Here is a 57,671-nt window from a genome sequence, read left to right on the forward strand (position 1 = left end):
GGTGGACCCACCGCTGGTGCACCGGTTGTCACGCCAGTGGCATGGCCGGGTAGCTATGTGGGGAACAGATAAGCGCTGAAAGCATCTAAGTGCGAAACTGGCCCGAAGATGAGTCTTCCCTAGAAGGGTCGTTGTAGACGACAACGTTGATAGGCCACAGGTGTACGCGCTGAAAGGCGTTTAGCTGAGTGGTACTAATCACCCAAGAGCTTGCTTAACAGTATTTTCTTAGCTGCTTTTTCTTTTCTTTTTTCTTCTAACCTTGTCAAAGACAAAGATGCGGGTACAGTGGTCTTAGCTCTAAACAGCTACCACGGTAGTACCTGACACTCCCCAGGCCTGATGGTGGCTATGGGGCGGGTGATCACCTCTTCCCATCCCGAACAGAGAAGTTAAGCCCCGCACCGCCGATGATACTGGGTCTTCGCCCGGTAAAGTAGGTAGCCGCCACACCCTATCAAGCACAAGGAGTCGCAGCACACGCTGTGGCTCCTTTGCTGTTTATACCTACCACTGCACTTCGTTAACAGCAATAGAGGGCTCTTCCCACAAGGGAGGAGCCTTTTTTTATATCTACTTCCAGTCATCAAACAACCTATTACTGCCTTTTGGAATTAGCTTACCTGACCAATAGGTTGGTAAGTATTTACTAATTTTCCACACTTGTTTAATACGCATTTAACAAAACTTCTAAACAGGTCGTTGTCCAATTTGTAGATACTGTTCTATGCTTTGTAGAAAACTACGATAGTCATACCTATTAAATACTTCTGACCTATGCTGGATCTTTCACCAAAAACAAACTGCGATACCTTTACAAGTATCCGAACCACAACTCCTTTGCTACTAGGAATGGAGTTTTTTACCAAGCCTGTCAAAAAGAATGAATGGGAGGAATTGCAGGCAATGCATCAGAAAAAAGGCTGGATATATGACTTACGCCAGGCCAGACCTTATCTGGCTGGTCGTAAAAAGGCAGTAGTCGTGACAGACTTGTCACAGCAGATCATCTGGACCAGCCAGGGCTTTACACGCATGACCGGGTATACTTTTTGTGAAGTCTTCAAAAAAAGACCTTCTTTTCTGCAAGGAGAAATGACCCAGCCTGAGATCAGAGGCAAGATCAGAGAGTGTCTGGCTGAACGGGAACAATTCAAAGGAAGTATCATTAACTACCGTAAGTCGGGGCAGTTTTATACCTGTGATGTACACATTATTCCTGTTTTCAACGCTAAACAGGAACTGATGAACTTCATAGCTCTCGAGCAAGAGAAGTAGGTAAGGTACCAGAAGAATTCGGACTACAAACTGCATAATAACCTATGACAAGTAATCATGCGATTATACATGAGCCTGATAAGCTGCAATTCGTAATTCATACCGAATACGGAGAGGCAGTTCAGATGTATGAATGGGAAAATGGTGATATGGCTATCAATCATACGGAAGTACCCGTGGAGCTGGAAGGTAAAGGATACGGAACAGCTCTGGCAAGATATACCCTTGAATATGCAGAGAAGGAGGGCATAAAGATCAAGCCTTACTGCCTGTTTATGGAGGAATACATCCATGCTCACGCCCAGCAGTACAAGCACCTCATTGCGGATGATTTTGATCCGGATGCTATGATCAATGAGCAGTCGGAAGAGCCTTGATTACAGGATCTTTTTGATTAGCTCTTTTCCTTCCACTTCTCTGACTTCGCCAGGCTGCATAGTACCGAGTACCGTGTTGCCTATGGCCCAGCGTACGAGTCGGAGCGTGGGAAAGCCTACGGCCGCCGTCATACGCCGCACCTGTCGGTTTTTTCCTTCATAGAGTGATAGGGATACCCAGGAGGTTGGGATATTCTGCCGGAAGCGAATCGGAGGATTTCGCTCTGGTAATTGTGGTTCATCAATAGCTACGGCACGCGCGGGAAGCGTTTCGTAGCTTTTTCCATTTATGGATATTGTCACTCCCTTTGATAAATTTTCACAAGCCTCTTCCGTGATAACACCTTCTACCTGTACGTAATAGGTACGGTAGTGTTTGTTGCGGGGTTCGAGTAGTTTGGTCTTTAGCCAATTATCATTGGTAAGTAATAATAATCCTTCACTATCCGCATCCAGACGTCCTACGGGATATACATCCTTAGGAAATGTAAAGTCCAGATCAGCCAGAGTAGGTTTGTCGCCCTCCCGGCTGAATTGGGAAAGCATTCCATAAGGCTTGTATATCAGAAAGTAACGGAGCAAAATATCAGAATAAGAATATATATCAAACTACTAAGTACTACCAGTACTAACCAGCACTGCCAGGCAATGTTTCGGTGCTTCTACTGAGCTATTTCCAGCCATACAGGGCAATGATCGGAATGGACAGCCTCACAGATCTGGCGGCAGTTGACCAACCGGTCACGGAGCGTATCCGTTACAGACTGGTAGTCGATACGCCAGCCTTTGTTATTGGTCCGGGCACCCGCCCGGTAGCTCCACCAGCTGTATTCGGTGAGTTCAGGATTTAGGTGCCGGAAGGCATCCGTAAAGCCGCTGCTAAACCACTTGGTCATCCATTCGCGTTCTTCGGGTAGAAATCCGGTAGTGTTCTTGTTGCGAATGGGGTCATGTATGTCATTGGGCGTATGGGCAATGTTATAATCTCCGCAGATGATCAGGTTCGGACGCGTCTGACGTAGCGTATGAGCATATTCAAAAAAGTCGTCCAGGAAGCGCATTTTCAGGTCCTGACGCACCTCGCCGCTAGTACCCGAAGGGAAGTAGCAGTTAAGGATGGTAACATCTCCGAAATCAGCCCGTATCACACGTCCTTCGCAGTCATATAGTGAGAGTCCACAACCATCTACCATCAGGTCAGGCGTAGTCCGGGAGAGTATGGCTACTCCGCTGTATCCTTTTTTCTCGGCTGCATGCCAGCCCCTGACCTGATAACCCAAAGCCTCAAAGCCCGATAGGTCTACCTGATCCTGGGTAGCTTTTACTTCCTGAAAACAAAGTACATCGTATGATTTATCGCTGAGCCAGTCGATCAGGCCATTCTTGATAGCCGCCCGAATGCCATTCACATTATAGGAGAGGATCTGCATGGATAATAGCTGTTAGTTAGTAGCTTTTGGTTATTAGTAGTTAGGTGTTAACTTGTTGAGCCTATCCTTATCCCGTGTCTCCACTGGCCCCGACCACGTTTGGGTAACTTCTCGTTGGATAGGAAAAAAGCAACCGAAGTACTGCTTTCAAATCAGGTTGCAAAGCTAATGTCTATGTACCTAAACCCTAACACCTATAACAAAAAACCTCCCGAACCGTAGAAGTTCCGGGAGGTCTTGAAAAGATATTATAAAACCCATCAGGCTACTACTACTTCGCCTTCCTGAACAGGTGCTTTGGTCTTGTTATCCTTGAAGAACAGAATGAACAGAAGCAGTACTACTACCGCAATGGCAGCAGGTACCATCCAGATCGCGGTCCAATTTTTCAGGCCATCCTGGGTATAGTAGTCGGCAGTAATACCCGAAAGCCATGAACCAATACCCATACCGATGCCGTAGGTAGCCAGAGTAATAAGTCCCTGAGCGGATGATTTAATCTTGGCACCGGCTTTGTTGTCTGTATAGATCTGTCCGGTCACAAAGAAGAAATCGTAGCATACACCGTGTAGAATGATGGCCATGTAGAACATCCACTCTCCTGAACCAGCATCGCCGTAGCCAAAGAAAATGAAGCGCAGAATCCAGGCAATCAGACCAACTACCAGCATCCACTTCACGCCTAAGCGGGTAAAAGCTACCGGAATCAGAAGCATGAAGAAGAACTCCGAGGCCTGTCCCAGCGACATTTTATTCTCTACGTTAGCCATCCCCGAGTCAGTCAGGGATGGGTTAGCCATGGCGTAGTAGAAGGAAAGGGGGATACAGATCAGGACCGACGAGATAAAGAATACGGCAAAAGAACGATCCTTGAACAGCTTGAACGCGTCCAGACCGGCCACCTCGGAAAACGAAGTACCCTCCGATGGCTTGGGAGGTGTGTTGGGCAGGAAGAACGAAAAGATACCCAGGATAAGCGCTGAGTACATCGAAAGCTGGAAGATCGCCACCTTATCACCTATTGCATAGTACCCTACGATGTTGGTAACCACGATCCAGGCTACAGTACCCATAACCCGGATGGGAGGGAACTCCGTCTCCGAATTCTTCATCTGCTGCATCGCAATGGAGCTCGTCAGGGCCAGGGTAGGGGCAAAGGTAAGGCAGTAGGTCAGGATCATCCAGAAGAAAGTATCAGCATCCTGAGTCTGGATCAGGAAGAAGAGTACCGCAGCCCCGGCCAGGTTGAGTACGCCCAGTACTTTCTGAGCGGCAAAATAGCGATCCGCGATCATCCCCACGAAAAAAGGAGCCACAATCATGGCCAGCGAGAAGGCAGCGTAGGCATTACCTACCTGTCCGCCCGATGCACCAAGCTGTGTAAACATGTACTTACTCATTTGGCCATACCAAGCTCCCCAGACAAAGAACTGGAGAAACATCATGACCATCAATTGAATGCGAACGCTGGTCTTCATATAGTGAAAAGAAAAGAAGGGGTTTTAGTTATATGTTAACGTTAAATGTACAATATAAGATATTAATGTAAAAATTTTAAAAAGTCCGTAGATCTGACTCCAACCTCTAAATTGCATGATCTGCGGGTAAATCTACGCCACTCCATACCTTGCGCGAAGTCCAGTCAGCCGCCGGAGCCGCCCAGAAATCGTGCGACTGAGGTAAGCCAAGCGGGAGCAATGCCTCGGCGCACAGGTACAGGCTACCGGTAGAAATATACCGCTCTCCCAGGGCCGGTTGATGCCCATACAGTCCGATCTGTAGCCAGCCTTTGGCGTCGAAGGTATCGGGGCGCTCCATTGTTTTGCGAATAACGGCCGTAAGAGCGGAACGAACCTGAGCGGGGGATACGCCTTCGGGAAGCTGCCCGACCAGGGCCATATTAGCCAGGTGCTGAAAAGCGCCCGCACGGTAGGCTATGGAGCGGCCGATGATCGGGAAGGTACCATCAGGAGCGATCAGGCGTTCCTGAATGGCCGCGTAGCGTACTGCCCTCTTCGTCACATTCTCATATATACTCTGATAGGTTTTGTCGGCCGGGGCTATGATCGTTAGTATATCAAAGAGGAAAGGCTGAATGACGTAGCTATTGTAGTAGTCCCAGTGGAAGTTGGGGCCGTCGCCGTACATACTATCGCCCATGTACCACTGCTCGTGCTGTCGGATGGCGTAGTCGAGCCGCATCTTGTCGTATTCGTAGCCGTACCTGGCAAAGAAGGCCTCTATCATGCCACTAAACAGGAGCCAGTTACTGAACCCGGGACGTATCACACGGCTGCTCTGGAAAGCCTTCACCACATTCGATTTTACCTCATCGGACAGGCTGTTCCATAGGGCCGGAGCCCGGACCAGGCTGTGTGCGAGGAAAGCGGCATCTACCAGGGGCTGTCCACCCTTATTGAAGTTCAGGAAGTCTTTGGCCGCAGGATTGGTAGCGTTGGCAAGCGCCTGCTGGGCCAGCCTGAAGTAGGTAGTATGTAATTTTTTTTCTTCGGTATCCGATATAGTACTGAGGTTGAGCCAGGGACCAATACCCGCCATCAACCTTCCAAATGCTTCGAGGTGCGTATACTGGGGGCGGTCGTTAGTTTTGCCTTCAACGGGCATAGTGGCCTTGAGGGTATCATTAGCCAGATTACCCAGTACGGGCTTAGCCAGCTTGTCCAGGTGAGCCAGCCAGAAGGTACGGTCAGAAGGTGGGGGTGTGGATGCAAAAGCCCGCAGATTACCAGTACCCAGTATACTGGAGGTACCGAGAGTTTTGAGGAAGAGGCGTCGGAGCATAGGAATATCAGTAGTAGGACAAATATGGTCCGTGCAGGCCATATTTGCAAGTAAACGTATGGTTACTATGGTTGTGGCTACTATTTATTTTTGAGTAGTTATAGAAGTAAAGACGATTCTGATACTATTTTAACAGAAGCTGATATAAAATTTTATGCGGGCAGTAGCTACCCCCGATTCACGTTATTTTTGAGGAAGTAAAAAGTGAATCTAAATCTTCTAATGAAAAAGAATGTAATAGTAGCGGTAGCAGTGGCCCTGCTTTCGCTGGGGGCTGTACAGGCACAAAAGGGGAAGCCTATCGATAAGAAGGCTACTCCTGAAACCAAAGCTCTGTTCAAGAATCTTGATAAACTTTCTAAAAACCATACGCTCTTTGGGCATCAGCACGCGACCGAGTACGGTCATGGCTGGGCTGGTGAGGAGGATCGTTCGGATGTGAAGTCGGTGACAGGTTCGCATCCGGCTGTGATAGGGGTTGATTTCAGCGGGTTTTCAGGGCGCTCGCCGGAGGCTATCCGTAAAGCCAAAGAGGACCTTCGTAAGAATGTCGTAGATACCTACAACCGGGGTGGGGTTACTACCGTAGCCTGGCACTTTTCCAATCCGGTATCGCCGGGCGGATTCTACTGGAAAGATTCGGTGTCGCTACCGGCGGTTAAGTACATCATTCCCGGCGGAGAGGCGCATGAGCAGTACAAAGAGATCCTGAGAGGGATTGGAGATTGGGCGCATAGCATACGAGGAGCCGATGGCAAGCTGGTGCCCGTTATCTTCCGTCCTTTTCATGAGTTTGACGGCGGCTGGTTCTGGTGGGGTAAGCCCCATACGTCGCGCGAAGAGTATATCTCCCTGTGGCGCTTTACGGTATCCTACCTGCGCGACAGCCTGGGCGTGCATAACTTCATCTATGCCTTTTCACCGGACAACCGGTTCAACACCGAAGAAGAGTTTCTGGAGAGGTACCCCGGTGATGAGTGGGTGGATATGGTAGGTATGGATAACTACGGCGATATGGGACGTGACCGGTACGATCTGGCTACAGCTTCACGCAAGCTGAAGATTGTATCCGACTATGCGCAGAAAGCCGGTAAACTGGCCGCCTTCACCGAAACCGGTCTGGAGTCGATACCGGATACCACCTGGTGGAACAATACCCTGCTGAAGGTGATGAGGACCGACAATATGAAGCTAGCCTACGTACTGGTGTGGCGGAATGATGTCCGTAGCCCCACGCACTACTACGCCCCCTATCCGGGACATACCAGTGTACCGGATTTTATCAAGTTTTACAACGATCCGTACACGCTATTCGAAAAAGACCTGAAAGAAATATACCGGAGAAAGAAGTTCCTTGGTATATTCTAGAAGCAGTAGCGGCTGTACCACTACTTACTAGGTACAACAAGAGCGGAGGACCACGTCCTCCGCTCTTGTTGTTTAGGGCTAAGTTTACTACTAAGCCGGCAGTACGACTTTAAAGGTGGCGCCTTCGCCCTCGCGGCTTTCGGCCCAGATTTTTCCACCGTGCTTGAGAGCTACTTTCCTTACCAGCGCTAGTCCAATACCGGTACCTGCATAGGCATCCTTACTGTGCAGTCGCTGGAACATAAGGAATATCTTGTCCTGGTACTGTTGGTCAAAGCCTATCCCATTGTCCCGGATGGCGATCTTGTAGTACTCCCTGTGGCTATCCAGTTCAGGATGATTATGTACCTCAGCGGGCATAAACCTTTGGTAGGTTATTGAAATTTCAGGAGCTACGTCAGGCTTTGAGAATTTAAGAGCATTGCTCACCAGGTTATAAAACAACTGGTGCATCTGCCGCGGTACAGCCCGAATAGTAGGAAGCGTAGCTACCTGAATCGTCGCCTGTTTTTCTGCAATAACCGGTTCCAGATCTGTTTTGACGGCCTCTATCACTTCATTGAGGTCTACCTGCTCGGGTTGCTCTTCCTGATTGAGGCTGGCAAAGTCCAGAACATCTTTAAGCGCCGCAATCATACGCTCGGAGGCTACCGCTATGCGGTCCAACCGTTTCTGCGAATCTGCTGATAGTGTATTACTGCTATCAGCTTTGATCATGTCCGTAAAGAGCTGGATCTTGCGGATGGGCTCCTTAAGATCGTGGTGCGATATGTACGTAAACTGCTCCTGCTCCGCGTTGATACGTCGTAGGGTATTGTTGGCTTCCAGTAGCTCGCGGGTACGTTCTTCCACCCGGCTTTCCAGTACTTCGGCTACCATTTTCTGGTCCTGAATGTCCGTAGTGGTTCCGTACCATTTGATGATGTTGTCCTGAGAGTCTTTCATTGGAATACCCCGGGCCAAAAACCATCGGTATGTACCATCATGTCTCTTCAGGCGGTATTCTACTTCATAGATGCCTCCGGTGGCGCGGGCCTGTTGCCACGCCCGCAGCGTACTAGTATAATCTTCCGGATGGAGCAGTTGGGTCCAGCCGCTGGCTTTTAATTCGTCATACGTCAGACCGCTGTACTCATACCATACTTTGTTGAAGAAGTTGGCAGTACCGTCGGGATCAGTGGCCCATGCCAGTTGTGGAATGGTATTGGTCACAAACTGAAGCTCCTGATACAGGCTATTCAGCTCCTTATTCTTATCGGTTATTTCCTGTTCGGCCTGTTTCTTTTCAGTAACGTCGATCAGGATGCCCGTAAATCCAATCGGGGACTGGTGACAATCATACATAACTTTACCCCGCGCAATAGCCCACCGTTGCTGACCCTCGCTGTTGACTACCCGGTATTCAGCTTCGTATTCTTCACCCGTTTCAATAGCGCGTTGGATGCGCGCCGTTACATAGTCACGGTCCTCCTCAAAAATGGATTTAATAAAGATTTCAAGGGGAAGACCCTTGATGGCCTCCTGAGCATCCACTCCGAACAAGCTGGCTAGCTCAGCACTGCCGGAGAGGCAGTTCTCCACCATATCCCAGTGCCAGGTGGTGACTTTACCGGCTGCCAGAGCAGCATGAAGCTGAATCTGAGTCTTGTATAATTCGTCCTGCACCTTGGCCTGCTGGATGGAAGCCAGCCGTAGCTCTATTTCGTGCATGACCGTTTTGGAAAACCTGACCAGGCGTTCCTTTTCCCTTTCTGTAAAAGTTCTTTCTTTTTTATCGACGATACAGACAGTACCTATGTTGAACCCATCGGGAGTGATAAGAGGAGCTCCTGCGTAAAAACGAAGCCCAAAATCGCCGTGTACGAGCGGATTAGCCAGCAGGCAGGGGTCTGCAAGGGTATTGGATATAACAGTAGGCTCCTGGGATAGAACAGCCAGCGAACAGAGGCTTTGCCCCCGGTCTACGTTTTTGATGCCTGGCATACCTACATTCCCTTTAAAATGTACACGCTCCTTATCTACCAGAGAGATCAAAGCAATGGGAACATCAAATACGTCGGCAATGATATGGGCTAAATTAGTGAATGATTTCTCAGGAGGAGAGTCCAGTAGTTGATACCTGTATAAAGCTTCCAGCCGCTGTGCATCATTCTCCGGAATGATGTCTATCCCAAATGTATTGATCATGCTTTAGAGAGGTTGTCTCCTTAATGTAGAATATGACTATTTTAAGGAAACGTTCTTGGATAACTTTAAGTTTAAAATCCTCAAAATGATAGTGTAGAGGCATCAGGTCTTAAACAAAAGCTTACTGAAGGCAAGAGGGCAGGGTATAATCAGGTAAAGAGGGAGAGCCTCAACAGCTCTCCCTCTTTACCATTTCTCTGTTTGGCAGAAAGCAGCTATTCCGCAGGGAGTATGATCCTGAAAGTGGCGCCGTCGCCGGGCTGGCTTTCGGCCCAGATCTTCCCTCCGTGCTTCACGACTACCTTCTTAGCCAGTGCCAGACCGATACCGGTACCTGCGTAAGCATCCTTACTATGCAGCCGCTGGAATATGACGAATATCTTTTCGGCGTAATTCTGGGCAAATCCAATGCCGTTGTCCTTTACCCTCAGCTCGTAGTAGTCCTTGCGGCGATCCAGGTCCGGGTGCTGGGCCACCTGCTCCGGGGCTACCCGCTGGCAGCTAATGGTAATAGCGGGCGGTACGCCCGGCTTGGAGAACTTGATAGCATTGCCCAGCAGGTTATAAAACAGCTGGTGCAACTGCCATTGTACGGCTACTATCGTTGGGAGAGGAGCTATGGCAATGGAAGCGTTCTTTTCGGTGATCAGTAGCTCGAGGTCGGACTGTACCGCTACCAGCACCGCATTCAGATCTACCTGCTTAGGCTGCTCCTCCTGATTGAGGCTGGCAAAGTTCAGCACGTCCGTCAGGGCGGCATTCATCCGGTGGGCCGAGTCACTCACCCGGTCCAGTCGCTTACGTGAGGCCTCCGAGAGCTTATCGTAGCTATCAGCCTTAATCATTTCGGTAAAGATCTGGATCTTGCGGATAGGCTCCTTCAGGTCATGATGCGATACGTACGTAAACTGCTCCAGCTCCCGGGTTTTGTTTTCCAGTTCCAGGGTTCGCTCTCTTACTTTTTCTTCCAGAAGGGCCTCGGCCTGTTTCTGAGCATCAATGTCGGTATTGGTACCAATCCACTGAGTCACGTTTCCATCCTGATCTTTTACGGGCACCGCACGGGTCAGAAACCATCGGTAGGTACCATCTTTGCCACGAAGCGGGAAGGTAAGCTCAAAGGACTCCCCCCTGGGCCAGGCTTCTTTTGCAAAGGCTACTACCCGTTCGACATGGTCGGGGTGGTGTACCTTTGCCCAGCCCCAGCCCTGCATTTCTTCCAGGGTAGTACCTGTGTAGTCATACCACCGGTCGTTGTACCAATGGATCCAGCCATGGGCATCGGCCATCCAGGCCAGCTGGAATATGGAGTTCGCCAGCGTCCGGAACTGCTCTTCACGCTGGGCCAGAGTAGCTTCAAATTGTTTACGATCTGTGATGTCCAGCATGGCTCCTACCATCTGAGTGGCGCGCCCTTCCCCATTACGAAGGATGATGCCCCGATCATGTACGTAGGCGATGGTACCATCAGCCCGGACAAAGCGGTACTCTTCCTGCCAGGCAAGTACCGTAGGGTCCGCAAAGGCTTTTTGAAAACTATCTGTTACTCTCTGCTTATCGTCCTCATGAATGTGGCTGCTCCAGGCCCTCTCTATGGACAGGATGGAGTTGTCGTAGCCAAACAGCTGGGTATAGGCATCGTTAAAATAGATCTTGTCTTCGGGTATGTTCCAGTCCCAGATAGCGTCGCTGGTCGCTTTAGTGACCAGCTCATAGCGTTTGGTGCTTTCCCGTAGGGCTTTTTCCTTTTTATAGCTTTCCAGAATCACCTGTAAGATATTACTGGTCCGCTTGATGGTATTCTCCTCCAGTGAGGTAGGCGATTTGGGTTCGTGGTAGTAGCAGGCAAAGGTAGCGATCACGGCTCCATGAGCGTCCAGTATAGGGTGTGACCAGCATGCTCTCAGATTGTGCTCCGCAGCCAGGTCCTGATAGCCATTCCAACGTACATCGTTTTGTATATCCGTAACAATGACTTTTTCTTTGAGATAAGCGGCTGTACCGCATGAGCCTGCGTATTCTCCTATTTCGGCCCCCTCAATGGAGTTGAGGTAAGCCGAAGACAGGTTAGGCGAAGCCAGATTGTAAATCCTGTTATTTTTTACTTCCAGAATGGAACAAAGCATTCCGGGATGTAATGTTTCGATCTGCAGTAAGTAGTATTCGACTATTTTATGAAGATTTGTTTTCTTCACTACGTTCATCTGCAGTATCTCTCTCTCCAGCTTTTCAAGAGCCAGATAGTAGTGGTTCTCCGAAACATCCCGCATAGCCCCGATCATGCGGATGGCTTGCCCCTGAGAATCTTTAAGAATAATTCCCCTATCCCGGATGTAGGCATAATCGCCGCTCTTTCGTCGTATGCGATATTCCTGCTCCCAGATGACCTCCTGTGTATCCTGGCTTTCACGTATTTGCTGAATGCTATCGGCTACCCGCTGTACATCATCGGGATGAATAAAGGACAGCCAATAACCCATATTTAAAGATAATTCGGCAAGCTCAAAACCGAGCATACTCGTGAAGCCCGGGCCCCGGTACATCTCTCCGGTAGTTATGTTCCAGTCCCAGATCGAGTCCTGAGTAGCTTTGGAAACCAGTTCAAAGCGTTCGTTGCTTTGCCGGAGTTCCTTTTCTCTTTCTTCCTTTTGCCTGATATAATCTACCTGAGCAGACACATCCTGAATAACCCCGACGATCTGGTAAGGCTGCTGTTGCTCATTGAACATGGTTTCCCCCACGGAGTGGAGGTACCTGATGGCTCCGGTCTGTGGGTCAGCAACCTTATACGTCAGATCGTGCCGGCTGTATTCCTGTGATTGGGTAGTTTGCCGGATGCTATTCTTGACTCGCTGCTGATCATCGGGATGGATAGTGCCAAAGATAGCCTCCATATCCATCCCCTGAGTGGTCAGCCCTAGCCATTCCATCACCCGGTCGGAATAGGTGGCCGTATTGGTTCGCAAATCAACATGGTAGGTACCTAGCTCGGCTATTTCAATGGCAAGCCGCATCTCTTCTTCACTTTCCTTTATTTTTTGCCGCGCCAGCACCTGCTCCGTTACATCGTGCCCCAGCGCGAACACCCCGGTCGCTATGGTATCCGCTGATGATTCGTAGTAAGGCTTATAGACGAAGTCCAGGTAACGGATCTCCCGCTTGCCGTTGCGTACCAGGTCAATGGGATATTCATTGGCATAGAAGGCTTCGCCCGTAGTACGTACCTGGTCCAGAAGGTATCTGAATCCCTGTTCCTCCAGCTCCGGAATGGCCTGCATCAGGGGCTTGCCTACTACCTCGGCGGTTCGGTTCCATACGGTAAGTAGCTCTTCATTGGCCAGTTCTATTACATAGTTGTCACCCTTTACGATGCCAATGATCACCGGCGTCTGCATGAAAAGGTTATAAGCCTTTTCGATGCCTTTGATTTTAGCCTCCCGTTGTTTGGCCTTGACCTGATCTGTAATATCAACGGAGGTCTGAATTACATAGACCACTTCTCCCTCCTGATTCAGGACCGGCCTATGCTCTGACCGCCAGTAGCGCTCCGTGAAGGTACCATCGTCATTGGGCAGGTCGTACCGCTGAGCCGCTAGCTGATGGGGTACTTTATGGCTGATCACATAGTCAAGAGAAGCACGAATGTTTTTCTCCCCCGTGAAGTCAGGATCAGCCGGACTCTCGGGGAAGGGTTCAAAATGGCCCTTTCCGATCAGGTCCTCCCGCTTCTTGCCCGTTGTACGCAGAAAATCATCGGTTACAGCAAGAATAGTGTACCTGGGAGGGTTGGCCATGAGCAGGCAACTATTACCAGGCATAACCTCAAAAGCGGCTCTGAAATTGACAGAAGGCTCAATGACTGAATCAGAATTCTCGAAATTCATAAAGGGAAAATCAGCATAACATAACGATCACAGGCTATACCTCCACAATAGATATGTGCCTGATAAGGTGATTGTTGAAACAAAGGTAAAAAAATGAAAGGTTGTACCTTATCATGGTCTATATTCTGCTGTATCATCAGCCGAATATCCTCATGCCAAGTAGATTAACGTACTAGTACCGAAGTTGTTATTCGTTGGCCGGTAATAGTACTTTGAATACCGCCCCTTCACCTTCCCGGCTTTCGGCCCAGATTTTCCCTCCGTGCCTAAGGGCTACTTTCTTGGCCAGCGCCAGTCCTATACCGGTACCTGCGTAGGCATCTTTGCTGTGCAGTCGCTGGAACATGAGGAATATCTTATTCTCGTAATCCTGATCGAAGCCTATGCCATTGTCAGAGACGGCTATTTCGTAGTAGTCTTTGCTGTTGTCCAGGTCCGGCTGCTCCCATACCTGCGAAGGATGCGCCTTCTGACTGGTAATGGTTATCATGGGTTGAGCATCCGGCTTGGAGAACTTAAGAGCATTGTTCAGCAGGTTATAGAATAGCTGGTGCATCTGCCGGGGTACGGCGCGGATGGTCGGAAGCACAGCCACCGAAATGGACGCCTGCTTCTCACTGATGACTACTTCCAGGTCTGTCTGAACGGTTTCCAGTACTTCATTCAGGTCTACCTGCTCGGGTTGTTCTTCCTTGTTTAGACTGGCGTAGTTCAGTACGTCCTTAAGGGCTGCACTCATACGTTCGGCCGCTGCGGTTACCCGGTCGAGGCGCTTCTGCGAAGCTGCGGTAAGCTTATCATAGCTGTCTGACCTTACCATTTCGGTAAAGATCTGGATCTTGCGGATGGGCTCCTGCAGGTCATGGTGCGACACGTACGTAAACTGCTCCAGTTCGGCGTTGATTCGCCGCAGCGAGTTGTTGGCCTCCAGTAGCTCGCGGGTACGCTCTTCTACCCGGCTTTCCAGTAGCTCGGCCACCGTTTTCTGTTCCTGAATATCGGTAGACGTTCCGTACCATTTGATGATCTGTCCCTGCTCATCTTTGAGGGGTACTCCCCGGGTCAGAAACCAGTGGTAGGAGCCATCCCGACTGCGCAGGCGGTGCTCCACGGCATAGCTGCCACTCCCGGTGAGGGCTGTTTGCCATACCCGGGTAGTAGTCTCCCGGTCGTCCGGGTGTAAAATATCCAGCCAGCCATTACCCAGAAGTTGCTCGGTGGGCAATCCGGCGTAGTCCAGGTAGGTCTGGTTAAAAAAGTCACTTCTCCCATCGGGTAACGTATGCCATACCAGCTGTGGGATGAAGTCCAGTACAAACTGTAGTTCTTTGTTTTTTACTTCGGTCTCATGGCGGGCCAGTACCTGATCCGTCACGTCAATGGCTACCGCCATAATACCCGATATGCTGCCGTCTCCTTCGTGGAAAGGTTCGTACACAAAGTTGATGTAGAGCGTTTCTACTTTTCCGCCCCGGGGAAGATTCACCGGCCGCTCACTGGCCCGGAAGGTTTCACCTGTAGTATACACATGGATGAGCAGGTCTTCCAGCCCCTGCTCCCTGGCTTCGGGTATTCCCTCAAAGATAGGTTTATGCAGGAGTTCATCAGCCCCTCGTCCCCACAGCTCAAACATACGGTCGTTGGCAATCTCTACGGTAAAGGAGGAGCCTTTGAGTATGCACATCGCCACCGGCGACTGCAGAATCATGTTACGGAAATTTCTTTCGCTCTCTACCAGCTGCTGCTTGGCCATTACCTGCCCGGTCACATCATTGGCCATCACCAGTACTCCCGTGATGGTACCATCGGCTTCCCGGTAAGGATTGTAGCTGAAATTGACGTAGCGGGTTTCCAGGTTGCCGTTCCTGCGCTTGAATACAGCCGGAGTTTCATTGCCATAGAAAGGCTCGCCGGTACGTAGTACATTCAGTAGCAGCCCTACAAACACCTGGTCTTTCATCTCGGGCAGGATCTCCAGGAAGGGCTTGTTGATAGCATCAGAGCCCACCTGCCAGAGCTCAAGCAGGGCCTGGTTGGCTACCTCGAGTACCAGATCCTCGCCTTTAAGAATAAGTATAGGATCGGAAGCCTGCTCCACTACGTTGCGGAACTTCTGTTCCTGCCTGATGCGGTCGGTGATGTCGCGGTAGTACCACGCCCAGCCGTAGTTGACGCCGCTCTCGGCAATAATACGGGTGCCCCGGCGCTCGATCACGCGGCCATCTTTGAGGAGTACCTCATCGTAGGCTTTTTCATGATTACCCGCATATACCTGCTCAGTGTTGCTGAGGAATGTCTGCGGATCGGCTACCATAGTCAGGGCATGGCGTAGCGCCGCTTTCCGATCCTTGGTGTCAGTCACTTCCTGTGGGATGTCCCATATCTCGGCAAACCGCCGGTTGTGCAGAACCATATTGCCCTTAGGGTCCACGATAAGTACTCCGTCGGGAGTGACTTCGTTCTCGGCTTCAAAAAGCGCATTACGGAAGTCCAGGCGCTCATTGACTTCTTCAACCCGTTGCCGGGCCAGCACCTGCTCGGTCACGTCGTGCGCCATACCGATCACTCCAGTGGCTACCGTATCGGATGGATTGTCGTAGTAGGGCTGGTATACAAAGTCGAGGTAGCGGACTTCTTCTTTTCCGTCGCGGATCAGGGTCGAAGGACTCTCGTAGGCATAAAACGGCTCACCCGTCTCCCGTACCCGGTCCAGCAGGGGGATAAAGCCCTGGTGCTCCAGCTCGGGAATAGCCTCAAGCAGAGGCTTGCCTATGACTTCGGGACCCCGTCCCCACAAGAAGAGCATATCTTTATTAGCCAGCTCAATGGTATACTCAGGTCCCTTGACAATGGCTATAATGACCGGAGCCTGCATGAAAAAGTTGTAGACCCGCTCGATGTCCTTGATCTTAGCTTCCCGTTGCTCGGCCTTGATCTGCTCGGTTACGTCATCACTCGTATGAATAATATAGAGTACCTCGCCCTGGCTGTCAAGTACAGGTTTGCGGTGTACCTTCCAGTACCGCTCGTCGTAGGTACCTTCATCGTTGGGAATATCATAGCGAAGCAGAGGCAGTTGATGCGGCTTCTTATGGGTAAGTACATAGTCCAGCGAAGCACGCGCTTCTTGCTCGCCGGTAGTATCTTCCGGATTGCCCGGGAAAACTTCAAAAAGATCCCTGCCTACCAGCTCTTCTCTTGGTATACCCGTAGCGGTTACAACTCCATCGGTAACTGCCAGTATAGTAAAGTAGGGGGAGTTGGGCCGTAAAAGGGTACTAATGCCAGGCATAGCTTCGAAAGCAGCTCTGAAATCTACCGAGGTATCTATCACTGAACTATTAAATTACTAAGTGGTAAAGGGGGACTAAAATAAGTATTATCTGCTTACAAATGTTTGAGCTTTCAAATATAAATAAACCACTGACCGACTGCGTAACGGGTAACGTCAGGATACAGGTAAGTATACCTTGAAGGTGGCTCCCTCATCAAGCTCACTTTCGGCCGTTACGTACCCTTTGTGGTTCTCGACGACTTTCCGTACGATCGATAATCCTACTCCGGTTCCTTTGTATTCTACCTTGCTGTGCAGGCGCGTAAATACATTGAATATCTTATCAGCATCCTTTTGCTCAAAGCCGATACCGTTGTCCCGTACTGTTATAAAATAAAATTTCTTCTGCTGCTCGGCGGCCGGCAGGGGGAGTCCGGTTTCCTTTCCATAGAGGGTGGTGCATCGTACTACTACCTCAGGGGCTACGTCCGGCTTGCTGTACTTGAGGGCGTTGCCGATCAGGTTATGAAAGAGCTGACGTAGCTGCCGCTCATCCCCATTCATGACAGGTAGCCTTTGTATGTCCAGGACAGCGTTCTTCTCAATAACAGTAGCCTCCAGATCACTGACTACCTCCTCTACCAACTGGTTGATATCTACCTCCCCGAAGGTAGTAGTACCCAGGGTGGCATTGGAGTAGTCGAGCAGGTTATGGATCAGCGCCCGCATCCGACCTGTAGTGGCCTGAATCCGCTCGATGATCTGGGCATTGCGCTCATCCAGCGCGGAGCCCAGATTGGACTGCAGGAGGTCAAGGAAGAAGCTGATCTTGCGCAGGGGCTCCTGGAGGTCATGGGAGGCCGCGTAGGCAAACTGCTGCAGTTGCTCATTGACTACGCGTAGCTCTTCGGTCCGTTTCTGAACCAGTTGTTCCAGCTCTTCGGCACTCCGGCGCAGGGCCTGTTCCGCCTCTATTTCCAGCGTAATATCCCGTACTTCAATGACCGTTGAGACGGGTACACCATTCTCATCAAAGATAGGGCTGGCCGCGCAGGTGACCGGGAAGGAGGTACCGTCTTTCCGGAAGAACAGGTCACGGTGGGCGCGCACGTCAAAGTTTTCGGGTAAGGCCCGGTCAATGGGGCAATCTTCCATCGGGTAGAAAGAGCCATCAGGCCGGTGGTGGTGAATGAGGTAGTGCAGTGGCTTCTGCCGGATCTCCTTCTGCGTAAAGCCGAACATTTTCTCTCCTCCCACATTCATGAACGTACAGTACCCGGTCTTGTCCATCATGAACAGAGTGGCCGTCGCGTTGTCGGTCATGGTACGGAAGAGGAGGTTCTGGTAGTTAATAGCCTCCTTGTCCTGCTTTTCTTTGGTAATATCCCGCTGCACGCATACCAGCATGGTTTTGCCTCCGCTTTCGATGGAGGTAATGTGCGAGTAGGTATAAAAGTCGGTGCCGTCTTTGCGCCGGTTGTGCCATTCGCCGTTCCAGTAGCCGTGCTCCTGGATATGGGCTAGTACATAGGTTACCTTCTTTTGATTTTCTTCCGGGGTATAGGCGTTCTGGACCGTTACATGCTGGCCTACCAGTTCGCCCGGTTCGTAGCCAAACATACGGTCCTCGGCCGTATTAGTAAAAAAGATAAAGCCGTTCTCGTCGGATACCGACACCCCTTCCTCCATACTTTCCAGCACTCTGGATTGCAGCTTCAGGGAGCTCTGCAGCTCTATAAACTCGTGGATATCGGTACAGGTACCTACCCACTGTACTATGTCGTTGCCTTCCCGGATGGGTACGGCCCGGGTGATGTGCCAGCGGTACTCACCATCCCGACGGCGGTACTGGAGTTCTACCTCGTAGGGTACCCCGTGTTCGAGGCTGTACTTCCACTTGTCGAGTACTTCGGCTTCTACCCCTAGTGATAGCACATTCGTCCAGCCGCTGCCAAGGGCTTCGGGTTCGGTCTGGCCGGTGTACTCGTACCAGCGTTCGTTGAGGTAGTCTACCTCTCCGGTGGGGCGGGCGGTCCAGGCCATCTGGGGGAGTGACTCCAGAATCGTACGCCGCAGGGCCTCCTGCTTTTTTCGTTCGGTAATATCCCGGAAGTACCAGGCCCAGCCGTAGGAGGCGCCATCATCCGCTACCACGGGTACACCATTACGCTCTATGACCCGGCCATCCCTGAACAGGATCTCATCGTAGCTTTTTGCTTCGTTGCTATTGTACAGGTGGTTGATCCTGGTCATGAAAGCCTGCGGATCGTCCAGTTTGGCCATGGCATACTCTACGGCCGCAAAGTCGTCCTGATGGTCCAGAACAGACTGGGGGATATCCCATATTTCAGCAAAGCGCCGGTTGTGGAGGAGTATCTTGCCGCGGGTATCGACAATCAGTACTCCGTCGGGGGTAGCTTCGCTCTGGGCTTCCAGTACGGCCGCCCGGAAGCGGAGCTGGTAGTACGTTTCGTCGCGGTACTTGCGGGCAAGTACGAGCTCTGTTACATCAGTACCCGTACCGATAAATCCTTCTATTACTCCTTTTTCGTTGCGTAGCGGATCGTAGGAGAAGTTGATGTAGAGGGTTTCCTTCACACCGTTGCGTATAAGCTCGACGGGCTGCTCTTTGGCCTTATAAGACTCTCCCTCACAAACGACCCGGTATAGTATCTGATCAAAGCCCTGGCTCAGTAGTTCGGGGAAAACCTCGAATGCGGGTTTGTGCATGACCTCCTGCCTTGTTTTACCCCATAGCTCCAGCGCCAGGTCATTGGCTAATTCAATGGTGTATTCATTGCCGCGAAATACCCCCACGGCTATCGGGAGTTGCATGAGAAGAGTGAGGGCCTGTTGATCCATTTAATTATTTAAGTAGTAATAGAGGCAACCGTTACATGGGTACTGCTGATGACAAAGCCATTGTAAGGGAAGCAGTCGGGTTGAATATAAAAGTATACCGGATAACAGAGCAAACTATCAACCGGGGCGATATGTTATGGTTGACCCGAAAAATAAGGTGCCGGTGCCCGAAGTACTATCTACTACTAAATCCACTAACTTCGGGCTGTCTATGTACACAAGTATCTTTATCATCAGTCCTGCTTTTAAGAAGAAATACTCCCTACCACCATTGCGTATGAATCGCCGAACTTTCACCCAAAAAGCGCTGCAAACGGCTGCCTTTGCCGGTGTTGCCTCTTCTCTTCCGGGTTTTTTACAGGCTAGTGCCAGGTCTTTTGTCCGGTTGGGCGGGCCTGTATTTGTCAAGTACCAAAGCCCCGACGAGTGGGTAGCCGCTCTGAAAAAAGAAGGCTACCGCGCGGCCTACTGCCCGGTGCAGCCTAGTACAGCGGCTGATGAGATCAAAGCCTATGAGCAGGCCGCCAAAAAGGCCGATATCGTTATTTCGGAAGTCGGGGCGTGGAGCAATCCCATCAGCCCGGATTCTAAAATGGCCCGGGAGGCGTATCAGAAGTGTGTGGACTCACTAGCCCTGGCGGAGGCCATCGGAGCCAACTGCTGCGTGAACATCAGCGGATCTAAAAATCCAGACCAGTGGGCTGGGCCGCATAAGGATAACCTCACGCAGGATACCTTTGATGAGATAGTAGAGGTAACCCGCAGGATCCTGAACGAAGTAAAGCCTACGCGCACCTACTTCGCCCTGGAACCCATGCCCTGGACCTACCCCGACTCGGCCGATTCGTACCTGCGGCTCATCAAAGCCATCAACCACAAGCGCTTCGGGGTACACATGGACCCCATGAACCTGGTGGTTAGTCCCCGAACCTTCTATGGCAATGGCGAACTGATAAGAGAGTGCTTTAAGAAACTGGGCCCGCATATCCGCAGTTGCCACGGGAAAGATATCATACTTAAGGAAGATGCCTATACACCGCAGCTTTTCGAATGTCAGCCGGGCCTGGGCAATCTTGATTATGGAGTTTTCCTGAGCGAACTAAGCAAGCTACCCAATATCCCCCTGATGCTCGAGCACCTGCGCACCCAGGATGAATACCGGCAGGCGGCTACGTATGTACGGTCCATAGGAGAAAAAGAAGGAATAGCTGTGTAGCAGTATGCAGCCCGATCACGATCAAACTACTCATTACTCTACTAATAAAACCCGATGAAGAAATCAATTCTGAAAGCAGTTGCCCTGTTTCCTGCCCTGATACTAGGGTTGGGGATGATTACCTATGTACAGGCTCAGGTAGGTGTAGGTACCAAGCCCCCCAAAGGAGCAGAGGTGCTCTTTGACGGCTCCCGTAAGATGCTCGACGAAAAGTGGACCTACTGGGAGGGACCCCGCCTAGCGGCTACGCTGCCGATCAAGTGGACGGTGGTGAAAGACCCGACCGGGAAGGGCATGGCTCTCAACAGCAACGACCCCGCCGGCGCCGGTGGTAAGTACGGAGCCGCCGACATCGTAACCAAAGACAAGTTCCGGGACTTCCGCCTGCACGTGGAGTTCTTTATTCCCGAAGCTGGTGGTAATAGTGGAGTATACCTCCAGAACCGCTACGAAATACAGGTACTTGATGGGGATACTACCTCGCACGGTATGGCGGCCGTTATTAACGAAACCCCTTCACCTTACCATGCCTATAACGGGCTGGGCAAGTGGAATGCCTACGACATCGTGTTCAGAGCGGCTCGCTTCGAGAACGGCAAGCGCACCGAGAAGGCCATGCTGACGATGTACTTCAACGGCAAGAAAGTACATACCAACCAAACCATCAACCAGGTGTGGGGCGGGCCTAACTCAGGTATAGACGGAGGCAACGACGGAGGTAAAGGTATCACCGACACGCCGGGTGGTATCAAGCTGCAGGCCGAAGGCCACAACGTGCTCTACCGCAACATCTGGATCAGAGAGCTGGATCTGAAAGAAGCGGATACCAACTTCTAACTACTATTTCTGAAAAGCCCCGCCCAGCGGGGCTTTTACTTTTTTATGCCTGGGCAAGTCGAAATAAGCCCTCTTTTTCCGGCTCAGGCATTAAATTTACAGTTCTCTTTTTATAAGCTCTATACATTGCTGAGCCTAGGTAATTGGAAGAATAGTTGAATAGTAATACCATTTAAATCAGACCAGTCATGATTAAGATAACCAACGAAAGCGAATACGAAAAGGCGTCCGAGCGGGCCGACGAAATCTATAACGCCAAGCCGGGAACACCCGAAAAGAAAGAGCTCGATGAACTCCTGAAAGCCATCAAAGAGTACGATGAGGCGTTTATAAGGATGCTGAAGGAGAACGGCTAAGGTATTTGATCGCCCTTGATCAGGAGCCTGATTAAAATGATTTTGGGTATATTTTTGTAGGCAGTAGGGGGAGGCCCTTCTACTTTAGTAAGGCTTGTAACCTGTTATAATACAGTTTGTAAGCCTTATTTTTATTGATTCAGGCACAACATGGTCGTATCTGTTGAATTAGCCTATGCCTGCCTACTGGTTTTGTATTGTAAGTATCTTTATTTAATTATGGGATTATTTTGCCAGTAGCGTAGCAGAACGCTTGATGAAATTCAGAATCTGTGGAGAGAGGGAGAGCTATAAAAAATAGAGAACTCCCGTAGCAATGTGGCCCCTTCCATCAACTTCCTGTTAGCCCCACTGACACTAGTTATTTTATCCTGACGGGCATTCTGAGATAGTCCCATAGACTTACCGGCTTCTGAATAATCAGTTAAGTTCAGGAAAGCTAGTGTCCGACTGGTAGATCCGTTTTTTTAATGTTTTGCTTTCAGCACACATACACACTATCAGGCTTTGTCATTTGTACTCAGCCATCTCTTTTGACTCAGCAAGCACCCCATTGCTTATCATCACTTCCTGGCTTTACTATTTTGACTATTTCGTACCTGTATGAGCAATCGTAAAAACGTTGCCATTGTATTCTTTGATGCTGCGTCGGGACATCGCTCGTCGGCGGTAGCCCTGGAAAAAGCGATCCGGCAACGGCGCCCTGATTGGAACGCCCGGGTTGTTAACATCACCGAAGTCTTTGACTATCATCCTCCCTTTGGCCGTATTGTGCACAGGGGCATCAACTACTTCAACTGGATGATCAGGCGGGACCGAGTGTTTGACCTGAAAGGGCTGATCAATCTGTCGCTGCTGTGCCATGATCTGGTGGGACAGAAGGGGCTGGAACGGATTAGTGAATACTGGAAAGGCTTCGTACCCGACGTAGTGGTATCCGTGACGCCCATGTACAATCCGGTGCTGTACCGCAGCGCCCGTCTGGCCAATCCGGGGGTACAGTGTGTTACCATCCCGGTGGACTTCGAGGAGGCCAAGCCCCGGTACTGGTTTACGCCGCTGATCGAGCAGCACTACCTCAACGCCACGCCCCGCCTGTCGGAGCAGGCCCGGGCGGCCGGTATACCCGATCGGTACATCCACCCCATCGGCGGCATGATAGCCGACCCGGATTCGTACCAGGAGCGGCATCTGGATAAAAAGGCTGAGTTGCAACGACTGGGACTCAACCCGGAACTACCCACTGGGTTTGTCTCCTTCGGGGGGCAGGGGTCGGCCATTGTACTGGATATAGCCAGAGAGCTGGCCCGGCAACGGCTGGAAGCCAACATTCTGTTTATGTGTGGTAAGAATGAAAAGCTGTATCAGCAACTATCCGCTCTTGACACACCGTACCCCAAGGTAGTGTTCAGTTACCTCAAAGAAACGCCCATTCACTACCAGCATCTGGCGGATTTTGCGGTAGGTAAGCCCGGCGCCATGACCATCACCGAAGCTTTGATTACCCATACCCCCATGCTGGCCATTGAGAGCCGGGGCATGAAGCCGGTGCAGAAAGGCAATGAAGAGTGGATCAGAGAGTCGGGGACCGGTAGGGTAGTGAAGCGGGTAAAAGACCTGGTACCGGCTATCCGGGAGGTACTTGGCGATCCTGCCATCCGTGACACTATTCAACGCTACCGACATACAGCTATTCTGGAAGCGCTGGATAAGATAGAACTGATCATGCAACTCAAAGAACCCTATACTATATAATATTTCTACTACTATGTCTGTTCCCGTAAACCCTGATCCGAGTGCCGAAGTACAAGCTACACCTGTAATTGATTCGTATCCCAGCGACTGGCCCGATAGCGGCCCCATTGATCTGCAGGTACATGATCTGCCGCATGATTCGTCCACTATTGAGTGGTGGTACCAGAATGCCCACGTAGCCAGTACCACCGGGCGTACCTTTTCCCTGTTTGCCTCCTTTTTCCGGATGGCCATTGGGCGGGATGAAGTGACCAGGCAATTTACCTACGCGCACTCCATTACCTGGGCGCTGGTGGATGTGGACAACCAGACCTACCTGATGGACTCGGTTGTAGACCAGTGTGCGCCGGTGGAAGGTTTGAAAATGATCGAAAGAGGAAAAGATACGGCCGATAAGCTGCTGCAGCGGGCCCTGAAGGAAGTATTTGAGAAGGGCAACGTACCCCACCCGGACCGCATGCTGCTAGCCCCGGCCCTCGTCAATAAGACAACGCTGGACCTGGTGTACGACGCCAACCGGTTCAGAAAGCGGGACGATGGCACCTATCAGCTCATTCTGGATCATCCGGAGCAAGGTATAGCGGCCGAGCTGATATTTACGCCGCTGATCAGCCCGGTGCGCCACGGTGACAATGGCGTGGTAAAGGGCACCGGTGGGGAGGATATGTTCTACTACTTTATTCCGCAGTGTGAAGTACATGGTACCATTACGACTCCCGACCAGCAGGTGCACGAGGTAGAGGGAAGCGGCTGGTACGACCACGAGTTTGGTAAGCCTACCAATGAGAATCCTGACGTGGACATCCACCACGATATCGCCTGGAACTGGGTATCGCTGCAGCTCAGCAACGGTTACCAGGTGTCGGGCTACGACCTGTTTGATAACACCAAAGGGGGCGAAGGCTGTGGCCGCTGGGCTATCGTCATTGACCCGGAAGGAAACAGCCGTAATATCACCGACTTTAGTTTTACACCCACCGAAATCTGGACCAGTTCACGTACGTTCACCCGCTACCCCACCCGTTGGCAGCTCCAGATCCCTGAGCTGGGGGTAGACCTGCGGATTCGGGCGGAGTTTCCGGAGCAGGAGTTTATTACCATCATATCCAAGCCAGCCTTCTGGGAGGGGCGCATTCGGGCGGAGGGTACCTTTGACGAAGGGGCCGTTACGGGTCTTGGCTTTATCGAGCGAAGTGGTTTTGCCAACATTGAAAAGCTGGAGGATTTCTTCAAAGCTGTCACCCGCGAAACCCGCAAATCGGTGGAGGCCATGCTTCCCCTGGAACCTACCGACGAGCAGTTTCTGCGACTGGTGGCCAGCGAGCCCAACCGGCACTTCCTGAATGGCCTAGATAAGGAGCGCTACGTGGAGCGGGTCATCCGCCCCATTCGTGAGATCATCGACCGCGGGGGCAAGTGCTGGCGCTCCTATGCGGTACTGGCCTGTATTGATGTAGTGGGTGGAAACTCGCAGAATTTTATGGACTGGCTGGTGTGGCCCGAGCTGCTGCATACAGGTTCGCTCATTATTGATGATGTCCAGGACCGCTCAGCTATCCGCCGGGGCGGACCTTCCTGCCACGAGGTACACGGCGAGGCGCTGGCCATTAACGCCGGTAATGCCTGCTACTTTATCGGTCAGGTACTTATGCTGGACGACCGCCTGACGCCGGAGCTGAAGCTGAAAGTATACGAGCTGTACTTCGAAACCATGCGGGCTGCTCACGCCGGACAATCCATTGACATCAGCGGCTTCTACGACCTTATGCCGGGGGTAGTGGAGAGTGGTGAAAGTCAGGAACTGGAAAAACGGATCCTGGGCGTACACCGCCTGAAGTCGGCCGTGCCGGCCAGTATGCTGGCCGAGCTGGGCGCTATGCAGGGGGGAGGTAGCAAGGAACAGGTAGCCGGGCTGGGTGACTTTTTTGAGGCCCTGGGGCTGGCGTTCCAGATCATCGACGACGTACTGAACCTGCGTGGCTTCAAGAATGACCTGAAAGACAAGGGCGAGGACATTACCGCCGGAAAGATAACCCTACCCGTGGCCCGGGCCATGGCGTACCTGCCCCACCCGGATCGGGAGTGGCTATGGCAGACGGTAAACTCAAAGCCCAAGGACCGCGAAACCATCGGGGCGGTGATCGAAAAGCTGGAAGCCTGTGGGGCCATTGACGCCTGTCAGCAGCAGGCCGAAGGGCTGGTGGAGGAGGCCTGGAAAAGGCTGGATAGACTGGTACCTGACTCGGCCGTTAAGATTCGCCTCCGGGCCTTTAGCTGGTACGTGCTGAACCGTCACTACTAAGAGCCGCGCATCAGAGGTTATGGACTTTATACCGGCTGCTCTGCAGGATCCGGCTACCGTATGGGGGATATTCCTCCGGGGACTCGGACTGATCTACTTTATTGCCATTGTGCAGTTGTACCACCAGGTACTACCGCTGGCGGGCTCGATGGGTATATCATCCCTTGGGCCCCGGCTGGCGCAGATCCGGCGCGACTACCCCGGCTGGCGCAAGTGGCTGTACTTCCCGACGCTGCTCTGGCTCAGCCACAGCGACCGCTTTCTGAAAGGGCTGGTGGTACTGGGGAGCGTATCGGCGCTGGTGGTGCTGTACGGCGGGGCATTAGCGGGACCGGCGCTGCTGGTATGCTGGCTGGTGTACCTGTCGTTTGACCTGCCCCTGTCGCTTTCGTACCCCTGGGACTGTGTATTGCTGGAGGCAGGTTTTTTGGCCCTGTTCCTGCCGGGATTACATCATCTACCTGATGTATCGGTGACGGCGCTGCCGCACCCGGCCGTAGCCTGGGGCTTCCGTTTGTTGATGTTCCGGCTGATATTTGGGTTTGGGAAGTTCAAGTTCTGGAAGTCCAATCCGCGCGATACCGGGTACTTCCGGGCGTTTATGATCAATATTCCGTTGCCTGCTTATCCGGCCTGGTACCTGTACCGCCTGCCAGGCTGGTTCTTTCAGGCTGTGCTGGGGTTTAGTTTTGTGGTGGAGGTAATAGCGCCCTTTTTTATCTTCTCTAGTAGTGAGCTTCGGCTGGTGGCGGCTCTGCTCATTAGCCTGCTTATGGTGGGTATTCAGGCTGTCAGCAACTTTGGATTTTTCAACATCCTGACCATCGTCCTCTGTCTGCCGCTGCTGGATATACAGTCGTCTATCTTCGACCTTCGGGTGCAGGACCTGTACATGACGCCCGGTCATGTACTGACCAGTGTAGTCATGCTTGTACTGGTAGTGGGAGGCTTCCTCAATTTCTTCTTCAATACCTGGTGTACCTTTACCTGGATGCACTGGCCCACGGCGCTCTTTATAAAATCCCGCTTCATGGCGGGGATGCTGAGCTTTTACCGGGCACTTGTTCGTTTTCGTATCACCCATTCCTACGGCGTATTTCCGCCATATAGTACGCCGCCTATCAAGCTGGTGCCCGTCATCGAAGGGAGCCAAGACGGTGTGACCTGGGAGCCGTACGAGTACCGGTACATCACTACCTCCGAGCATACGCCACCCCGCTTTGTAGCGCCCTACCATCCCCGCTGGGACCACGCTATCTTCTACGATGCCTTCGGGACCAACGACGCCAACTATATGTGGGGCGTAGTAGGCACCGGCAATCCCTACGATTTTACCCACGCTACCTCCCTAGAGGAGGTACTGCAGCGGATCCTGGAAGGAAATCAGGAAGTACATACAATTTTCCGGACGGTACCTTTCCCGGCAGAGGAGCCACCTCGGAGCGTGCGGGTAATGCTGTACCGTTTTCAGCCTGCTACTCCGGCTGAACGTAAGAGTACTGGGCAGTGGTGGGTGAAGAAGCTGGCTGGCCTCCACCTGCCGCCGCGCAGTCTGGATCCGGCTATTCAGAAAAAACGTTCTACCCAGCCGGAGCTGTTCCATTTTGATGCCGTATTCTGGCGTCGGTGGAGCCCGCGGATGCAGGAGCTGGACCGGATAGGAAGGGCGGGGCTGCCCGAGCTGGTACGGACTAACGCCGGGGAGGGGATAAACCTGCCTGCTAACTACTTCTGGAACCAGTTTCTGCCGGGTCTACGGCCCGATGTGCGTAACTGGGAGGAGCTACCGGAGATAGTAGAGCAGCTCAAAGCGCAGTACAGCTTTGACCAGCTATGCGACCTGGAGGTGGTGTGGTATCGGCTGGTGCTGATGCTGGCCGCGCGATTGGAACCTCACTACCTGGGGCAGCAGGCACCTCAGCTGAAGATAGAGACCTATTTCCACTTCGGCCTGTTCCTGAATCATATAGTAGGGAAGGGGCAGGAGGCCTACGAGCGGGTACTACGGTACCCGGCCGAAGCCGTTGACCATCTGGCTGACTTTGCCCCTGAAAGCGGTTTTTACTTCAACGCTATTTTCCGGTTCGATACGCAGGTATTCCACGCCCGCAAGCTACGCTGGCTGCGTCAGGTACAACCCGACTATACCGAAGAGGTAATTCCCGGCTTTGTACGCCTGATCCCGTTCCTGAGTGAGCAGTTTAGAGGAATGGGCGAAGAGAACTGGCCCCACATGCACCGACGGCCCGACAACGGCGAGTGGGTAATCGAAGAATCCGTCGAACAACGCACCTACGCTTAATGCCCGGAACCGCCTATGAAATCAGTAGTTTTGCCCAACGGGCTATCCGTTCAAGCCTTCAACCGGCTGGAGCCGCAGGTGCTCTACCATGAAATATTCGCCACCGAAGCCTACGCCAAGCATGGTATCGTAGTGCATCCTGGCGATTGTGTATTCGATGTGGGGGCAAATCTGGGCTTGTTTTCTATCTACCTCGCCCAGCACTATCCGGACCTGACCATTTACTCCATTGAGCCGGTGCCCGCCATGTTTGAGCTGCTGCGCCACAACGCCGCCCGACACGTAGCCCCGGCTGCCACCTCGCACCTGCTGAACATCGGCCTCTCCAATGCCTCCCGCACCGCCACCTTTGCTTATAACCGCATTCTGAGCATGACGGCCGGTATGTACTCCAAGGAGCTGGAGGCTGGCGTCGACCGGCAAGCTACGGCGTATGCCTGGGTGCAGGCCATGGTGGCTGACGCGGCCCGGGCTGGGCAGCTCAACGCCCGAGCGGCGCGCGGCCTGAATCGGCTGCTGGCCACGCCGGGACTTCGTCTGCCGGTACTGGTGCTGCTGTCTGTGCCGCTGCTGCTGCTCCTGGGTTACCTCAAGCGTAGCACCAGGCAGGTAGCCTGCCAGCTACGCACCCTGTCGGAGGTGCTGCACGAGCAGCAGGTCGCGCGGGTAGATCTGGTGAAGATCGATGTGGAAGGCGGCGAATGGGATGTACTGCGCGGCGTGCACGACGACGACTGGCCCCGCCTGCGGCAGCTCGTCATTGAGGTACACGACCTGCACAACCGCGTGGCAGACATGACGGGTTTCCTGCAGACCCGCGGCTACGAAGTCATCGTCGATCAGGAAGATTGGAGCCTGCACCGGCTTATGCGCATCCACACCCTGTACGCCCGCCGCGTTGACTGAATCGCTGTCATGGGCTAAGCACGGAGTGCACCGCTACGACCTGGAGCAGTTTGGGTTTACCAAAGAACAGATTAATCATACGTATAAAGTGTACATAGAGCGGTTAGGCCCCGAAGCTGATGAGCCAGCGGTGCCTAACTACCGAATCATAAAAATATATGAGTAAAAAGCCCTCCTTACAAAGTCCCGGTACCCGCGAGACTAAGGAATTGCTAAAAAAGCACCCTCAGCAAGGCTGGGTGGAGCTGGTACAGAAGTACGGCAACAGCTTTGTGTACCAGGGCAGCCTGGCTACCTGTGACCCGGTGGTGGTACAGAAGCTGTTGATGAACCGGTCCCATACCCGTAAGCGCTCGGCCGTTTACAAGCTGATGGCCCGGATTATACCGGGAGCACCGGGCGTACTGTTTATGGATGGGAAGGAATGGCACCAGCATGTACAGGCAGTGATGCCGGTATTTACCAAAGCCCACGCCGATGCCCAGGCTCGTACCATTCATGAGACGGTAAAAGGTCGAGTACAGCAGTGGCCGGAGGGGCAGCCTCTACGCGACCTGTTCCAGTCTATCGTGGAGGTAGGGCTGCGGGTGGTGCTCAAGGTAGGCTATGGACTGGACCCCGACCAGGAACTGGCGGCTCGCTTTGGATACGAACTCATGGATTACAAACGGCAGACCATGACTGCTACCGCCCGCCTGGATGAATTTGGCTTTTCGTGGGATCAGCTAAGGCAGATACCAGCCTTCATCAGAGAAAGGCGGGAGTGGCGGAAGCAGGTGGACCGGTTGCAGGGCCTGGTGAAGCAGATTCTGGAAGAACGCCAGCGGAACAACCACCATGGGCATGACTGGATTTCGCTCATGCAGAAAGGGGGTTTCTCCCTGGCCGAGGTAACCGACGAACTGAATCATATCTACGGCGCCTTCAACGCCATTGATTACGCCATTACCTGCGGCCTGTATGAGCTCAGCAGGCAGCCGGACTGGGCCAGGCGCATCCGTCATGAGTTGCATGGCGTACTTGGTAGCAGGGAGTACCCGACGCGGGAAGACTTCGACCGCCTGCCTGACACCATCCACTTCATGAAGGAGGTATTCCGGTACTATCCGGTAGCCATAGCCGTGATGCGCCGCACCGGTGAGCCCTTACCGGTAGAAGGTGGCGAATGGCCGGCCGACCAGGAGGTACTCATTCTGCTGCAATCTATGCACCACCACCCCGACTACTGGCACCAGCCCGAGGTATTCAACCCGGATCGCTGGAGCCAGCCGATGCGTGAGCCCCAGGCCTATATTCCTTTCCTGACCGGGCCGCGTCAGTGCATCGGGCGGCACCTGGCCGAACTGCACTTTGTCGTCACCCTCAGCGCTATTCTGCGGTATGCTGATATACAGGTTCTGGATCACGATGTGCCGCTGCTGCCTTACCTGATTCCCCGCTTTGCCGAGCCTATACCATTCCGGATACATACTTTACAGCCGTATGCCGAGTCCAAGGTTCAGTAAGCCGAAGGGGCCGGGCGTGCGGGAGGCACAACGGCTTATACGAACCCATAAAAACAGAGCCTGGGTGGAGCTGGCGCTTCGGTACGGCAAGAGCTTCTTCTACCAGGGTACTCTGGTGACCTGCGACGCCCAACTGGTAGAGCAGCTACTGATGCAGCGGGTACACACCCGTACGCGCTCCATCGTATATAAGAAGCTAAACCAGATCATTCCCCTGGCGCCGGGACTGCTGTTTATGGATGGTGAGCCCTGGCAGCGACGTCTGGAGGCGGTCATGCCCGCGTTCACCAAAGCCCGGGTCGATACCTATGCCGGCTACATGCACGACTGTATCGTCAGCTACGTGGAGCAGTGGGGGGCCAGCACTGCCATCCCTGATTTGTACCGTGAAATTGTAAATCTGAATGCGGAGCACCTCTTCCGGGCGGGGTTGGGGCTGGACCCGCAGACTGAACATGCGCGGGAGCTGGGCCAGGCACTGATTGACTTTAAATTTGATCTGATGGATCCAGATGCCCGGCTGGACTGGTTTGGTTTTTCGGAAAATCAGCTCCGGCGGTTTCCGGCCTTTCTGAAGGCGCAGTGGCGCCGCAGGCGCAAAGCCGGGCAACTACGCAGGGCGGTAGAACGGGTAAGTACTTCTGAGGTCGGCAGCTACGCACAGGGGCTAAACTGGATACATTGCCTGCGGGAGACCGGATTTACCAATGAGGAAGTGACCCACGAAGTGAATCATTTGTACGGAGCCTACAACGCACTGGATTACGCTTTTACGGGTGCCTTCTACGAGTTGAGCAGGCATCCTCAATGGGCGTTACTACTACGTAACGAGCTAGCGGAAGTATTGGGGCCGGAGGGGTACCCCACGCGCGATACCTTCCAGGCACTGCCCCATACGCTCCGCTTCATGAGGGAGGTATTCCGCTGCTATCCGGTTTCGATGGGGGTGTCGCGGCGGACGGGGGAGGAGCTACGAGTAGGAGAGCTGACGCTGCCGGCCGGGCAGGAAGTACTGATTCTGTTACACGCGCTCCACCACCATCCCGACTACTGGGACCAGCCCGACACCTTCGATCCGGACCGCTGGAAAGAGGAGCCACGTTTCCCTTACGCCTACGTTCCTTTTCTGAAAGGGCCCCGCCACTGTATCGGACGGCACCTGGCCGAGCTCAATTTTGTACTGGTACTAAATGCCATACTGCAGCGCTTTGACATACAGGTACATGATCACGAAGTACCTCTGGCACCGTATATGATGCCCCGATTTGAGCGGGAGCTGACCTGTACAATGGCCCGGCACAAAGAGCCATGTCCGGTAAAGATGAAGTAGTTAACTACATTTCTGTAAGTAGATAGCAGGCCGCAGGTCGTTTCAATAGGTAAGGCAGATATTTGATGGATTATCAGTTGCTTTCTAAACGATTCACAGTATTATGAAACCGCTACTATCTGGTACCTGGATAGTGATTGTATGCCTGGCTACTTATGGGCTGGTTGTGGCTGGTAAAGTACAAGCTGAAGAGAGTGACAAGGCCCCTCCATACCGGGGTATTTACATCGATAAATTCACTACCATTCTGGGGAATGCCAGCCGGGAAGATTCGGTCCTGCGCTGGTGCGTGGGGCATGGGTTCAATGCCATTAGCCTGTATGATCTTAAAGATATAATAGGGCGTCCAGGCGCGCAGGACAGCCTGGCCCGCTTTATCCGAAAGGCACGGCTGGACTACGGTATAGCTGAGATAGCGGCGGTGCGAGGCATTGAGCAGGATTATGAACAGACGGCGCAGTATGACCAGTCGCGCTATGAGCCATCGGAGCGCTTCACGGCCTATAACCTCGAAAACGAATGGTGGAATGGGGGGCCTGATTGCGATTTTGGCTGCTATACGCGTATTCTGGAGCAGATGCAGCGCCAGGCCCGCGCGACCACTCCTCCAAAGACTACCGAAGCCTACATCGGCTGGTTTATCAATCCGGATCAGCAGGAGGCGAAGCAGGCCAGGACGCTGGTCAGGCACCTCGACCGCATCATGGTGCACGCGTATAGAAAGGTACCAGAGTTTGGGTACTTACGTGAGCGCCTGATGTACCTGGGGCAGGAGGCCCAAAAGCAGAACCGGACGCTGGATGTCATCGTTCTGTTCAGTGCAGAGCCGGAGTTTATGGCCGATTACTACCGGGTAACGGATCAGAACCATACCTTCGAGGCGTCGTACCAAAACCTGGTGGATCAGTTTACGAAGGCGGACTTTGACGGAAAGGCCAATATCCGTTTGATTGGGTACCAGTTGTTTGCCTATACCTTTGCCAGTGCTGCCCGTCCGCACATCTCAAAGCAGTAAATCATCCGCGAGAGTACTTTACTAGTATAGATCCTAAACCTATAATCTCATGAGACACATCAGCCGAAAAGAATTCATAAAGGACCTGTCGCTGCTGGCGGGGATAGCCGCGCTACCGGGTATGGCGCAGGCTACCCCGGAGTATCTGAAAGCTTCCAAGATGAAGCTGGGCATGGTAACCTACCTCTGGGGCAAAGATATGGATGTCCCTACGCTGATCAGGAGCTGTTCGGCGGCCGGTATTGGTGGCGTAGAGCTGCGTGTAGACCATGCGCACGGCGTAATGCCCCACCTGTCGGCGGCGGAGCGGAAGGAGGTGAAGAAGCGGTTTGCGGATAGTTCGGTGAAGGTAGTAGGTATGGGTACCAACCAGCAGTACGACTACCCCGACCCGGCGAAGCTGCGCGATTCAATAGAGAAAACGAAGGAGTTCGTTAGGCTAAGTGCGGATGTAGGAGGATCGGGCGTGAAGGTAAAGCCTAATCAGTTTCACAAGGGCGTCCCGCACGAGCAGACCATTGAGCAGATTGGCAAGGCGCTGAACGAACTGGCCAAGTACGCGGCGGACTTTGGACAGCAGATCCGCCTGGAGGTACACGGCAACGAAACGCAGGACCTCCCCAACATCAAGGCCATGATGGACGTAGCCACCCACCCTAATGCCACCGTTTGCTGGAACTGCAACCCCGAAGACCTGAAAGACGGAGGACTGGTGCATAACTTCAACTTGGTTAAGGACCGCTTCGGGGATATTGTACACGTGCGCGAGCTGAACGATACCAGCTATCCGTACCAGCAGCTCATGGATCTTTTTGTGGGCATGAACTATGATGGGTGGATCTTGCTCGAATGCCGCACCGACCCTGCCGATAAGATACAGGCGCTCACGGAGCAGAAGAAGATATTCAATAATATGGTAGCCAGTGCTCAGAAGAAAACGGGCCGGGGCTAAAAAAGCAGGAGCGGGAGGTCATTGACCTCCCGCTCCTGTCCATTAATTTCTAAGTCTATTTGCTTCGCTCAAAGTACAGACTCTGCGGGGAGTCGCCGCCGGTTGTAATGACCAGGGTCTGGCCGGCATTCTTCAACTGGTACGAAGCTGCATTTTTCAGGAGCTCAAAGTACCGCTGCTCAAACTGCATGGCTTCGGGTGAGCCCCCCATTCGGGTACTTCCCAGGTCGGCTACATTCAGCTTATGCTTGGAAGCGTCGGCCTGGTAAGCCGCAAAGTAGTGGTTGACCGACGAACGACCTGATAGCATCAGCTTTCCATTTTCATCAGCCTGTCCCTTAAACTCCAGAGTGACTTCGTAAGGAGATTCTGCCTTGTCGTCGAAGTGCTTGAACTTCCAGGTACCCGTAAGGTCAGCGTTGGCAGAGAGTCGTTCACTCTTTAGGGCATCGGCATCAACGCTTTCGGGTTGACAGGCGACTCCCATCATCAGAGTGGCTATCAGTCCCAAACTCAAAATTATTTTTTTCATAGCTATCACTAATTGGTCTTGAACAGATTCTATACCGATTACACTACCAATAAGATTCTGCCAGAGCTAATTTGGTTGGAATCAGCATCAAACTATTTTATCATAGAGCTAATTTCTACACCCTCGGCAGTACCCAGGGCTTACGGTAGTTAGGGGTTATAAGAGCATTGGCTGCTTTGTTCTTACCAAACGACTGGCTCCGCTCGTCCCACACCAGCTTGCTGTCGGTGCGCAGGGCTATATTGCCCATGTGGGCATACATGGCTACCAACCGGCCGGTTTCGACGGGGCAGTTGGGCTCTTTGCGGTCCCGGATACACTCCAGCCAGTTCTGTACGTGGCGGTCGTGGCTTTCTTTCCAGCCTTTCTGAGCTATTTCGGGTGCTTTGAAACCCCCTTTATCCGATTCGGGAAATACCTCCCAGCTGTTGCGGTCAATGACCATGGTAGCGTCGTTGCCAATGAAGGCCAGACCGTATGAGCGTCCGTAGGGGCCTTTCTGTAAGCCTGCCGAGTGCTCCCAGCTGATGGTGTAATCGGGGAGCTGGTACAGCACGCTCAGGGTATCAAAGGTTTCGTGGTGGAAGTCAGGGTTATAGAAGTTGCCGCCCGAGGCTGACACGGAGAGAGGAGCCGTTTTTACGTCCCTGGCCCAGATGGCTATGTCGAGCAGGTGCGCGCCCCAGTCGGTCATAAGGCCCCCGCCGTAGTCCCAGAACATCCGCCACGACCCATGGAACCGGCTCGGGTTGAACGTCCGCTGCGGAGCCGGGCCCAGCCACTGGTTGAAGTCCACTCCAGCGGGTACCGGCTGGTCGGGTACCTTGGGGCGTCCGGCGGCGTAGTTGAAGTTAGCCCAGCTATGTACCTTACGGATGGAGCCCAGGCCACCAGCCTGCATAAACCGGATGGCATTCTGCCATAGCTCGCCACTGCGCTGCTGCTGGCCTACCTGTACCACGCGGTTGTAGTGCCGGGCGGCTCTGACCATGGCGTTGCATTCGCCGATGGAGTTAGCCATGGGCTTTTCGACGTACACATCTTTACCCGCTTCGCAGGCGTAGGTCATAGCCAGGCAGTGCCAGTGGTCGGGAGTACCTACTATGACCGCGTCAATATCCTTGTTTTCGAGTAGCTTCCGGAAGTCGCCGTAGAGCTGGGGCTTTTTACCCTGCTTTTTCAGCACATCCTCGGCCCGGCGATTGAGTACGCTTTCGTCAATATCGCAGAGGGCGGCGCACTCCACGTTAGGCTGGTTAAGGGCATGGTTGAGGATGCCGTAGCCCATGCTGTTGCAGCCAATCAGCCCTACGACAACTTTCTCGTTGGCCGATGTACGTACTCTGGCAGCACGACTGGGATCAGGGACCAGAAACATAGCGCCGGCCGCGAGGGTGCTTCTTTCAAGGAAAGATCTTCGGTTCATGGTAGGGTAGGGGTAAAGGTAGGTTACTACCAAAAGAGCCTCCTGGTACCCGTTTACTTTTTACTCATTTATATTTTATACAATAGAAATAGCTTGGTAGCTACTTTATTAATCTATCTGTTTATGTATTTGCTTTTCCCGCTACTAAGTGAGTGGAGTACGTGATAGTGGATTCGAGGAATTTAGTGAAGCGGACATTTTATGGATACGTTGATGCCCTAATTACTACATATACCTCTATCTGTATGAAACGCACTATTGAAAAACCAGTAGTAGAAAAACTCTATTCACCTGGTCAGGCTACATCTGCTGGCCTGACGCATATCTTTCTCCTTTTTTCGGTCTTTCTGCTTTTGGTAGAAGGCTTCTCGTTTCTGCTTGGCTACGTACGGCCCGAGGTATCGTATAGCTTACTGCTTCTCTTCTTGGTGGGTGTTGCAGCTTTGATCAGAAAAAGCAGGGCCATTGATTTCAGAGCATTAGGAAGAGATATACGTCAACAGCAAGTACTGCTGATTTTTACGGCTGTTGTGTCGGCGATCATCCTGGCTATCTCAGGCATTGGAGGACTAGGTTATCAGCATCCGGATCATTACATGGGCGATACGCTCTTAAATGAGCTGATGGTCAGAGAATGGCCTCTATGGATAGAAGAAGGAGAACTGAAACCCTTCTTTAAGGATTTCAGGACCAGTCCTCTTACGTACTACTATGGGCATTACATGCCCGCTGCTCTGGTGGGGAAGCTGCTTGGCTGGAAGGCGGCAGTGGTAGCTATGATTGTATGGTCTTATCTTAAGACCTATACGGTACTTGTTTTAACCTTCTTATATGTGCTAAATACCACTGCGTCGCGGAGGACCACTCTGACTTTACTGGTGCTTATGGCTGTTCTTTTTGTTTTTACTTCCGGCCTGGGTGTAGTAGGATGGTATATAAGAAAGTTCATTGGACAAACGCCCGCCTTTGGTCTGGATAGTGCCGCGGTATGGGATTTTCCATTTCTCTTCACTTCCCATGCGCGTATATGGCTATGGGTTCCTCAGCACGGGCTGTCGGCCTGGCTAGCTGTTTTGCTGGTAGTGTATGCGCTAAATACTTCTTTCTATCTGCCCTATCTACTTGTCGTGTTAGCTCCGGTACTCATTACAACTCCATTTGCTGCGGTGGGGCTTGTTCCTTTTCTGGTTCTCCTGGCCGTAAAAACCTACCGGCGCAACCAATGGAAAGCACTATTCTCTGGTACTAATGTGGTAGTAGGAGGAGGGATCTTTCTTTGTGGAGCCTCATATCTTCTTTCAAATACATTCGGATTCCCTGTTAAGTTTTTATTCACTAGCGCGGACCCGCAGCTACTAGTACAGTACATCCTGTTTCTTCTGGTAGAGCTGGGACTCCCCGCTTTTCTGTTGTACAGGTACTGGCATGTGCTCCCTGCGGGTAGTCGTACTCTCTACACGGTAGCCCTAATGACGCTATGTTGTATACCATTCCTGATGATTGGGGCCTGGAACGACTGGTGTGCCCGGGCTTCTATACCTGCCATATTTGTGGTAGGTATATTACTTTGTCAGGGAGGAGTTCTTTTACTGGAAGAAAGAAAGTCTTTTTCGTATCTGGTGCTTGGCCTGGGGATATTGGGTATGGCCTCTACCGTATATCTAAGCGACCTGGGAACCAGTATAAAAGAGTACCGGATACAACTACCCCGAAGGGTCACCATCGCTGATCACGGCGAAAGCCTGGCTACCTTCCAGCGTATTGGAAGCGGTGATTCCTTTTTCTTTAAGTACCTGGCCAAAGAGCGCCCCCATGACGGTTCTAGAGTGGCAGATAGTCATTAAAAAGCCGCTCGGGTAGCCAAGCTGGTGCCGTTTGGGTTACGTGAATAGCCGGATAATTAGCGACGGAATGTATTTTCTTTACAGGATCATAGACACCGATCGTATAGCTGCCCTCTACCAGCCACTGTTTAAGAATTTTCTGCTCATTTCTGAAAGAGTACAATTGACCGCTACGTAGAAAATCAACCAGCGTATTGCGCTGCCGGTTCAGCGGGAAGAAGAATACAAAGTTCTCAGACGTTGCGTAGAGATAAAACGTCTGATTATGGACAAGCTCATTGTAACTGATCGTAATCAGATCACCCTGCTCGTCAATGGCTACCTTAGGACTAATCTGGTGACCGGACTCATGAGCCAGGCTGAATTCTTTACGAAGTGCCTCGAAAGGCGGTTCCCATGCCTTAAGTTTTATCAGGTTTTCGATCCGGTAGGCAAATGACTTGGTTCGTACCGTCTGCGGATTGGTAAGTACCGTCTGTAGTTCGGCCAGTACCACATGTCGACGCTTATCGACCTCTGGAATATACCGCCAGGTAGTAAGGCCACAATACACTACGGCAAAGACCATACTCGCAAACCTCAGGTAGTTCTTTCTGTTACGGGGCACTATCCGGTACAGTGATATATACGTCAGCAACAGCGCGATGGAGGCGTAGATCTTGTAGCGGCTTTCGGTGTAGGCGTCACGTCCAAAGTTGATGATAAAGGCCGTAGCCCCTATGTACAGCAGCGTACCCAGTATGAATATAGATATAGGGTCAAGGGGCTGTTTGTTCCAGAGCTGTTTGAAGATGGGGTATAGTATGACCGCGCAGGTAACTATCCCTACCACTATGGCTAGTACATTGGTGTTCTCTTCCCTGAAATCAATCCAGCTACCCAAAAGTCCGAAGGTACCCAGTGCGTCCTCGATCCGTTTCATGATAGAAAATGGCTGACTGACCGAATTAAGCTCATAGTTGTGCAGATAATACAGCAGGCTAACTGATCCAATGGCGACGGTAGCCAGTAGCCATTTCCAGCGGAAGTTCAGGATAAATACCAGACAGAGAACGAACCATATGGACATACCGCTACCACTTGAGAAGGTAGTCAGGATTGCCAGTACCAGTGCCGCCAGCTTGTGAGCTCGGCCGGGCTGAACGGACATCCATATACTTGCGGTTCCCAGACAGGCTACTGAGAGGTTCTGCAGCGAGCACTCAGCCCAGAAGATATTGTCATAGTGCTGAAAATGAAATAGTAGGAATACAAGAGGAATAAGGGCCAGGAGGTCGCGTCTGATGCTATACATAACCTTCGCCATTATGCTCCATAAGATCACCAGATTGAGCGAACTGACCATAATAAGGTACTTCAGATTGATCTCACCGGCTATATAATAGTATATAAGGGTAAGAAGCCGCGGAAAAGCAATACGATGCTCATTATGCTGTCTGACCAGGAAGTGTAACTTTCCCACTAAAGTGTCAGCATTCAGATAAGCAATTAGAAAGTCAAACAAGCCATTATAATCGTCTATGAAAGGTGCATTCTCAGCATGGTGAAATGTAAAAATAAAAAAAAATATAAAATAGATGATAGCTGCGAGCAGCAAAAGACACTGTAAAGCTTTTGACATTCGAGATAGTGATAGGAGGACGTGGGTATTACAATATAATTTTTTGCAATTCGCTTAATTTAAGCAATGCCTCAAGCGGAGAAAGTCTGTTTATGTCAACAAGCAGTAGCTTTTCTTTGACTTCTTCCAGCCTGGGGTCTGCGGCTTCAAATATGCTTAATTGAAAATTATTTTTAGGCATCTCACGTACCTTCTGCTGACGACTCTCCGGTACGTGATCCTTTTCTAGGTGTTGCATGATCTCATTGGCCCGCAGCACAATGGGCTGAGGCATACCGGCTATCTGAGCAACATGTATGCCAAAGCTGTGTTCGCTGCCGCCCGGTTTCAGCTTCCTCAGAAAAATAACCTTATTATCTACTTCCTTAACGGCTACATTGTAATTCTTGATGCGGGGAAAATCCTCCGCCAGCTGGTTGAGCTCGTGGTAATGCGTGGCAAAGAGGGTTTTGGGACGCGAGTGTGGGTGATTATGCAGGTACTCTGCAATGGCCCAAGCGATGGACACGCCATCGTAGGTACTCGTACCCCGCCCGATCTCATCCATCAGTACCAGACTCCGGTCGCTCAGGTTGTTGAGAATACTGGCCGTTTCGGTCATCTCTACCATGAAGGTACTCTCACCCCGGCTCAAGTTGTCGCTGGCTCCCACACGGGTAAAAATCTTGTCAACCAGACCTATCGTGGCTGAGCGGGCCGGCACGTAGCAACCCATCTGAGCCATGAGCACGATGAGGGCCGTCTGGCGCAGCAGGGCTGATTTACCTGCCATGTTGGGGCCCGTAATGATTATGATCTGCTGGGTCTGGTCGTCGAGGAACAGGTCGTTAGGAACATAACTTTCGCCAAGCGGGAGCTGCTGCTCTATAACCGGGTGACGACCTTCTTTTATGTCCAACTCCTTTCCTTCACTGATAACCGGCCGTACGTAATTTTGTTTGCGGGCTACCTGCGCAAATGAGCCAAGGGCATCCAGTACCGACACGATACGGGCATTCTGCTGGATGGCCGCCAGGTACTCCGATACCGCCAGGATCAGGTCATTGAAAATCCGCTGCTCAATGGCGAATATCTTATCCTCCGCGCTCAGTATCTTCTCTTCGTACTCTTTCAGCTCGGGCGTAATGTACCGTTCCGCATTGACCAGCGTCTGCTTGCGGATCCAGTCGTTGGGCACTTTGTTTTTATGGGCGTTGGTTACTTCCAGATAGTAGCCAAATACCTTGTTGTAGGCAATCTTCAGCGACGGTATGCCCGTGCGCTCCATCTCGCGGTTTTGTAGTTTGAGCAGGTAGTCTTTGCCGGCGTAGGCAATGGCGTGCAGCTCGTCCAGGTCCGCATCCACACCACTCTTGATCATGCTGCCCTGATTGGTCACAATGGGGGCATCTTCACGCAGCTCTACTTCAATCTTTTCCAGCAGGTACTCGCAGGCATTGAGCTGGTCGGCGTGCTTCCGGAAGGCGCCGTTCCTGGTGGCGTAGGTAGCTAGTAGCTCCTTGATGGGGGCTATCTGCTTCAGCGATTTTTTGAGCTGTACCATCTCCCTTGGGCTGATCCGACGTACCGCTACCTTGGAGATAAGCCGCTCGAGGTCACCGATCTGCCGGAGATAGGTAGTGAGCGTTTCGTGTAGCTCTTCGTCTTCCAGCATCAGGTCTACGGTATTGAGCCGTTCTTCGATGGGCGTTTTTTCTTTCAGGGGCAGTACAATCCATTTGCGCAGCAGGCGTGCTCCCATGGGCGTTACGGTCTGGTCCATGATCTGAATCAGAGGCACCCCGCCTTCCTGCTGGGGGTATACAAGCTCAAGGTTTCGTACGGTAAAGCGGTCCAGCCATACGTACTTTTCCTCTTCCAGCCGGGTGATGCGGTTGATGTGGCTGGTCTCTTTATGTTCGGTTTCGAGTAGGTAGTGCAGAATAACCCCTGATGCCGTAATACCCAGCGGCAGGTTTTCGATGCCGAAACCTTTCAGCGTAGTAGTGCGGAAGTGGGAGGTCAGTTGTTCATAGGCAAATTCGTAGCCGAAGCACCAGTCTTCCAGCTGGAAGGTATGAAACTTGTCGCCAAAGCGCTCCACAAACTGCTGCTTCTCTTTCTTACAGAAGAGTACTTCCGAAGGCGAAAAGCCCTGCAGCATCTTATCCACGTAGGCCGCGCTGCCCTGCGTAGTCAGAAACTCACCCGTAGAAATATCCAGAAATGAAACGCCATGTAGGTCATCCTTACCGAAGTGTACTGCCGCCAGGTAGTTGTTCCGGCGGATGTCCAGTACGTTATCATTGAGTGATACGCCGGGCGTAACAAGCTCGGTAACGCCGCGCTTTACAATACCCTTGGCCGTTGCGGGGTCTTCCAACTGATCACAGATGGCAACCCGCTCGCCCGCCCGCACCAGCTTGGGCAGGTAGGTGTCCAGGGAGTGGTGCGGAAAGCCCGCCAGTTCTTCGTGAGCCCCACCGTTGTTACGTCTGGTCAGAACGATACCGAGTATACGTGAAGCGCGTACGGCGTCCTCTCCGAATGTTTCATAAAAATCACCTACCCGAAAGAGCAGGAGGGCTCCCGGGTACTTTGCCTTAATCTGGTTATATTGTTTATTGAGAGGAGTTTCCTTCGTTGCTGACTTTGCCAAAACAGTATGGGTATTAAAAAATGAGTATTACCAAAACGAGCTTACCAGCTCATGCCCCTGAACCTATTGGCTGGAGCCGTTCTACAAATTTAACCCTTCTGCGTGGTTTGGCAAGGCAATGCCGGAGGTAACGGGATTATTCAACCACAAACTTTACCTGCGTACTTTTTCCGCCCGCAGTTATCCGTAGCAGGTATACACCAGACGGAGCCCTTATGCCAATGGGGTGTCGATCAGGCGCATCAGGGGACGAACTCGCCTGAAGTACCGGCTGCCCGCTCAGTGTAAAAACCTCTGCCTGCCACGGTCCCGGATGGGAGGGGAGTTCCACCCAAAAGGAGCCTCGGTTAGGGTTAGGATAGAGGAGTACCGATAGCTTGTCCGTTGGTTCAGGGGCTGTAATCACAAAAGGGTCTGAAGCCATGGTACAGCCTGCCTCGGTAGTCTGTACTGTATAGGTACCCGCTTCCGTAGGGTACAGCTGTTGACGTACCGAATCTTTGATCGCTACTCCATTAAGATACCACTGATTAGTACCGGCACTGCTGGATTGTAGTATCAGCTTACCACCTGTTTGCTGAACAGAAATGGTCGGCTTCCCGACAACCAACAGGTCAGTTGCTGCTGATGCTACCGCTGAGTTGGTCGCTATGACTTGTACCCGGTAAGTACCTGATGGAAGATTGGGCGGGAGTGTGCCACTGAGCCTGGTACCTTCTATGGATGTAGCAGGAAGCTCTACCGGGCTGCTACCATCCGATTGGGTGAGCCGGAGGCGAAGCTGGCTACCATTCTGAAGCTCTCCGTACTGCCAGTAAGCTACTTCCATGGCCGCACCGGCGCAGTAGGAGGTAGCGATGGGCTGGTGCAGGAGCCTCACCTGTCCGTCGATGTAGTACCGGTCCGCTGGGTCCGGATTGACCTGATTTCTGAGCGATAGTCCCCACTTCATGCGGTCGTACTGCTGCGGGGTCAGGCTGGTACGGCAGCCCCGGTAGTACGACATCAGGTTGGTGACGTCGGGCCGGTACACCTCACGCCGGGGGTCCAGGGTACTCATAAAGCCCGACGAGCAGGATGATTGAGCCAATTGCCGGTCTGAGGTGATCAGTAGCAGGTACGGGTCGGCAGGAGTGTCGCAGATCTGGTCGCCGGCGTAGGCACAGTTGGCCCCGGTACCCCGGGTCACGTATTCTCTCGTGGCAGGATCCAGATTGCTGGCGCTGCCATGCTCGTGGGTATGGAGCAGGCCAAAGTAGTGGCCCATCTCGTGCGGTATGACCTCATTGATGATCTGGGACTGGGGGATATTTCGGCTGGTAGAGACAAAGAGGGCATTCCAGGAGCGGGTGTTGCGGGCAGAGTCGAGGTTGGGCGGATAGGCGTAGCCATTGGAGCCGTCGGCATTGCCTACAAAATACAGGTTAACGGCATTCTGCACACTATGCGCCGAGGTTAGCTCCTTGTCCTCACTCATAGCCAGGTCGTAGAAATTATCATTCTGGATGTAGTGTACCTCACCCAGTTGAAAGAAACTGATCCCCATGGGAGCAAACTTGGTATTCAGCACCGCAAACACCTGATTGAGATAAGCGGCTACATCACCCACTCCCTGCATAGTAAGTACATTATGTACCTTGACCGCTACGGTAGTGGCCTGCTGCCGGGCCGTAGCTCCCTGCCTGCTGCTATACTGTTCATAGGCCTGCTGGTAAGCGAGCCGCACCTGTGCGGGGAGCAGAGGGGCCTTACATACTTCGGCCGGGTCATAATTTCCCTCCGTCTGCCCCGATACAGGGCCAGCCAGCAGGTGCATCAATAACAGGGAAAGTAGTAGTAGCCGCATAGAAGCCCAGTGGGGTAATTTGATATACTTTTCATAAATATACGCACAAAGCGCTGAAATGGATGAAGGGAGGCCATCCTCCACCTCCGGCACCTGTTGGAGTAAGTCAGGTAAGCTACTTTCGTCGTAGATTTGGGCACCAAATGAAAATTATTTTACTATAATTCATAATAATGCGTAAATTATCAATCGAAGAAATGGACCGCTTGTCGGTGGACCAGTTCAAAACCGCCGATAAATTTCCGTTTGTGATCGTTCTGGATAACATCAGGAGTCTGAATAACGTGGGGTCATTTTTCCGGACAGCTGATGCCTTCCGGGCGCAGAAGATCTACCTCTGTGGCTTTACGCAGAGCCCTCCGCACCGCGAGATCACCCGAAGCGCCCTGGGAGCCGAGCTATCGGTAGACTGGGAAAAGGTAGAAGATACCTGCGAGGCTGTAGAGCGACTACGCAACGAAGGGTACCGCATAGTGGCCGTTGAGCAGGCCGAAGGTAGCGAATTGCTGCAGGATTTTCAGGCCGAAAAGGATGTGCCTTATGCCTTTGTGTTTGGGAATGAGGTAGAAGGAGTAGCCGACGAAGTCATAGCCCTGGCAGATGCCTGCGTTGAAATTCCGCAGTTCGGAACCAAACATTCTTTCAATGTCTCAGTTTCTGCAGGTATTGTGTTATGGGAATTTATAAGACAACAATTAACAAATTCATAATCTGGTGTAATTGGAATTAGAGACGGTGGACTTGTATTTTTAACTTTTATTTTGATGTTTTAACAAGTACCTCTGCTAGGTAAAGCAATCATTCTTTTTTACATATTATTTATGAAATCTATCAAAAAGAAATTAACCGCTGATATCGCCAGTGCTTTGGAAGGCAAGCTGGGTGATATAGACACCAATGCCAAGAAAGTAAAGAAAGCGGTTGAAAAAGCAGCCGAAAAGCTGGCTAAGAAGGTACTTAAGCTAAAGAAGGAAGAGGAGAAAGATAAGGAGAAAGATCAGAAGAAAGCCAGGAAGAAGGAAGAGGATAAAGAAAAGAAAGCCCAGAAAAAAGCGACTAAAAGGCTGGAAAAGGTCCAGAAGAACGCAGCAAGGGCTGCGGGCAAGAAATCTAAAAAACAAGCAGTAGAGGCGGTGTCTCCTGCGGCCGTAACACTGGCAGCCGAGTCAGCAACGCTGGCAGCTCCTGCCCGAACTTCACGAGCGGCAGCCCCCAAACCTGCTGCTACCCGTGGTCGGGGCACTGCTGCCGGTCGTACCAGCAAAGCCACATCGGGTGCCAACGGGTCAGACAGCCAGGCCGAGCAGCCGGTCAATAATACAGAGCAGTAGTACACGAACCAGCGTATTGTGCCTTATATTAAGCAAGACAGACCTTTTGTAGTACCTACTACCGATGGCAAGCTCATCGAGGAGCACTACGGTCATGCTTCGGCTCATGGCGGAGCATTCAGTGTAGCCCATATGGTAGCGCCCCCCGGCTGGAGCGAGCCTTTTCAGACACCCGAGTTTGACGAGGTGACGATCCTGGTCAGCGGGCAGAAACAGGTAGAGGTAGATGGCGAGATGATCATCCTGAAAGCAGGTGAGACCCTACTGATTCAGCGCGGAACGCGCGTGCGGTACTCTAATCCGTTTGAGGAGCCTACCGAGTACTGGTCACTGTGCGTACCGGCTTTTTCGCCGGATTCAGTCCACCGCGAGGAGATATAGTACTTTATTGTCAAGAGTCAGAAGATGCAGATTTCGTCCGGAATCTGCATCTTTTTATTTTCAAATATACACACCATGATCCGTAGAATAGCGCCCCTATTGCTGCTGTTGGTCGGGCTTCAGTATACCTATGGACAGAGCTACAACAGCGTAGTCATCACTGAAATTATGGCTGACCCGACTCCGGTGGTGGGGCTACCCGATGCCGAGTACATCGAGCTGTATAACCGCAGTCAGCAGCCGGTATCGCTGCGGGGATGGCGGCTCGTTATGGGTAATCGTTCCGCTGTTTTTCCTGATTCCCTACTGGCGCCGGGTCAGTATGCTATAGTATGTGGGCGCCCGTCTCTTCCCCTGTTAAGTACCTTCGGCAAAGTCATCGTTCTAAGCTCAGTTACTCTCCCTAACGAAGGGGCTACGCTGGCCCTGCGGGATGCAAGGGGGCAACTAGTCTTCGCGGTTACGTACTCACTCAACTGGTGGCCTCAGGACCGCCGGCAGGGCGGCTATGCGATCGAGATGGTAGATACGGATAATCCCTGCGGAGAGTTGGACAACTGGCGGGTATCGACCTCTCCGCGGGGAGGTACTCCGGCCACCGCTAACTCAGTCAGAGCGGCTAATCCGGACCTGCGGGCACCGGCTATCGAGCGGGTAGATGTAGCTACGGCTAACCAGATGACGGTACAGTTCAGCGAGAGGCTGGATAGCCTGAGTACCACTAACGCGGCGGCGTTTGCTCTGTCAGGAAGGCAGATCATAGGCCGTACCTTAGAAACACCTTCTTTCCGTAGGGTAACGCTCACGCTGGACGCCCCCCTGCAGGAGCGGCAGTCGTACGAACTGAAGGTCCGTAATATAGCCGATTGCGCGGGTAATCTGCTGCGGGAAGAAAAGTGGACGCTGGGGCTGCCTACCCGTGCGGATTCGGGGGATGTGGTACTGAGCGAAATTCTGTTCAACCCGCGCACGGGAGGTGTGGATTTTGTGGAAGTGTACAACCGTACTTCCAGCTACTTCAACCTCAAAGATTGGGCCTTGGGTAATGTCAGAGCCGGTGGACCGGCCAATCTTCGTATCCTGGCTACGGATGACCTGCTGCTGGGACCCAACGAGTACCTGGCTTTTACTACTGATCCTGCCGTGGTGCAGGACCAGTACCCGTCGGATAAGCCGCGGCGAATACTACGGGTACCATCCCTCCCGTCTTTTCCTAATGTGGAAGGAGGGGTGGTACTATTGGATCAGGGTGGACGGCTCTTTGACCGTTTTGACTACCACGAGAACTACCACTCGCCTTTACTGCTCAGTCGCGAGGGCGTCTCTTTGGAGCGCATGTACTTTGACCAGCCCGCCAACACCCCTTCCAACTGGCATTCGGCCGCCTCCACGGTGGGCTATGCTACTCCCGGCTATGCCAATTCGCAGGGCATACCGGAGGTCGCGGATGGCTTTGTGGTAGAGCCGGAGGCTTTTACACCTGATGACGACGGGATGGACGATTACGCTTCTATCCGCTATACACTTTCGGCCGCCGGGCAGGTAGCCACAATCCGGATCTTCGATACAAGCGGCAGGCTTATAAAAAATCTGGTGCAGAATCAGTTGATTGGTACTACAGGAGATGTGCGCTGGGACGGAACCGACGAGCGTGGCGAAGCCGTACGTATGGGTTACTACCTGCTGCTGATCGATACCTTTGATACCCGTGGCAACACGCAGCAGTACAAAAAGCGCGTAGTGGTGGTGAGGAGGTAGGGGTAAAAGGAGGAAAGGAATAAAGGAGGAGGGGAGGAAGGAGGAAAGTTGTCTATCAATTTATCGAAGCTAACTCTGCCGAAGCCAATGTTCCAACGGCCTATAGTGGCAGCCTAAGTCATAGAGCCTATTGCCTAAAGCAACATAGGGAGCTATTAGCTCCCTATGTTATCTACAAATCTACTTTGCGTTTATTTCCCTTTTGGTCTATGACTTCTACACTCACTACGTCTTTACTTAGTAAGAGTGAGTGGGACGACTGGGACAGGAACGAAGAGCCGTAGCCTATTTCTTCCCGCCGGGTTTGTCCATTCTTCAGACGCAGTAGCGCCGTAGTTTCCTGTGGAGCCAGTGTAATACGTTTTACTGGTTGGCTACCCGTGAAGAATTTCAGCTGGTCACGGTTCTGGGAGGCCGTAATCATGAGCTGTCCTTTGGCATTGGCTAGTCGTACTGCTCCTTTGGCGTCACCCCGAACGCAAAAGCCACTCTGCTGGGGGAGGAGCGGCTGGAAGTTACCCTTGCCGTCTCCTTTGAGTACCAGGCCATAGAAGGCATCGTACCGGCCAACGACCGTTTCGGAGCCGTAGTTATTACCCGTTAGTACCACGTCCAGGTTACCATCCTGATCCACGTCTTCGGCCACCATACCGTATAGTGGCGCAACCTGAGCCTGTATAGGTAGTTCGGTGATCTTGAACGTACCATTGCCCTGGTTTTCCAGGTAGCTGCTCTTCATCCAGTTAGCTCTCAGTACCAGAGCATCTTTTAGCTCTTCGGGTTTCAGGATGTCGTTGATGGTTGCCTGCGAAAATTTAGCGTACTCCTGGAAGCGCTGGCGGGCCTGGATTATCTGCTTACCCAGTTCATCACGGGTATTGTACGTAAATTCCTTATAGGTATCATCCTGAGCCTTGTAGTATACCGTCGGAATGGCGTCAAAGAACCCGTCGTTGTTGAAGTCCTTGGCGTACATACTGATCGGCTGACGGTCACTAGCACGGTTGAGGGTATTGGTACCCAGGTTACCGGCTATGTAGTCGATATCGCCATCGTTATCAAAGTCTCCGGCGGTGAGGCTGTTCCACCAGCCCTTATACGACTCCAGACCACTGGTAGCGGGCTGAAGCTTGCCGTTGGTGTTTTTCAGGAAAGTGAGCGGCATCCATTCACCCGCCAGCAGCAGATCTACCCAGCCGTCGTTGTCGTAGTCGGTCCACAGCGCGTCACAGATCAGCCCGATTCCGTTCAGATTCTGGGCTACCTGCGAGGTAACGTCGGTGAATTTAACCTGGCCTTTGGATGAATCATTGCGGAGGATATAGCTGGATACCGGTTTGGGATAGGCACCGGGTTCTAGCCGGCCGCCCACAAACAGATCCAGGTCACCATCCCGGTCAAAGTCGGCCGCTTTGACGCAGGAGCCACTGCTCATGAACTGTGGTAGAGCCTGGTTAGCCAACTGGAAGTTGCCCTTACCGTCGTTGAGGTACAACCGGTCGAGCAGGGCAGGGGAGTTGGCCTGATGCTCGTAGCTACCGCTGACAATGTACAGGTCCAGATCCCCGTCATTCTCCACGTCAAAGAGTAGTACGCCCATATCTTCGGATATCTTCTCGATACCATCAGTACCCGGTAGTAAATCTTTTACTGCAAACTGACCAGCAGTATTCTGGATCATGAAGCGCCCCTTGTGCTGGTACGATCCTCCCACAAAGATATCATCCAGACCATCGCCATTGACATCGCCTACGGCCAGCGCCGGACCAAACTGTGAAAGCTTATGCGGGAGCAGCTTCTGCACGTTGAAGTCGATCACATCCATTTCTTCGTGCTTATAACCTACGTTGAGCGTATTAGTGATATCATTAAAAAGTGCCGGAGGGGATGTACCCGCCGCTATAGACTGATTGGTGTCCATAGTGGCATTTTTTTCGTCAAGTGTCAGTACCTGATTGGCCTTTACATTTTTTAGAATCTGGGTTTTGCCTCCCTGCCATACTATTTTCAACTGATCCACCTGCTGTACCTTACCCAGTCCGAAGTGAGCTACCTGCTCCACCGTCGAAAGGTACCCACGGTAGGGAGTATGGTCATATACCTGCTTCTGTCCGCCCTGATACTGGATTTCAATCCAGGCTCCCAGGCCCATGGGGTTGGTCTTGCTGCCATTCAGTTTTACCCGCAGGTAGTTACTTTCTTCCGGCTTTTGCTGCACCAGGTTATTCCGGTATACAGAGGCCGAGTCATTGATGTTATTAACGATGTAGTCCAGGTCGCCGTCATTATCCAGGTCGGCGTAGGCGGCTCCGTTGGAGAAGCTGGGCTCTTTGATCCCCCACTGATCCGTCACATCCTCAAACTGCAGATTCCCCTTGTTATGAAAAGCAAAGTTTTTGAGCTTAACCGACGGGATGTACTGGAGCATTTCCATCCTGGACATCAGGCTCGATACTTCCCCCCGATAAGCGATAAAGTCAAGATCAGTAATATCACGGGGGAAGCCATTGGTAACGATCATATCCCGCTTGCCGTCGTTGTCGAAGTCGGTGACCATGGGAGCCCAGCTCCAATCCGTCTCGGCCACACCCGATAGTAAGCTTATATCGCTGAAAACCGGATGTCCACTAGTGGGATCAATCCCTTGGTTGAGCTGTAGGGTGTTGCGCGCATACTGGTGCTGGTAGCCAAATCGCTCGTTGTTCTGGTAGGTAACGTAGCTACCCGCCGGAGTCATCATTTTTTTGCGGTAGTTGGTCGCTGGCATCATGTCCAGCGCTATCACATCCACCAATCCATCGTTGTTGATGTCGCTGATGTCGTTACCCATGGCGGAGTGGGAAGTGTGCTTAAAGTAAGCAGCCGCCTGATCCGTAAAGGTTCCGTTGCCGTTGTTGATATACAGCAGGTCGTTGGTGAGGTAGTCGTTGGTCACGTAGATGTCCTTCCAGCCATCCTGGTTGATGTCGGTGATGTTGACACCTAGTCCGTAACCCTCTATAAGTATACCTGCTTCTTTGGATACATTAGTAAATACCGGATGGCCAAGGGCTTCGTCCCAATCATTGCGATAGAGGCGGTCGGTGCGCTTGGAGGAGCCATCCCGGATCTTCTCGTGGTACTTGTTGGGGAAGTTGCGGTCGTCCATTTCGTTGACCACCAGAAACAGGTCCGCATCTCCGTCGTTGTCGTAGTCGAAGAAGGCTGCCGTAGTCGTGTGGCTGGTATCGGCTACCCCGTACTCCCGGGCCATATCCTTGAATACAGGTACCCCGTCGGTGCCAGCCCCCTGATTAACATACAGCATATTGGCGCGTTCCTGAGCACCTTTCTTAGCCGTTGCACAGACGTATATATCGAGCAGGCCGTCGTTGTTGATGTCAATGAGGGCTACCCCCGACGACCACCGCTTGTCGGCACTTACTCCGGCTTTGTCCGTAATATCTTCAAATTTAAAATCTCCTTTGTTCAGGTATAGTTTGTTGCTGGTGGTATTACCGGTAAAGTAGACGTCCGTCAGGCTATCATTATTGAAATCGCCCAGAGCAACTCCGCCACCGTTGTAGACGTACTCAAAAGCAAGAATATTCATGGTATCGTTTTCGGTTATGCGGTTGGCAAAACGGATACCGGTGTCGTCTGGAGATAAAGAGGTAAACAGCGTGTCGTTATTCTTACACGAAGCAAAAAGTAGTCCTGTAATTAATAACAGATAGGGGGTGAGCCTGCACATAACTCATTCAAGTAAGGGTAATGAAAAAGAGATGGTAAATTAATACCATCTCTTTTAAAACGTTAGATTAATCAGGAAATTATTGATTAAAAACCTGGGTTTTGCTTCAGAATATCAGCACCTAGAAGGTCAATCTGAGCCTGAGGGATTGGGAGGTACTCATCCTGGTTAGGAGTGAATTTTGCACCACCCAAAGCAGTTGTCAGGTACTTGCTTTCGTAAGCCAGGTAACCGTTCAGGTAAGGCGCTGCGATACCCCAGCGTACCAGGTCATAGAAGCGGTGACCTTCATCCGAAAGTTCAAGCTTACGCTCAAAACGTACGGCCTGACGAGCACTTTCTTTGGTAGCAAACTGTGAAGCAGGATATGGACTAATCACATAATTAGCAGCAGGTGCACCATTCTTCATTACGAAACCAGCCGGGTTAGCTGCACGGGCACGTACCATGTTAGTGTATTCCATAGCCTTAGTCAGACTACCCGCTTCGATTTCGGCCTCAGCAGCCATCAGCAATACGTCAGCAAAACGAATGATAGTTACGTTAAGCGCGGTATAAGCAGGAGTCCATGAGCTGTTATCCTGTAGAGAACCTACGTCCGAACGGTAGTAGATGAACTTCTTAGGAGCATAAGGACCACCGTTAGGCTGGTTACGAATCCAGGCGATACCTGGGAAATCCTGCCAATCCAGGTAAGGGATACCACGACGGCCTACTGCGTGGTCAAGACGAGGGTCAACCGGCTTGGTGTCTGGTGTGAAAGCAGCATCGGCAGCTACACCCATATCCGTTTTCAGCTCATTGGCTGGCTGACGGTACGACTCATCAAGCAAAGGCAGACCGTTAGCAGTAGTACGGAACGAGTTTACCAGCTCAAAGCTAGGCTGATTAAATCCACAACATCCGGCAGGTCCGTTAGGTCCTGTGTTGTAAGGATAGTTCAGGTCAAACTGTGGGTTAGCGTTGTTTACGCTACCGGTGTTAGCAGCCGCCTGGATCGCAAATACTGACTCAGCGTTATTATCGTTAGTTGCTCTGAAAATATCAGCGTAACGAGGTACCAGCGCGTACTTCTTGCCATCAGAGGTCATACCATTGGCAATTACCTGATCGAACATAGCCTTAGCTTCGGCAAACTTATTCTGATACAGGTAAATCTTACCCAGGTATGCAGCAGCAGCCCACTTGTTGGCACGACCTACGGCTCCCTGTCTTTCAGGCAGGTTATCGAAGGCATGCTTCATATCTGCTTCGATCATTGGCCATATCTCCTTGTCGTTCTTTACCTTCTCAATACCTGATCCCACATCCACGGTCTCATCAACGTAAGGTACGTTCAGGAAGTTACGACGTAGTTCGAAGTAGTAGTGAGCACGCAGGAAGCGAGCCTCTGCACCGATACGTTGCTTTTCTGCGTCTGTTACATCGGTACCTGCCATGGTCAGCAGGTTAAGCACGTTATTAGCACGAGCTACCCCTTCGTAGAATCCACCCCAGGCCTCAGCGATTACACCCTGAGTAGTCTGGTACTCGTAGCGCTGGATAGGGTTGATGTCGGAGAAGTCACCGGGGTCAGTTCCTTTGTTGGAGTCACCACCGCGGATAGATCCCCACACCCAGTTGTTGGCACTAGCCATACGGGCAGCGCGACCATTAAGCTGGGCATAAGCCGAGATCAAAGCTCCTTCGAGTCCATTCTTACTGGCTAGCTGAGCCTGAGACAGCGTACCGGTAGGTCGGATAACAAGGAAATCCTCATTACATGATACTGCAAGAAGCATGAGCGACATGGTAGTTGCTACAGCTCCCTTCTTTATTAATTTTCTCATAGTATAATATCAAGAATTTTTGTCCTAAAACGATTATATCGTTAGTGTATTTTGTGAGGAGCAGCAATTTGTAAAGGAATTTTCTGCTCCTCACGAAGGGGTATTAGAAGCTCAGGTTGATACCAGCCGTTACGCTTCTTGTGATTGGGTAGTTTCCTACGTCAATACCGAAGTTAGTATCAGCGTTACCACCTACTGATGGATCCAGACCCTTGTACTTAGTAATTGTGAATACGTTGTTGGTTGATACGAATACACGCAGTCTCTGCATGCGAGCTCTGCTCAGCAGGTCGCCTGGCAGGGTATAACCCAGTGAGATGTTCTGCAGACGCACGTATGATCCGTCCTCTACATACCACGAGTTAGCCTGAGCGTTGGTACTGAAGTTAGAAGCCTTCTCGAAGATTGGCTGATCAGTATTTGTGTTCTGTGGTGTCCATGAATCCTTCACGCGCTCGCTGATAGCAGCACCGGCAAAAGTTGGGTAGAAGTCGGTGAACAGCTTAGACACGTTGAAGATCTTGTTGCCAAGTGACGTGTACAGGTAGGTGTTCAGGTCGAAGTTCTTGTAGGTCAGTGTGAAGTTCAGACCACCAGTGAACTTAGGAACAGGGCTACCCAGGTAAGTACGGTCATTAACATCGATCTTACCATCACCGTTGATATCAGCGTAACGGAAACGACCCGGAGCAGCACCTTCCTGAGTAGGAGCATTGCGAACTTCTTCAGCATTCTGGAACAGACCCAGTACCTTATATCCGTAGAACGATGACAGAGAATAACCTCTCTGGTTACGGATTGGGAAGATACCGCGGAAGCCCGGGTTAACAGTCAATAGATAATCCAGACCCGGTGCTACCTCTACGATTTTGTTCTGAAGTGTAGCAAAGGTAAGGTTCAGATCATAACCGAAATCGTTGCTGATTCTACCACGGGTAGCAATCTGCAGGTCAATACCGCGGTTCATCATTTCACCGATGTTAACCGAAGGAACCGCAGCACGCCAGCCGGCTGTCTGTGTTACAGGTACCTCAACTAGCAGGTCACGGGTATCTTTTTGCCACAGGTCAAGGATTACGTCCAGTCTACCATTCAGGAAGGTACCGTCGATACCGATGTTCTTAGTAACAGAGGTCTCCCACTTGGCATTGGGGTTACCAATACGGGTACGATAGAAACCTTCAGCAACGCTGCTGTTAGTACCGCTGATATCGTATACCGACTCACCCAGGCTGGTACCGTAGAGGCTGTACTGGTTGTTGGGGTCTACGTTGTTAGAGTTACCCATAGTACCGTATCCACCACGGATTTTCAGATCCGTGATCCAGGTCAGAGGCTTCATGAACTCCTCTGATGACAGACGCCAGGCAGCCGAGAACGCCGGGAATACCCCGTAGCGGTTGTTGGCACCAAAGCGTGACGAACCATCACGACGGATCACCCCGGTCAGGATGTACTTGTCGTTGTAGATGTAGTTCACACGGCTGAACAGGGAGAAGAAGTTTACACCTCTGAACAGGTTACTGTTTACTTGTCTTCCGGCAGCGGCCAGGGTAGTCAGCGTTACGTAGTCAACATCCTGCGAGAAGGGATTCAAACCGTTACCACTCATGTTACGTCCATAGCCGGTATTCAGGGCTTCCTGACCTGCCAGAACATCCAGTTGGTGTACTCCGAACTGCTTCTTGTAGTTAGCTGTGTTGGTGAAAGTCCAGCCGAAAGACTGGCCGGCACCTTCGTTGTATCCAAATGCTGAGTTGTTCTCAGAGTTTTCATACGAACGGCGGCTGTAGCCCCAGAAGTAGTTATTACCGTAGTTACCAGCCAGGTTGGTACGTAGTGTCAAGCCAGGGATTGGATCGAATTCCAAATAGATATTACCAATGGCGTTGGTACCAAAGCCACGGTTGTTACGGAGACCTTCGCGCTCAGCTACGGGGTTACGTGGGTTATTGAAGCCGGAGGCTACTGTACCCGCAAAACCACCGAACTCATCGTATACAGGAATGATAGAAGCCATACGGAAAGCACCCAGGATGCTGTTCTCATCAGCAGCTACACCAGCACCACCGTTACCACCACCTTGTCCAAGTACCTGACGGTAAGTCAGCTGGATATTCTCACCAAAGCGCAGGTTCTTAAGGATGTTGAACTCTGAGTTAGCACGGAACGAGTAACGCTTGAAGCTGTTGTAAAGAAGGATACCCTGCTGATCCTGAGCACCCAGGCCGAAGTAGAAGCGGCTGTTATCACCACCTCCGGAGAAGCCCAGTGTATGACGCTGGAGAGGAGCTGCGCGGGTGATGGCATCATACCAGTCAGTACCCTCACGGTTCGCTCTGATAACCTGATAAACCGCACCAGCTCTTGGATCAACATTATACTTAGCTCTTTCAGCTTCCAGGTTTACCTGATAACCCTGTGCAGCGATAGCGGCACCCGATAGGTTACCTACACGCAGGTACTCCGGGATTACTGGGTTAGGGCCTGATCCAAACTGAGGGTGGTTGAAAACAGGAGCTCTTCCTTCCTGCATAGCAGCATTACGCTCAGCCTGCCAGGTCCACTCAGCAAAGTCAGTAGGGTTCAGCATGCGCTGACCTCTTCCCGGATCAGTTACACCGTACATACCGTCGTATGATACAGTCAGTTTCTTGGCATTCTTGCTACCTTTCTTGGTAGTATATACAATTACACCGTTAGCAGCGCGGGCACCGTAGATAGAAGCAGCAGCAGCATCTTTCAGTACAGTAGTTGACTCGATATCGTCAGGGTTAAGGAATTCAGTGTTACCTACAGGTACCCCGTCCACAATGTACAGAGGGGCGTTACCACCGAAAGCACCAAAACCACGCACACGTACCTGGCTGGCAGTACCGGGCTGTCCGTTCGTAATAACGGTTACACCCGCTACGCGTCCCTGTAGCTGCTGCTCCACGTTACCTGAAGGTACTACGGTCAGGTCCTTAGGACTAACGGTAGATACCGAACCGGTTGTTTCGCGGCGGCTGTCAATGGTATAACCTGTAACGATTACCTCTTCCAGGTTCGAAACATCATCCTGCAGTGTAACGCTAATGTTGCTCTGATTACCTACAGGTACTTCCTGAGTCCTGTAACCTACGAAGCTCACTACGAGTACATCATTAGCGGAGTTTACATTAATAGCGAAGTTACCCTCGCCATCCGTCGTGGTACCCGTCTGAGTACCTCTAAGCACAATTGTGGCGCCTGGTACGCCTTGACCGTCACTCGCACCCACTACCTTACCCGTAACTCTGCGGGACTGGGCTACTGCCAAGTCCTGAAAAGCTACTGTAATAAGCAGTACCAAAAGGGTACTACGTAACAACCAGTAGATTTTTGTTTTCATAAAAAAGATTGATTGGTTAAGTGAATTAAATCGTAATTCGAAGAAGTACTTCCAGACTATCCAAAGCAGGCTGCTAACTAACTATGGATGAATAGGGCAGTTTTCCGAACTACACTACTAAGATGTAGAATAACTTATTCTACTGAACAAAATAAGTAAATTTTTAGGTAATAAAGTCCAAAAAAGGCTAAAAGAAAAATGAAAATTTTAAATCAGATAGTCCAAAAAGAGCTAATACAGAGAAAATGAGCTAATTTGCTATTATGTGTTTATCGGTTACAAATAGCAATGGCTGCAAGCAACCGCCCCGTCTGGCCTTTCTCGAGCCGGTAAGAAAAGTAATCCTCGTTGTGCAGTACCGTTGAATAGGGGGAAACTTCTACCTGATCTTCAGGGATTCCGGCGTCCCGAAGCTGGGCCAGGTTGGTCGCTTTCAGATCCACAAAGTACTTTTGTAACCCATTGTCATAGCGCTTGTGCTCTTCCGCAAAGTGCCCGGCTACATCTTCCCCCACTTCAAAGGAGCATTCGTCAATACAAGTACCAATGTACGCATAGCAGTCGGCCGGATCGGTACCATATTCATCCTGCATTTTCATCAGGGCCTTTGCTGTAATCTGCTGTACAGTGCCACGCCAGCCGGCATGGATGGCCGCCACGGCCCGCTGTACCGGATCGTACAAAAGTACTGGTGTACAATCTGCAATGGTCACAGTTAGCACGATGTTTGCTCGATTGGTGACAAGTGCGTCGTATCCATCATAGTGTCCGGGTTGCGTAACCGTAAGAATATCGGAGCCATGAACCTGGTGCGACTTGGCTACCTGACTGGCCGAAACACCAAGTGCCTGCCAGAACCGCCGCCGGTTCTCTTCGATATGGGTGGCCGAATCACCAGTAGACTGACCGAGGTTGAGGGAGAAAAAAGGAGTTGGGCTTACGCCGCCGTGACGGGTGCTCTCAGCGGCAATCACATCTGGAAACTGCTCGAACAGCGCAGGGCTGCGAAACATGGGTTTTGATGATAAAGTAGTGTAAGTCATACGTATTTTATTGATTCTGTCAGAAAAAGCAGGAGTAGTAAAGATCACCGGTAGTACACCACAATCCTCACCATCCTTACTGATTAATACATGTTGCTACGTGTATGTTTGATTGTAACTATGTGGCTTTGCTGTGCGGGCGGCCCACTGCATGCGCAATATAACCTGCTTGGCTCTACAACAGCCATCGGAGGTGACTGTTACCGGCTGACCGAAGATAAAGGCTGGCAAAGCGGGGCGGTCTGGTACAGCGATACCCTTGATATCACGGCTTCATTCGATATCGAATTTACCATGAACTTCGGGAATAATGATACTGACGGAGCAGATGGTATGGTATTTGTTATGCAGACGCGCGGCAACAATGCCCTGGGTACG

General features: G+C 51.8%; 38 protein-coding genes and 2 rRNA genes (1 of these 40 running past the window's edge). 23 read left to right on the top strand and 17 right to left on the bottom strand.

Features of this window, described 5'->3' with window-relative positions; translation table 11 throughout:
- From JTN23_RS12675 to JTN23_RS12690, 4 genes are all read left to right on the top strand, one after another.
- Window positions 1-218, top strand: a 23S ribosomal RNA gene (locus JTN23_RS12675); the annotation flags it as partial.
- A gap of 123 nt (window positions 219-341) precedes the next feature.
- Window positions 342-453 (top strand): 5S ribosomal RNA (gene rrf / locus JTN23_RS12680).
- A 399-nt stretch (window positions 454-852) separates the two neighbouring features.
- Window positions 853-1,278 (top strand): PAS domain-containing protein, encoded by a 426-nt coding sequence (locus JTN23_RS12685; protein ID WP_247235208.1) that lies wholly within the window; start codon window positions 853-855, stop codon window positions 1,276-1,278.
- Window positions 1,279-1,322: 44 nt separating this feature from the next.
- Window positions 1,323-1,655, top strand: a complete 333-nt coding sequence (locus JTN23_RS12690) for a GNAT family N-acetyltransferase (RefSeq protein WP_247235209.1) — start codon at window positions 1,323-1,325, stop codon at window positions 1,653-1,655.
- Here JTN23_RS12690 and JTN23_RS12695 read toward each other — a convergent pair whose 3' ends face one another.
- The 4 genes from JTN23_RS12695 to JTN23_RS12710 form a co-directional block, all read right to left on the bottom strand.
- Window positions 1,656-2,237: a pseudouridine synthase gene (locus tag JTN23_RS12695; RefSeq protein ID WP_262918519.1), complete on the bottom strand. Its 582-nt coding sequence runs from the start codon at window positions 2,235-2,237 to the stop codon at window positions 1,656-1,658.
- Window positions 2,238-2,317: 80 nt separating this feature from the next.
- Window positions 2,318-3,085, bottom strand: a complete 768-nt coding sequence (locus tag JTN23_RS12700; protein ID WP_247235211.1) for an exodeoxyribonuclease III — start codon at window positions 3,083-3,085, stop codon at window positions 2,318-2,320.
- A 260-nt stretch (window positions 3,086-3,345) separates the two neighbouring features.
- Window positions 3,346-4,563 carry a nucleoside permease gene (locus JTN23_RS12705; protein ID WP_247235212.1) on the bottom strand — a complete coding sequence of 406 codons (1,218 nt, stop codon included), beginning with the start codon at window positions 4,561-4,563 and terminating at the stop codon, window positions 3,346-3,348.
- A 106-nt stretch (window positions 4,564-4,669) separates the two neighbouring features.
- Complete coding sequence (locus JTN23_RS12710) at window positions 4,670-5,887, bottom strand: DUF2264 domain-containing protein (protein ID WP_247235213.1); 1,218 nt, start codon at window positions 5,885-5,887, stop codon at window positions 4,670-4,672.
- Between the two features lie 222 nt (window positions 5,888-6,109).
- On the opposite strand from JTN23_RS12710, the gene JTN23_RS12715 reads away from it, so the two are divergent.
- Window positions 6,110-7,255 (top strand): glycoside hydrolase family 26 protein, encoded by a 1,146-nt coding sequence (locus JTN23_RS12715; RefSeq protein WP_247235214.1) that lies wholly within the window; start codon window positions 6,110-6,112, stop codon window positions 7,253-7,255.
- 90 nt (window positions 7,256-7,345) lie between these two features.
- Here the strand turns inward: JTN23_RS12715 and JTN23_RS12720 are convergent, their stop codons facing one another.
- From JTN23_RS12720 to JTN23_RS12735, 4 genes are all read right to left on the bottom strand, one after another.
- Window positions 7,346-9,442 carry a GAF domain-containing sensor histidine kinase gene (locus tag JTN23_RS12720; protein WP_247235215.1) on the bottom strand — a complete coding sequence of 699 codons (2,097 nt, stop codon included), beginning with the start codon at window positions 9,440-9,442 and terminating at the stop codon, window positions 7,346-7,348.
- A gap of 215 nt (window positions 9,443-9,657) precedes the next feature.
- Window positions 9,658-13,326 (bottom strand): PAS domain-containing protein, encoded by a 3,669-nt coding sequence (locus JTN23_RS12725; protein WP_247235216.1) that lies wholly within the window; start codon window positions 13,324-13,326, stop codon window positions 9,658-9,660.
- A 187-nt stretch (window positions 13,327-13,513) separates the two neighbouring features.
- Window positions 13,514-16,618, bottom strand: coding sequence for a PAS domain-containing protein (locus JTN23_RS12730; RefSeq protein ID WP_247235217.1), 3,105 nt, complete (start codon window positions 16,616-16,618; stop codon window positions 13,514-13,516).
- A gap of 156 nt (window positions 16,619-16,774) precedes the next feature.
- Window positions 16,775-19,462: a PAS domain S-box protein gene (locus JTN23_RS12735; RefSeq protein ID WP_247235218.1), complete on the bottom strand. Its 2,688-nt coding sequence runs from the start codon at window positions 19,460-19,462 to the stop codon at window positions 16,775-16,777.
- A 277-nt stretch (window positions 19,463-19,739) separates the two neighbouring features.
- On the opposite strand from JTN23_RS12735, the gene JTN23_RS12740 reads away from it, so the two are divergent.
- The 12 genes from JTN23_RS12740 to JTN23_RS12795 all read left to right on the top strand — a co-directional run bounded on the left by JTN23_RS12740 (window position 19,740) and on the right by JTN23_RS12795 (window position 33,938).
- Window positions 19,740-20,678, top strand: a complete 939-nt coding sequence (locus JTN23_RS12740) for a sugar phosphate isomerase/epimerase family protein (RefSeq protein WP_247235219.1) — start codon at window positions 19,740-19,742, stop codon at window positions 20,676-20,678.
- A gap of 54 nt (window positions 20,679-20,732) precedes the next feature.
- On the top strand, window positions 20,733-21,515 hold the full coding sequence (locus JTN23_RS12745; RefSeq protein ID WP_409049448.1) for a 3-keto-disaccharide hydrolase: 783 nt from the start codon (window positions 20,733-20,735) through the stop codon (window positions 21,513-21,515).
- 188 nt (window positions 21,516-21,703) lie between these two features.
- Window positions 21,704-21,871: a hypothetical protein gene (locus tag JTN23_RS12750; protein ID WP_247235220.1), complete on the top strand. Its 168-nt coding sequence runs from the start codon at window positions 21,704-21,706 to the stop codon at window positions 21,869-21,871.
- 603 nt (window positions 21,872-22,474) lie between these two features.
- Window positions 22,475-23,626 (top strand): glycosyltransferase, encoded by a 1,152-nt coding sequence (locus JTN23_RS12755; protein WP_247235221.1) that lies wholly within the window; start codon window positions 22,475-22,477, stop codon window positions 23,624-23,626.
- Window positions 23,627-23,639: 13 nt separating this feature from the next.
- The gene (locus tag JTN23_RS12760) at window positions 23,640-25,928 is read left to right on the top strand and encodes a lipocalin-like domain-containing protein (RefSeq protein WP_247235222.1); all 2,289 of its coding nucleotides are present in this window, start codon (window positions 23,640-23,642) and stop codon (window positions 25,926-25,928) included.
- A gap of 19 nt (window positions 25,929-25,947) precedes the next feature.
- Window positions 25,948-28,230 (top strand): lipase maturation factor family protein, encoded by a 2,283-nt coding sequence (locus JTN23_RS12765; RefSeq protein WP_247235223.1) that lies wholly within the window; start codon window positions 25,948-25,950, stop codon window positions 28,228-28,230.
- Window positions 28,231-28,245: 15 nt separating this feature from the next.
- Window positions 28,246-29,136, top strand: coding sequence for an FkbM family methyltransferase (locus JTN23_RS12770; RefSeq protein ID WP_247235224.1), 891 nt, complete (start codon window positions 28,246-28,248; stop codon window positions 29,134-29,136).
- Window positions 29,129-29,302 (top strand): hypothetical protein, encoded by a 174-nt coding sequence (locus JTN23_RS12775; RefSeq protein ID WP_247235225.1) that lies wholly within the window; start codon window positions 29,129-29,131, stop codon window positions 29,300-29,302. The genes JTN23_RS12770 and JTN23_RS12775 overlap by 8 nt, the downstream gene beginning before the upstream one ends.
- Entirely contained in the window at window positions 29,295-30,641 is a 1,347-nt protein-coding gene (locus tag JTN23_RS12780; RefSeq protein WP_247235226.1) for a cytochrome P450, read from the top strand. The genes JTN23_RS12775 and JTN23_RS12780 overlap by 8 nt, the downstream gene beginning before the upstream one ends.
- Entirely contained in the window at window positions 30,619-31,971 is a 1,353-nt protein-coding gene (locus JTN23_RS12785; protein WP_247235227.1) for a cytochrome P450, read from the top strand. The genes JTN23_RS12780 and JTN23_RS12785 overlap by 23 nt, the downstream gene beginning before the upstream one ends.
- Before the next feature lie 103 nt (window positions 31,972-32,074).
- Window positions 32,075-32,986, top strand: coding sequence for a hypothetical protein (locus JTN23_RS12790; protein WP_247235228.1), 912 nt, complete (start codon window positions 32,075-32,077; stop codon window positions 32,984-32,986).
- Between the two features lie 49 nt (window positions 32,987-33,035).
- Window positions 33,036-33,938: a sugar phosphate isomerase/epimerase family protein gene (locus JTN23_RS12795; RefSeq protein ID WP_247235229.1), complete on the top strand. Its 903-nt coding sequence runs from the start codon at window positions 33,036-33,038 to the stop codon at window positions 33,936-33,938.
- A 55-nt stretch (window positions 33,939-33,993) separates the two neighbouring features.
- On the opposite strand, the gene JTN23_RS12800 is transcribed toward JTN23_RS12795, so the two are convergent.
- Window positions 33,994-34,470 carry an META domain-containing protein gene (locus JTN23_RS12800; RefSeq protein ID WP_247235230.1) on the bottom strand — a complete coding sequence of 159 codons (477 nt, stop codon included), beginning with the start codon at window positions 34,468-34,470 and terminating at the stop codon, window positions 33,994-33,996.
- A gap of 115 nt (window positions 34,471-34,585) precedes the next feature.
- On the bottom strand, window positions 34,586-35,896 hold the full coding sequence (locus JTN23_RS12805; protein ID WP_247235231.1) for a Gfo/Idh/MocA family protein: 1,311 nt from the start codon (window positions 35,894-35,896) through the stop codon (window positions 34,586-34,588).
- 245 nt (window positions 35,897-36,141) lie between these two features.
- On the opposite strand from JTN23_RS12805, the gene JTN23_RS12810 reads away from it, so the two are divergent.
- Window positions 36,142-37,740: a hypothetical protein gene (locus tag JTN23_RS12810; RefSeq protein WP_247235232.1), complete on the top strand. Its 1,599-nt coding sequence runs from the start codon at window positions 36,142-36,144 to the stop codon at window positions 37,738-37,740.
- On the opposite strand, the gene JTN23_RS12815 is transcribed toward JTN23_RS12810, so the two are convergent.
- The 3 genes from JTN23_RS12815 to JTN23_RS12825 form a co-directional block, all read right to left on the bottom strand.
- The gene (locus JTN23_RS12815; RefSeq protein WP_247235233.1) at window positions 37,718-39,202 is read right to left on the bottom strand and encodes a hypothetical protein; all 1,485 of its coding nucleotides are present in this window, start codon (window positions 39,200-39,202) and stop codon (window positions 37,718-37,720) included. The genes JTN23_RS12810 and JTN23_RS12815 overlap by 23 nt on opposite strands.
- Before the next feature lie 187 nt (window positions 39,203-39,389).
- A complete protein-coding gene (mutS, locus tag JTN23_RS12820; RefSeq protein WP_247235234.1) occupies window positions 39,390-41,999 on the bottom strand; it encodes a DNA mismatch repair protein MutS in 2,610 nt (869 codons plus the stop codon).
- Window positions 42,000-42,135: 136 nt separating this feature from the next.
- Window positions 42,136-43,845, bottom strand: coding sequence for a zinc-dependent metalloprotease (locus tag JTN23_RS12825; protein WP_247235235.1), 1,710 nt, complete (start codon window positions 43,843-43,845; stop codon window positions 42,136-42,138).
- A gap of 173 nt (window positions 43,846-44,018) precedes the next feature.
- On the opposite strand from JTN23_RS12825, the gene JTN23_RS12830 reads away from it, so the two are divergent.
- The 4 genes from JTN23_RS12830 to JTN23_RS12845 all read left to right on the top strand — a co-directional run bounded on the left by JTN23_RS12830 (window position 44,019) and on the right by JTN23_RS12845 (window position 47,315).
- Window positions 44,019-44,555, top strand: a complete 537-nt coding sequence (locus JTN23_RS12830) for an RNA methyltransferase (RefSeq protein WP_247235236.1) — start codon at window positions 44,019-44,021, stop codon at window positions 44,553-44,555.
- 111 nt (window positions 44,556-44,666) lie between these two features.
- Entirely contained in the window at window positions 44,667-45,176 is a 510-nt protein-coding gene (locus tag JTN23_RS12835) for a hypothetical protein (protein WP_247235237.1), read from the top strand.
- Window positions 45,177-45,194: 18 nt separating this feature from the next.
- Window positions 45,195-45,557, top strand: a complete 363-nt coding sequence (locus JTN23_RS12840) for a cupin domain-containing protein (protein ID WP_247235238.1) — start codon at window positions 45,195-45,197, stop codon at window positions 45,555-45,557.
- Between the two features lie 75 nt (window positions 45,558-45,632).
- Window positions 45,633-47,315 (top strand): lamin tail domain-containing protein, encoded by a 1,683-nt coding sequence (locus JTN23_RS12845; protein ID WP_247235239.1) that lies wholly within the window; start codon window positions 45,633-45,635, stop codon window positions 47,313-47,315.
- 172 nt (window positions 47,316-47,487) lie between these two features.
- Here JTN23_RS12845 and JTN23_RS12850 read toward each other — a convergent pair whose 3' ends face one another.
- From JTN23_RS12850 to pgeF, 4 genes are all read right to left on the bottom strand, one after another.
- On the bottom strand, window positions 47,488-51,048 hold the full coding sequence (locus tag JTN23_RS12850; protein WP_247235240.1) for a VCBS repeat-containing protein: 3,561 nt from the start codon (window positions 51,046-51,048) through the stop codon (window positions 47,488-47,490).
- An 86-nt stretch (window positions 51,049-51,134) separates the two neighbouring features.
- The gene (locus JTN23_RS12855) at window positions 51,135-52,877 is read right to left on the bottom strand and encodes a RagB/SusD family nutrient uptake outer membrane protein (protein WP_247235241.1); all 1,743 of its coding nucleotides are present in this window, start codon (window positions 52,875-52,877) and stop codon (window positions 51,135-51,137) included.
- Window positions 52,878-52,980: 103 nt separating this feature from the next.
- Window positions 52,981-56,250 (bottom strand): SusC/RagA family TonB-linked outer membrane protein, encoded by a 3,270-nt coding sequence (locus tag JTN23_RS12860; RefSeq protein WP_247235242.1) that lies wholly within the window; start codon window positions 56,248-56,250, stop codon window positions 52,981-52,983.
- A gap of 269 nt (window positions 56,251-56,519) precedes the next feature.
- Window positions 56,520-57,263 (bottom strand): peptidoglycan editing factor PgeF, encoded by a 744-nt coding sequence (gene pgeF / locus JTN23_RS12865; protein WP_247235243.1) that lies wholly within the window; start codon window positions 57,261-57,263, stop codon window positions 56,520-56,522.
- 150 nt (window positions 57,264-57,413) lie between these two features.
- Between pgeF and JTN23_RS12870 the strand changes: the two genes are divergently transcribed.
- A protein-coding gene (locus JTN23_RS12870; protein WP_247235244.1) for a lectin-like domain-containing protein crosses the window boundary here: on the top strand, window positions 57,414-57,671 show its 5' end (the start). It continues 1,347 nt past the right edge of the window; 258 of the gene's 1,605 nt are visible here — the first part of the coding sequence; it begins with the start codon at window positions 57,414-57,416; the stop codon falls past the right edge of the window.

It is taken from the genome of Telluribacter roseus, from assembly GCF_017355915.2.
GTDB lineage: Bacteria > Bacteroidota > Bacteroidia > Cytophagales > Spirosomataceae > Telluribacter.

Bases quoted from the DNA above. Each gene is read 5' to 3' on its own strand.
- JTN23_RS12685 (WP_247235208.1), top strand. From the start codon at position 853: ATGGAGTTTTTTACCAAGCCTGTCAAAAAGAATGAATGGGAGGAATTG.
- JTN23_RS12690 (WP_247235209.1), top strand. From the start codon at position 1,323: ATGACAAGTAATCATGCGATTATACATGAGCCTGATAAGCTGCAATTC.
- JTN23_RS12700 (WP_247235211.1), bottom strand. From the start codon at position 3,085: ATGCAGATCCTCTCCTATAATGTGAATGGCATTCGGGCGGCTATCAAG.
- JTN23_RS12705 (WP_247235212.1), bottom strand. From the start codon at position 4,563: ATGAAGACCAGCGTTCGCATTCAATTGATGGTCATGATGTTTCTCCAG.
- JTN23_RS12710 (WP_247235213.1), bottom strand. From the start codon at position 5,887: ATGCTCCGACGCCTCTTCCTCAAAACTCTCGGTACCTCCAGTATACTG.
- JTN23_RS12715 (WP_247235214.1), top strand. From the start codon at position 6,110: ATGAAAAAGAATGTAATAGTAGCGGTAGCAGTGGCCCTGCTTTCGCTG.
- JTN23_RS12720 (WP_247235215.1), bottom strand. From the start codon at position 9,442: ATGATCAATACATTTGGGATAGACATCATTCCGGAGAATGATGCACAG.
- JTN23_RS12725 (WP_247235216.1), bottom strand. From the start codon at position 13,326: ATGAATTTCGAGAATTCTGATTCAGTCATTGAGCCTTCTGTCAATTTC.
- JTN23_RS12730 (WP_247235217.1), bottom strand. From the start codon at position 16,618: ATGCCTGGCATTAGTACCCTTTTACGGCCCAACTCCCCCTACTTTACT.
- JTN23_RS12735 (WP_247235218.1), bottom strand. From the start codon at position 19,462: ATGGATCAACAGGCCCTCACTCTTCTCATGCAACTCCCGATAGCCGTG.
- JTN23_RS12740 (WP_247235219.1), top strand. From the start codon at position 19,740: ATGAATCGCCGAACTTTCACCCAAAAAGCGCTGCAAACGGCTGCCTTT.
- JTN23_RS12745 (WP_409049448.1), top strand. From the start codon at position 20,733: ATGAAGAAATCAATTCTGAAAGCAGTTGCCCTGTTTCCTGCCCTGATA.
- JTN23_RS12750 (WP_247235220.1), top strand. From the start codon at position 21,704: ATGATTAAGATAACCAACGAAAGCGAATACGAAAAGGCGTCCGAGCGG.
- JTN23_RS12755 (WP_247235221.1), top strand. From the start codon at position 22,475: ATGAGCAATCGTAAAAACGTTGCCATTGTATTCTTTGATGCTGCGTCG.
- JTN23_RS12760 (WP_247235222.1), top strand. From the start codon at position 23,640: ATGTCTGTTCCCGTAAACCCTGATCCGAGTGCCGAAGTACAAGCTACA.
- JTN23_RS12765 (WP_247235223.1), top strand. From the start codon at position 25,948: ATGGACTTTATACCGGCTGCTCTGCAGGATCCGGCTACCGTATGGGGG.
- JTN23_RS12770 (WP_247235224.1), top strand. From the start codon at position 28,246: ATGAAATCAGTAGTTTTGCCCAACGGGCTATCCGTTCAAGCCTTCAAC.
- JTN23_RS12780 (WP_247235226.1), top strand. From the start codon at position 29,295: ATGAGTAAAAAGCCCTCCTTACAAAGTCCCGGTACCCGCGAGACTAAG.
- JTN23_RS12785 (WP_247235227.1), top strand. From the start codon at position 30,619: ATGCCGAGTCCAAGGTTCAGTAAGCCGAAGGGGCCGGGCGTGCGGGAG.
- JTN23_RS12790 (WP_247235228.1), top strand. From the start codon at position 32,075: ATGAAACCGCTACTATCTGGTACCTGGATAGTGATTGTATGCCTGGCT.
- JTN23_RS12795 (WP_247235229.1), top strand. From the start codon at position 33,036: ATGAGACACATCAGCCGAAAAGAATTCATAAAGGACCTGTCGCTGCTG.
- JTN23_RS12800 (WP_247235230.1), bottom strand. From the start codon at position 34,470: ATGAAAAAAATAATTTTGAGTTTGGGACTGATAGCCACTCTGATGATG.
- JTN23_RS12805 (WP_247235231.1), bottom strand. From the start codon at position 35,896: ATGAACCGAAGATCTTTCCTTGAAAGAAGCACCCTCGCGGCCGGCGCT.
- JTN23_RS12810 (WP_247235232.1), top strand. From the start codon at position 36,142: ATGAAACGCACTATTGAAAAACCAGTAGTAGAAAAACTCTATTCACCT.
- JTN23_RS12825 (WP_247235235.1), bottom strand. From the start codon at position 43,845: ATGCGGCTACTACTACTTTCCCTGTTATTGATGCACCTGCTGGCTGGC.
- JTN23_RS12830 (WP_247235236.1), top strand. From the start codon at position 44,019: ATGCGTAAATTATCAATCGAAGAAATGGACCGCTTGTCGGTGGACCAG.
- JTN23_RS12835 (WP_247235237.1), top strand. From the start codon at position 44,667: ATGAAATCTATCAAAAAGAAATTAACCGCTGATATCGCCAGTGCTTTG.
- JTN23_RS12845 (WP_247235239.1), top strand. From the start codon at position 45,633: ATGATCCGTAGAATAGCGCCCCTATTGCTGCTGTTGGTCGGGCTTCAG.
- JTN23_RS12850 (WP_247235240.1), bottom strand. From the start codon at position 51,048: ATGTGCAGGCTCACCCCCTATCTGTTATTAATTACAGGACTACTTTTT.
- JTN23_RS12855 (WP_247235241.1), bottom strand. From the start codon at position 52,877: ATGAGAAAATTAATAAAGAAGGGAGCTGTAGCAACTACCATGTCGCTC.
- JTN23_RS12860 (WP_247235242.1), bottom strand. From the start codon at position 56,250: ATGAAAACAAAAATCTACTGGTTGTTACGTAGTACCCTTTTGGTACTG.
- pgeF (WP_247235243.1), bottom strand. From the start codon at position 57,263: ATGTTTCGCAGCCCTGCGCTGTTCGAGCAGTTTCCAGATGTGATTGCC.